The following is a 57671-nucleotide window of genomic DNA, read 5'->3' as shown; positions in this document are numbered from 1 at the left end:
CGGCGGACAGGTACTCGCCGGAGATGGCGGCGGCGTTCCACCGCGGTCCGACGCTGCGGGACGCGACGAGGAAGTCGGAGGTGGTGCGCGCCAACCGCACTCCGTAGATGCCGATGGCCACCGTCGCGACCGCGGCGGCCGCGAGACCTGCCAGGGTCAGCCAGGGAATGGGTTGGTCGGTGGGCACGGGACGCTCAGTCGTCCACCAGGTCGGTGAATTCCTGCTCGTTGCGCTCGGCCTGCCGCACGTAGATCCAGCCGGTGGTGAGCAGCACCGGGTACACGAGCGCGCCGAGCACCACCCACGGCAGCCGGATTCCCAGCACCGCCACGTTCGACAACGCCGGGAACAGGAACATCACGAGCGGCACCGCGCACAGCAGGCACGCCGCGAGCAGCGCCAGCCGGATCGCGAGCACGAGCTGGGTGCGGACGAGTCCGCGGATCATCGCGTCCCCGACCGCCGTCTGTTCCTGCACCTCGACGCGGGTGCGGACGATGCGCGCGCCGCGACGCTGGGCGAGGACGACCCGCACCCGCTCGGGCGAGCTCATCGCGCGGTCCACGTCTGTTTCGGCGCCCGGACCAGCCGGTCCTTGAGCATCCGGGTGTGCCTGCGGCTGACCGGCAGTTCGACGGGCGGGTGGTCGCCGTGCGCACGGAGGCACACGACCAGACCCGTGCCGACGGTCCGGATCCCGGTGACCCGCGGCAGCGCGACGAGGTACGAGCGGTGCACCCGCAGGAACCCGGCGTCCGCCCACCGCGTCTCCAGCGCCGAGATGGGGATGCGGACGAGGTGCGAGCCGTCCGCGGTGTGCAGGCGCGCGTAGTCGCCGTCCGCTTCGACCCACTCGACGGAGGATCGGTGCACGAGGGTGGTGATGCCGCCGAGTTCGACGGGGATCACCTCGTCGGTGGGGGCGGGAGGCCCGGCGTCGACGCGCCGGCGGCGCCCCTCGACGATGCGGCGAACGGACTCCGCCAGCCGCTCCTCGCGCAGCGGTTTGAGGAGGTAGTCCACGGCGCCGAGGTCGAAGGCGGCGACGGCGCGGTCGTCGTGGGCGGTCACGAACACCACCTGCGGCGGGGACGCGAAGTTCGCGAGGATCCCGGCCAGCTCGAGACCGTCGAGTCCGGGCATGTTGATGTCGAGGAAGACGGCGTCGATGTCGCCGTCCCGGAGGATGCGCAACGCCGTGGTGGCGTCGCCCGCGGTCCGGATGTCGCCGACGGCGTCCTGGGCGCGCAGCAGGAACGCCAGCTCGTCGAGGGCGGGTTTCTCGTCGTCGACGGCCAGCACGGTGAGGGGTGCGTCCGGAGACCTGTCGTCAGTGTGGTTCACAACGACAGCAATCGTCGCACGGACGCTTCCCGTTCACGTCGAGATCCCCCGCCGGAACTTCGGGACGCGCATGCTCACCTTCGTGCCCGCGCCGGGCGCGGTCTCCACCACCAGTCCGTAGTCGTTGCCGAACGCGGCGCGCAGGCGGTCGTCGACGTTGGCGAGCCCGACGTGCGCCGCCTCCTTGACCCCGGACGACTCGGCCACCGCATCCAGCGACCCCGACCGCAGCAGTTCCGGGTCCATGCCGACGCCGTCGTCCTCGACGCTGATCACGCAGTCGGTGCCCTCGTCGGCGGCGACGATGCTGACGGTGCCGCCGTCCGGTTTGGCGGCGATGCCGTGCCGCACCGCGTTCTCGACCAGCGGTTGCAGGGCGAGGAACGGCAGCACCACGTTCAGCACCTCGGGCGCCACCTGCAGTTTCACGGCGAGGGCGTCGCCGAACCGGGCGCGCTCGAGGGTGAGGTACCGGTCGATGTTGCGCAGTTCGTCGGCCAGCAGGGTGAACTCCCCCGCCGACCGGAACGAGTACCGGGTGAAGTCGGCGAATTCGAGGATCAGTTCCCGGGCGCGGTCGGGGTCGGTGCGGACGAACGACGCCACCGTGTTCAGCGCGTTGTAGATGAAATGGGGGCTGATCTGCGCGCGCAGCGCCCGCACCTCGGCGCGGTCGAGGCGGGCGCGGGACGCGTCGAGGTCGGCGAGTTCGATCTGGCTGCACGCGTACCGGGCGACCTCGGTGACGGCGCCGAGCATGCCCGGTCCGGGGTCTTCGGTGGTGACGATGCCGAGCACGCCGACCACCCCGGTGGCCTCGATGAGCAGCGGCTGGGCGATCAGCGCCCGCACCGCGTTGTCGCCCGCACCCCGGACGAGGCCGCCGTAGGCGACGAGCACCCGGCGTTCCCCGTCGACCGCGCGGGCCGCCGCGTCGCGTAGTTGTTCGGTCATCGCCTCGTGCGGTCCGCTCCACGCGAGCAGGTCACCGGCGGCGTCGAAGACGCCCAGCGCCTGCGCCCCGGTCAGCTGACGCAGATGCGGCGCGGCCTCGTCCGCCGACGTCCCGTCGAGCCCCCGCCGCAACGGGCGCGCCGCCAGCGACGCGGTGTGGAGGGTCGTGTGGACGGCCCGCTCGGTGGGGGTGGTCAACTCGCGCCGGGCGCGCAACCACACGGCGGTGAACGCGACGAGAGGAACGAGGACGAGCAACGCCACCACGGCGACGACGGATCCCGTCATTCGCCGGTGTCCAGTCGGGCGATCAGGGTTTTCGGAGCGACGGCGCGGTACGCGTCCTCGACGATGTCGGCGACGTCGTCCCAGTCCTGCGGCACGTCGAGGTACACCCCGATCCACCCGCGGCCCCCGACGTACGGCGGGACGAAGAACCGGCCGGGGTCACGGTGCACCCAATCCTGTTGCGCGCCCGGCGGGGCCGCGGCCCAGAACGACACCCGGTCGTCGTGGTGCCGGTCGGCGAGGGTCGCGAACTGCGGCGCCTTGCGGACGAACCACGCCGGTTCGCCGTGACTGACCCGCTCGGTCGCCTCGGGCAGTGCGAGGCACAGCGCCCGTAGCCGTTCGAGGTCCGCTTTCTTCACGGCGATCCTCCCTCGGCGCACGTGTCCGGTGCGGGCAGGCCGGCGAAGCGGTCGGCGATCCACTGCACCGCCCCGGGAACGGATCGCCCGTCCGCGTGGCCCTCCCCGGGCCGGGTGTCGAACTCGACGACGTCGCCGAGTGTGCACGCGTTGTCGACGGCCCGCGAAGTCCATTGCGGCAGAATGAGGTTGTCCCGATCCCCCACCACGACGAGCATCGGTCCGCTCGCACCGGTCTTCGGCAGCGCGATGTCCTGCAGCCACCCCCGCATGCGCTCGGCGTCGGCCGCCGTCCGCGGGCCCGTGTCGGCCGGGGTGAGCTGGGTCGCCACCGTCCACTTCTCCTGGAGTTTCGCGGTGACGCACGACAGCGTGACATCGGGGGCGGCGGCGAGGGCGCCGCGCATGTAGTCGTCCGGGTTCAGCTCCGGGTGGATCACCTTCAGTCCCTCGAGGAGGTACGGCAGGAACATCTTCTGCGGCAACGACAGTGGTTCGACGGTCCCGTCGGCGACGATCCCCGACAGGTCGGCCGCCGGTGACAGGTTCGCCGCGCCGACGAAGTCGAGGCCGTCGCCGTAGTCGCCGGCGTGCTCGGCGGCGGACCACGACGCCTGCCCGCCCTGCGACACTCCGATCGCCGCCCAGCGCGCCGACGCGTCCGGCACCACGTTGTGCGCCGCCCGGACCGCGTCGATCAGGTCGTAGGCGGCGGTGTCCGGTTCGAGGTAGGGGTGCGGGCCGTCGGTGCCGAGGCCTTGATAGTCGGTGACGGTCACGACGTAGCCGCGCTGCAGCAGCGGGCGGACGAGGTTCGTGGTGCCCAGCAGGGTCGGCGAGGACGACGGGGCGCATTCGTCGGTGACGCCCGTGGTGCCGTGCCCGACCGTCACGACGGGCCTGCCGCCGTCCGGCGCGGGACCGCCGGGAGTGAAGACCGTGCCCACCACCTCCGCGCCGCCGCCGTCGACGCCGGACGTCGACCGGTAGACGACGCGGGTGGCCGTGGCACCGAGGGCGGTGATCGCCGGATCGATGTCGGGCACCGGCTGCCGGCTGATCAGGGCGCCCCGCTGGTCGCCCGTCGGCGCCGGGGAACCGGACGGAGAAGCGGGTGCGGCCACCGACGTCGTGGGGGGCGGGGCCGGGGAGGCCACGTCCGTGGCGCAGGCGGTCAGCGTCAGGGGAACGGTCAGCGCCAGGGCACCGGCCAGCGCGACCACGGCGGTTCGCACCGGACGCACACCCACCTCGCACCTCATTCGCGACGTCTCCGCACCCGCTCCTCGGCTGCGGCCTCCTCCACATCGAGACCTTCCAACACGCTACGCATCACTTCGTCGTCGAGTGTGCCCGCATCGCGCGCGGCGATGAGCGCCTCCCGCTGTGCGCGCAGGGCGGCGCGGCGGTAGTGGTCGAACAGTGCGCCTGCCCGTTGCTTCTCGGCGGCGTCCTCCGCCTCCTCGGCCTGCAGGCGGGCCCGCATCGACCGCCGCACCCGGTCGAGGATGTCGGTGACCGCCGTGCGGTCGACTCCGGCGGGCGGGTTCGCGGCGAATTCGACGAGCGCCCGTTCGCCGGCGTCGCGGGAGATCGCGCGGGCCAGCGTCACCTGTTCCTCCTCGCGCCTGCGTTCGTCGGGATCCGCCAGATCGAGGGTCCGGATCAGCAGCGGCATGGTGGCGCCCTGGATCAGCAGGGTGCCGACGGCCACGACGAACGCGATCGCCTGGATCACCTCGCGTCCCGGGAACGGCTGCCCGCTCGCGATCACCACGGGCACACCGGACGCGGCAGCGAGCGTGACCACCCCGCGCATTCCCGCCCAGGACACGACGACGCTCTCCCGCCACCCCAGTTCCACGGAGCCGCCCGGCGCCCTGATCGCCAGCCCGAGGCGGCGGCGAAGCCTGTGCAGAAGTATCCACGCCGGGCGGATCGCCATGACCACCGCAAGGACGGCGAAGCCGTAGAAGAAGATGTGGAGCACCGGCAGACCCTGGTCGCGAACGTCGTCGATGACGAACCTCAGTTGCAGCCCCATGTAGGCGAACACGAACATCTCGAGCAGGAGGTCGACGCTCTCCCACAGCGACCGCTCCTGGATTCGGGTGGCCACGGACGCGTCGGTGGCCTTGTGCCCCATCAGGAATCCCGCGGCGACGACCGACAGCACACCGGACGCGTGGATCTCCTCGGCCGCGAGGTACGCGGCGAACGGGAGCATCAGCCCCAGCACCGTTTCCAACGGCGAGTCGTACATGCGGTGCCGCACCCACTCGACGATCTTCGCGAGCACCAGCCCGATGAGCACCCCGCCGACCACCTCGTAGGCGAAGAACACCACGGGAGGGACGGGTATCTCCGCCCCGACGACGGCGGACACGGCGACGGCGAACAGGGTCAGCGCGGTCGCGTCGTTGACGAGCCCCTCACCGGTGAGGATCGCGATCACCCGGTTCGGCAAACCCAGCCTGCGGCCGACCGCGACGGCGCTGACCGCGTCCGTCGGCGCGACCACGGCGCCGAGGACGAGCGCCGCGCCGAGCGTGAATTCGGGAACCAGCCAGTTGGCGAAGAACGCCACCCCCACCGCGGTCGCCAGGACGGTGAAGATCCCCAGCCGCAGAATCGGTGCGAGGTGGCGCCGGAACGTGGCCACCGAGAACTTGAGGGCCGCGGAGTACAGCAGAGGCGGCAGCACCACCCCGAGGATGGCCTCCGGGTCCAGTTCGAGGCGCGGCATCCCGGGAATGAACGATGCCACCGACCCGATGGTGACGAGGACGAGCGGCGCCTGCAGATCGCGGCGCTTCGCGAAACTCGTCACGGCGATGGCCGCGATGATGACGAGGAGCACGAGGACGCCGTTCACGACACCGATTCTGCCGCGCCCGCCCGCGATGCGCGGGTCATCTCCGAAGACACGTGCGGGCCCCGGTCCGAGAACCGGGGCCCGCACGGTGTGTCCGGGAAGGGTTCACTCCTTCGGGGGAACAGCCTTCTTCGCCGCGTCGGCGGCCTTGTCGATCTTGTCGCTGTACTTGCCCCCGGTCTTGCTGTCCGCGACGTCGGCGGCCTTGTCGATGGCGCCGTGAACCTTGTCCGCGTTCTGCGAAGCGGCTTCCCTCCCCTTGCCCAGCAGGCCCTTCAGTGTGTCGACGAAACTCATCGTTCTTCCTCCTCCGGTGCATGCGCACGCAGTGTCCGCGCGAGTTCGATCACCCGCCGTGCACCCAGTCTCACAGCATTGACTCGGCGACGCCAACCGTTCGGATCGTCGCGAGCGGTACTCCGGTCAGTGCACGCCCGGAAGATCTTCCGGGGCCGCGAAGAGGCGGCGGTGCTCACCGTGCAGCCTGCCCGTGACCCACCATCCGATTTCGACGAGAACCACTCCCACGAGCCCGCACACGAGAGCGGAGGTGGTGGCGGCGACGTTGGTCGGATCGAGTTTGAAGAACTCCCGCGTGAACGGCAACGCGAACAGGATGAGGTATCCCGCTACGGATCCGAAGATCAGCACCAGCTTCCACCACACGTACGGCCGGGCGACGACGGCCAGCACCCACAGGGCGATCATGATGAGGGTGATGAGCGCCGACGTGCCTGCCTGAATCTTCTGCGTCTCCGTCTGATCCGGGCCCGCGTACACGAGAAGGTACGAAATGAACGTCGTGACACCGATGATCACACCGGACGGCACGGCGAGGCGCATCACACGCGGCACGAACCCGGAGCGTGCCCGCTCGTTGTTCGGGGCCAGCGACAGGATGAACGCGGGAATGCCGATGGTGAACCAGGCGGCGATCGTCACGTGCCGCGGCAGGAACGGATACGGCACCGGCTCGAAATGGAAGATCTGCGACAGCACACCGGTGAGTCCGATGAGGAACGCCAGCAACACCGAGTACACGGTCTTGGTGAGGAACAGGTTCGAGACGCGCTCGATGTTGCCGATCACCCGGCGGCCCTCGCCCACCACGTACGGCAGGGTGGCGAACTTGTTGTCCAGCAACACGATCTGCGCGACCGCGCGGGTGGCGGGGCTGCCCGAGCCCATCGACACGCCGATGTCGGCATCTTTGAGGGCCAGCACGTCGTTGACGCCGTCGCCCGTCATCGCAACGGTGTGACCGCGAGACTGCAGCGCCCCCACCATCTCCCGCTTCTGGTCGGGGCGCACCCGGCCGAACGTCGTCGCCGTTTCCAGGGTCTCGGCGAGGGCGTCGCGGTCGTCGGGCAATTCGCGGGCGTCGACGGGACGGTCGCCGCCGGGCAGCCCGAGCGATCCGGCCACCGCGCCGACCGACACGGCGTTGTCACCCGAGATGACTTTCACGGTGACGTTCTGGCTCGCGAAGTATTCGAGGGTGCCGCGGGCGTCGGGACGCACCCGCTGTTCCAGGATCACCAGCGCGCGCGGCGTGATCGCACCCGGTGCCGCGGGGTGGTCGACCGCGACGTCGCAGCTGCCGAGCAGGAGCACCCGCAGTCCCGAGGAGCCGACTTCCTCGGCCTGCCGGGCCATGTCGCTGCCGGGGTCGAGCAGCACGTCGGGGGCGCCCAGGACCCAGTTGCCGTGGGCACCGTACGACTGGCCGCTCCACTTCTTGGCCGAGGAGAACGGGGCCTCCGCGGTGGCGTCGCCCCAGCCGGGGGCGTCGGGAAAGGCTTCCGCGATCGCGAGAACACTGGCGTTCGGCCGCGGGTCGGACGCCGCCATCGCGGCGAGCGCCGCGCGGGACGGTTCGGCGTCGGACGGGTCGGCGCAGCGCAGTTCGGACAGCCGCATGCCGTTCTCGGTGAGGGTGCCGGTCTTGTCGGCGCACACCACGTCGACGCGCGCGAGGCCTTCGATGGCGGGCAACTCCTGCACGAGGCACTGCCGCTGACCGAGCCGGATCACCCCGACCGCGAACGCGATCGACGTCATCAGCACCAGGCCCTCGGGCACCATCGGCACCAGCGCGGCCACCATCCCGCTCAGCGCCGGCCGGATCGACTCGCCGCTCGAGAACAACTGGTTGTAGATGATCAGCAGACCCGCCGGAATCATCAGGTACGTGATGAACTTCAGGATCTTGTCGATGCCGCTGCGCAACTCCGAGTGCACGAGCGTGAACTTGCTGGCCTCGTCCGCGAGTTTCGCGGCGTACGCGTCGCTTCCGACCTTCGTGGCCCGGTAACAGCCGCTGCCCGACGCGACGAAACTCCCCGACAGCACCTCCTGACCGACGTCCTTGTGCACGGGGTCGGCCTCACCGGTGAGGAGGGACTCGTCGATGTCGAGTGCCGCCGCCTCGACCACGACCCCGTCGACGACGATCTGGTCGCCGGCGCCGAGTTCGATGATGTCGTCGAGCACGACCTCCCGCGGTGCCATCGCGACGGCGACGCCGTCGCGGCGCACCACCGGTTTGGTCTGGCTGACGATCGCCAGCTTGTCGAGGGTCCGCTTGGCCCGCACTTCCTGGATGATGCCGATCCCGCTGTTGGCGATGATCAGCAGGCCGAACATGCCGTCGACGATCGAACCGGTGGCCAGCACGATGATCAGCAGCACCCCGAGGATCGCGTTGATCCGGGTGAACACGTTGGCGCGCACGATGTCGCGCACCGACCGGGCGGCCCGATCCGGGACGTCGTTGGTCTTGCCCGCCGCCACCCGCTCCGCCACCTGCGCGGCCGTCAGCCCCTCCACCGCGACGACTGCAACGCTGTCGGTGCCGGTTTCGTCGTATGCCATGGTCAAAGGCTACGCAACGAGGCTCGGCTCCGAGGGGATGCGCGCCGGACTCAGCCGAGTGCGGTCCACCACGGGGTCTGGGCGGCCGGCTTCAGTGCGTCGACGCGCTGCCCAGGCATCGGCACGGCCACCGGGGTGCCCGCCTCCTGCGCGGCCGCGAGCATCCGGACGATCGGCTCGGACCACGTGTGGAACGCGAGGTTGAACGTGGCCCAGTGCACCGGCACCAGCAGTCCACGGGTCGCGTCGCCGGCGTTGAGGTCGGCGTGCGTCTGCACCGCCTCCTCGGGGTTCATGTGGATGTCCGCCCACCTGGTGTCGTAGGCGCCGACGGGCAGCAGCGTGAGATCGAACGGTCCGTACCGGCGGCCCAGGTCGGCGAACCGCGTCGTGTATCCGCTGTCGCCGCCGAAGAACACTTTCCGGCTCGGGCCTGCGAGCACCCACGACGCCCACTGGGTGGTGTTGCGCACCAGGCCCCGGCCGGAGAAGTGCCGGGCCTCGGTGCACGTGAGCGTGAGTTCACCGAGTGTCGTCGACTCGTCCCAGTCGAGTTCCACGATCCGCTCCTCCGGCACCCGCCACTGACGCAGGTGCGCACCGAGCCCGACCGGAACGACGAACGGCGCCTTCTGGGTGGCGGCGAGTTGCTGCACGGTGGCCATGTCGAGGTGGTCGTAGTGGTCGTGCGAGATGACGATGGCGTCGAGGACGGGCAGGTCGGCCAGCGGCACCGGAGTCGGGTGCATGCGGGACGGACCGAGAAGCGCGGACGGCGACACCCGATGGCTCCACACCGGGTCGGCCAGCACCCGGTAGCCGTCGACCTCGACGAGCACACTCGAATGTCCGTACCAGGTGACGGCGACGTCGGCCGCCTCGACGGGCGCGAGGGGCGTCGCGAGCGGGATCGGCCTGCGCGGGCGTCCCGCCTTGCCCCGCGTGATCAGCGCCTTGAGAATCCCGGTCTCCGAACCGGGCAGCATCATGCTGCTCGGATCGGTGTTGTGGAACTGACGGTCGCGGTACCGCGGCGACGTCGCGGCGTATGGGCGCACCTTGGCACGCGACGCGCCCATCTGAGACGGAAGGCCCCACGCGGCGCGCGTCAGCCACCCGAGGGCGGCGGTGGCCAGAACAGTCGTCACGGCGTTCTTCGCTTTCACCCCGACAACTGTAACCACGCGTGCGGGAAAGGTGCGGCCGACGGCTACTGCCCGCGGAACACCGGGGGACGCTTCTCGGCGCGGGCGGCCCGCGCTTCCTGCGCGTCGTAGCTCTTCCACGCCGCATGCAATGCCGCGAGCTGCTCGGGCGGCGGCGGGCTCTGGGTGCCGTCGTCGTTGAGCACCATCTTGAGGTGTTGCAGCGACAGCGGCGCCAGGCGTGCGATCGAGTGCGCCCACTGCTGCGCGACGGCGAGGTCGCCGCGCTTGTTGGCGAGACCGTGCGCCAGCGCCTCGTCGGCCCCGACCTCTTCCGCGCCGAGCAGGATCGTTCGTGCCGGTCCGCCGCCGATCAGGGCGGCCAGCCGGTGCACGGTCCACCGGTCCACGGAGATCCCGAGCTTGGCGGCGGGGATGGCGAAGCGCGCCTCGGGTGCGACCACCCGCAGGTCCGCGGCGAGCGCCAGCTGGCTGCCCGCGCCGATCGCGGGGCCGTTGATCGCGGCGATGACGGGGACGGGGACCGAGTCGATGGTGTGCAGCATCTCGAGCAGGGTGTCGGTGAACCCGTCGGCGTACACGTCGCCCGACAGGTCGGCGCCCGCGCAGAACGCGCTGCCCTGCCCTGTGAGGACGATCACCCGCGCGCCGTCGGTGACGGACTTCTCTGTCTCCTCGCGCAGCAGTTCGCAGATCTCGGTGTTCAACGCATTGCGACGGTCGGGTCGTTGCAGTTCGAGGGTGAAGACGTCGCCGTCACGACTCGTCCCGATCATGTCCACTCGCTTTCTTCGTGATTGCTGTCCACTTCCGAATTCTCCCCTGCCCACCCGACTGGACATCCGTCACCCAACCACAGCCGAATCGGCCGGAACACACGAGCCTCTCCGGTAGTTGTGAGGATGGAGGTGAGGACCGACATGAACAGTGAAGTGGACGTCGCCGTGATCGGCGCGGGACAGGCGGGGCTGTCTGCCGCCTACTATCTGCGCAGGTTCGGGGTGGAGCCGGAGTCCGGTTTCGTCGTGCTCGATCACGCGCCGGGACCCGGTGGCGCGTGGCAGTTCCGGTGGCCGTCCCTGACGCTGAGCACCGTCAACGATGTCCACGACCTGCCCGGGCTCGGCTTCGCCGAGACGGTCGGCGTGGACCCGCACGACCCCGAGGCCGCGCTGGTGCACGCATCCAGCGCCGTTCCCCAGTACTTCGCGACGTACGAGAAGCAGTTCGAGTTGCCGGTGCACCGTCCCGTGCACACCCGGGTGGTGTGCGCCCGTGACGAGCGTCTGCACATCGAGACCGACAGCGGCGTGGTGTCGGCCCGCGGCCTGATCAACGCGACGGGAACGTGGGAACGCCCCTTCATTCCCCGCTATCCCGGCGCGGAGTCGTTCACCGGCCTCCAGGTGCACACCAGGGACTACTCGGCGGCGCAGGACTTCGCGGGACAGCACGTTCTCGTCGTCGGCGGCGGTATCTCGGCGGTGCAGTTGCTGGACGAGATCTCCCGGGTCACCACCACGACGTGGGTGACGCGCCGCCCGCCGGAGTTCCGGGACGAGCCGTTCACACAAGAGATCGGCCGCGCCGCAGTCGCTCTGGTCGAGGACCGGGTTCGCCGCGGGCTGCCGCCGGGCTCGGTGGTGTCGGTGACGGGGCTGCCCGTGACGCCCGCGATCCGTGCCGCCCGCGAACGCGGGGTGCTGGCGCGGCAGCCGATGTTCAGCGAGATCACCGAGGACGGTGTCCGCTGGGCCGACGGCCACGAGGCGAAGGTCGATGTGATCCTGTGGTGCACCGGTTTCCGCAGTTCGCTCGATCACCTCGCACCGCTACGGCTGCGCGGTCCGGGCGGCGGCATCACGATGACGGGACGCCTGGCCACCCAGGTAGCGTCGGATCCGCGGATCCATCTCGTGGGCTACGGACCGTCGTCGTCCACGATCGGCGCGAACCGGGCCGGGCAGGCCGCGGCCCGCGAACTCACCCGGCACCTCGGGTTGCCCGCCCCTACCTGATCAGCGAGGCGACGAACGAGGCCTGGTCGGGTCCCGCCTGGTACATGCTGCCGAAGTGACCACCCGAGTACACCCGGTAGTCGAGATTCGTTCCGGCCCCGCGCATCTCGGACACGAGTTTCTCCGTCAGCGGCAGCGGCACCGACGCGTCGGTGACCCCCTGCACCAGCAGCAGCGGACGGTCGTACCCCGCGACCGGGACCTCGAGGTATTCGCGCAACGCGTCCTGCAGCGCGGGCACGTCGAGCGCCCGCGACAGCATCTGCGCCACCGACACGTTCCCGGTCATGGCGGCGAACTGCCGGAACGGCACTTCGGGGGCCGCGTCCACGAACTGCTTCCCGACCGGGGTCAGATAGCTGTCGACGTCCAGTTCCGGGTACGCGTCGCGGACCCCGGCGATCAGGTACGACATGTACACGGTGAGACCGGCGAGGCCCTGCGGCGGAAACGCGGGACCGCTCCAGTTCGACACCGTCTCGATGTTCGACGGCACCCCGTTCGCGACGGCCCCGCGGTAGTCGAGTTCCGGCGCGTACGACGTGGCGACGTGCGCGGCGAACACCGCGGCCTGACCACCCTGGGACAGTCCGACGGCCATCCACGTGGAGGAGAGGTCGGCGTCGATCTCCCGGGCGGCGCGCACGGCATCGACGACGCTGCGGCCTGCGACCTTCCCGTCGAGGTAGGGCGGCACCCCTGGGGTGCCCAGGCCCACGTAGTCGGTGGCGGCCACGGCGTAGCCGAGTTTCAGCCAGCTGCTCACGTAGTCCGAGGATTGCGGGTCGACGCCCGTCACCGAGGGTGCGTCGGCGTCGGAGTCCCCCACCGTTCCGTGTGCCCACGCGATGACGGGCCATCCCCCGGCGGGCGGCGTCCCGGGCGGCACGAACACCATCCCGGTGCACGGGGTGATGCCGTGACGGTCGGTGGTCAGGTACGTCATCCGGTACGCACTCCCGGTTCCGCGGAGCCAGAGTTCGGCAGGCAACTCGGACGAGGCGACGACGGTGCCGGGGCTCGATCCGGTCCGCAGGGGATCCGCACCGACAGTGGGTGCCCACAGCACGCTGACCAGTGCGAGCAACGCCACGATGCGCCACCATCTCCGCACCTCTCAACGGTAGCTGCGCGGGGGTGGCGCAGTACTCTGAATCGTCCACTCACGGGGAAGTGGGACGCACGAGACCGGGAGAGCAGAAGAGACATGAGCGACGACAGCACGATCCTGACTCCCGGCGACACTTGCTGGCAGGTTGCCCGCGCCGATCGTCTCGCGTGCATCGTCGACGCGGCGGACTACTTCCGCCACGCCAAGTCCGCGATGCTGCAGGCGCGCAGGCGGATCATCCTCATCGGCTGGGACTTCGACACGAGGATCGAGTTCGAACCGGACGAGAAGACGCTCGACGGGCCCAACCAGCTCGGCCGCTTCCTGGCCTGGTTGACGCGCGAACGTCCGGATCTCGACATCTACCTGCTCAAATGGAATATCGGGGCCTTCACCGCGATCGGACGCGGGATGACCCCGATCTTCGTGGTCAACTGGGTGACGGACCGCCGCCTGCACTTCGAACTCGACGCCGCCCACCCGATCGGTTCGGCGCACCACCAGAAGATCGTCGTCATCGACGACGCGCTCGCGTTCTGCGGCGGCATCGACATGACCGTGGACCGGTGGGACACCCCCGAACATCGGGACCGCAACCACTACCGGACGCAGCCGAACGGCAAGCGGTACGGGCCGTGGCACGACGCGACGACCGCCGTCGACGGGGACGCGGCGAAGGCCATCGGCGAACTGGCCCGCACCCGGTGGAAGGCGGCCACGGGGCAGGATCTGGCGGCGGTCGACGAGATCGCGGGACGGACGCCGTGGCCCGAGGGGCTCGAGCCGACGATGCGCGCCGTCGACGTCGGGGTCGCTCGCACACTGCCGGAGCTGGACGACCGGGACGAGGTCCGGGAGATCGAGGCCCTGTACCTGGCCGCGATCGCCGGCGCCGAGCGGTCGCTGTACATCGAGAGTCAGTACCTGGCGTCGCGCACCCTCGCGGAGGCGATCGCCGCGCGACTCCGCGAACCGGACGGGCCGGAGATCGTGCTGGTGCTGCCGCGCAACGCCAACGGCTGGCTCGAGCAGAAGGCGATGGACGGCGCCCGCCGCCGGTTGCTGCACCTGCTCTGGCGGGCCGACACCGGGAACCGGCTGGGCGTCTACTACCCCGTCACGGCGGGCGGTGAACCGATCTACGTCCACGCCAAGGTGCTGGTGATGGACGACCGTCTCCTGCGGGTGGGTTCGTCGAACCTCAACAACCGGTCGATGGGATTCGACTCCGAATGCGATCTCGCGGTCGAGGTCACCGCGGACACGGCGAACGGGGACGAACTGCGGGCGACCATCCTCGGCATTCGCCGTCAGCTCGTCTGCGAGCACCTGGGTGTCCCGGCCGGGCTGTTCGAGGACACACTGACCGAGACGTCGTCGCTCCTGAGCACGGTCGAGGCGCTGCGCGGCGGTGGCCGGACCCTGGAGAAGTTCGAGCCGGACACGGTCGAGGACGAGGACAGTCCGCTGGCCGAGAACGAACTGATGGATCCCGAGCGCACACCGCCGAGCTTCTGGGAGCGGACCAGCCGGGGCCGGTTGCGGCGCAAAGTGATCCGACGTCAGAAGGCGGCCGGTTCGGTGCGGTAGATGCGCCGGTAGTCCTTGCGGAACGCCCGCCGCCCCAGGATCGACCATGCCATCCTGGCGGCGAAAGGCATCTCCGACAGGAACATTCGACGCTCCTCGGGTGTCGCCCCCTGAAGGATGAAACCGAGGAACACCAGCAGCCGGTCCTTGGGGATCGACGCGCGGCCGCGGTCACCCATCTCCTGCCACTCGGCGAGCGTCATGAACTGCTCCGCCATCGGGAGGATGTGCCGCTCCTCCTCGCCGAGGTGCTCGCCCAGCGCCACGGACAGCGCGGTCAGCGTCTTCGCCAGCGGTTCGCCGTCCGCCGCATCCGCCGTGAACGCGGCGCCCTGTGACTGCGCCAGCGACAGCAGTTCGGAGATGCGTTCGTGCTGCTCCTCCATCCGCAGTACCAGCGCCGCGTCGGTGGGCGCGCGGTCGAGCAGCTTCGGCCACAGCAGGTCGTCCTCACTCGAATGATGGTGGTGGAGGGCGGTGGCGAGTTCCTCGAAGAACGCCACCACCTCCGCGGCCCGGGCGGTGTCGCCGGCGGGAACCCGGCGGACGAGCGCGGGCAGCGCGGCGAACTGGCGGCGGAAGCAGTTGTGGACCACCACCATCTCGCGGGTGTCGGGGCGGGTCGTGTGAGCAGTCGAAGTTGTCATGCGATCAAGGGTCGGTTCGGCGTCTTGGAGAGCACTTGGAGGCCACTAGTGCTTACGCTGGGCACGATGGTGCGGATTCGAGTACTCGGGACGCTCGAGGCGGAGGACGAATCGGGGGCGGTGGACCTCGGCGGCCCCCGCCAGCGGGCCGTGCTCGCCCTGCTGCTCGTCGCACGCGGCGAGGTGGTTCCGGTGGATCGGCTGATCGACGACCTCTGGCACGGGGCTCCCCCGGCGCGGGCCGTCGGTGCACTTCAGGCATACATCTCGAATCTGCGGCGGGCGCTGGAGCCGCGCCGCGCGCCGCGCGCGGACTCCACCGTCCTGGTGAGCCGCGCCCCCGGTTACGCGCTCACCCTGCCCTCGTCCGCGGTCGACGCGTGGGAGTTCGAGAGCCTGGTCCGCTCCGCCGCGGGCACCGGGCGGGCCGACCTGGAGCACGCGCTGGGCCTGTGGCGGGGGCCGGCGTTCGCCGAGGTGGCCGGTGAGCACTGGGCGCTCGCCGAGATCGCCCGGCTCGAGGAACTGCGGGTGGTGGCGCGCGAACGGGTGGTGGCCGCCGCCGTCGCGTCCGGCGACGCCGCGGGCGCGGTGCTCGACGCGCAGTCCCTCACCCGGGACCATCCGCTCCGGGAAGAGGGGTGGCGGTTGCTCGCCCTGGCGTTGCACGGCAGCGGGCGGCAGGCCGACGCCCTGGCCGCGTTGCGGGAGGCCCGCAGCAGGCTGGCGAGCGAACTCGGCCTCGACCCCGGTCCCGGTCTGACCGAACTCGAACGCCGGATCCTCACGGGCACCGTCCCGTCCGCACCCGCACCCGCACCCGCACCCGCACCCACCCCCGTGCCCGTCGACACCGCCCCGGACCCCTGGTTCCTCGGCCGCGCCGCGGAACTGGCGACCCTGACCGACCTGATGAGCGATCCCGGCACTCCCGTGGTCCTCCTCGGCGGCGACGCCGGATCGGGAAAGTCGTCCCTGCTGCGCCGGTTCCGTCGCACCCTGCACGCCGCGGGGTGGCAGGTGGCCGTGGGCCGCTGCCCCGAGGTGGACGGCGCCCCGCCCGCCTGGGCGTGGGTGGAAATCCTGCGGGCGCTGCGCGAGACGGTCGACCCCGGTGCCGAGGCGGACGCGCTGGCGCCCCTGCTCGCCGACGATCGTTCGCACGCGGCGCGGCCGGACGACCCGAGCGGACGGTTCCTGCTGCACCGTGCGGTCGCCGACTACCTCGGGACCGTCCGCGATCACGGCCCGCTCGCCGTCGTCCTCGACGACGTCCACCGCGCCGACGAAGACACCCTGTCGATCCTCGTGCGGCTCGCCCAGCAGCGGTCGCCGATCTTGCTGATCCTCGCGTTCCGCCCGGACGAGGTCGACGCGAACCTGGAGAACTGCTTCGCCGACCTCGCGTCGCTGCAACCGACACGCATCCGCCTCGGCGGACTCGGTCCCGAGGAGTCGGCGGAGCTGATCCGGCACGTGTCGGGCCGCGACCCCGACCCCGATATCCTCCGCGCGCTCGCCGAGCGGACCGGCGGAAACCCGTTCTACCTGCAGGAGAGCGCCCGGCTCCTGGACAGTGAAGGCGAGCTGGTGGCCACGTCCGAGGTGCCCGAGGGGGTCCGGGACGTACTCCGCAGGCGGATCGCCCGCCTCCCCGAACTGACCGTGTCCGTCCTGCGACTGGCCGCGGTGGTGGGTCGCGAATCCGACGTCGACGTCCTCACCCGGGCCGCCGAAGTCGGCGAGGACGCCGTGTTCGACGCACTCGAATCGGGCGTGATCGCCGGACTGCTCGGCGAGCCGCGCGCCGGGACCGTCCGCTTCACGCACGCCCTCGTCCGCGACACGCTCTACTCCGACCTCACCCGGCTGCGCAGGAGCCGCTGGCACGCCCGGGTCGGGTCGGCGCTCGAGGAGTTGCGACCGCACGACGTCGCGGCGCTCGCGCACCATTTCACCGAGGCGCTGTCCGCCGCGACCGCACGGCAGGCCCTCGACCACAACGTCGCGGCCGCGGCGCAGGCGGCCGACCGCTACGCCCACGACGCGGAGATCGGCTTCCTGAACGACGCCCTCCGCGCGGCCGACCGGTTGCCGCCGGACGCCGCGGCGTCCGTGGACGAGCGCGTCGACATCCTCACCGAGCTCAGCCGCACCCAACTCGCCGCCGGCATCGGGCTGGACGGGGCCCGTTCGCGGAAGCGGGCCCTGGGGCTCGCCCGGGACGCGGGCCGCACCGATCTGGCGATCCGGGTGCTCGCGTTCGTCGACACCCCGACGCCGTGGATCAACCGGCGCTACGGCGAAGTGGACACGGCCGTCGTGGACCTGATCGAGACGCTGCTGCGGGACGAGGAACCGGAGCCGGCGGTGCGCTGCAGGCTGCTGGTCACGCTGGTCCACGAGATCGGGGCGGAGGATCACGAGCGCACCGGGTCCGCGGTCCGGGAGGCCGAGGTCCTCGCCCGCGACCTGGACGATCCGGTGCTTCTCGGGCTGGTGCTCTGCGCCGTCCACGCCGGCACCGGCTCGCCGACCAGCACACTCGGCGACGAGGTCATCGGCGACGAACTGCTCCGGATCGGCGACCGGACGCAGCTACCGGTGTTCACCATGCTCGGCCATCACCTGCTGGCCGAGATCGCGTCCGGCCACGGTGACATCCCGGCGATCGAACATCACATGGGCCTGCAGTCGGAACTGGCGGACCGGTACCGGTTCCAGCAGGCGCAGGCGACCCGGCAGATGAACCGCGGGATGGTCGCGCACCTCACCGGCGACCTGGCCGCGGCGGAACGCCATTACGAGCGGGGCCACGAGTTGATGGTCCGGGCCGGACTCGACGCGGACAGCGTCTTCGCCCTCGCGGTGTTCACGCTGCGGCTCACCGAGGGCCGGGCCGGCGAATTCGAGGCCGTGATCGCGACGGTCGACAGTGCCGCGACGGACGTGCTCGCCGATCTGCACGCCCTCGCCCTTCTCGGCAACGGCAAACCGGAGCAGGCGCGTCAGGTGCGGCGCCACCTGCGCCCCGTCCGCCGCGACTTCTTCCATTCCCTCATGATGTCGCTGCGCGGCATCGTCGTCGCCGGGCTGGGTGAGCGGGACGAGGCGGCGGCGGTGCACGCGGAACTGAGCCCGTACAGCGGCCAGATCGGGGGCGGCGACACGGCGGCGTTCGCGGTCGGGCCCGTCGACACCGTCCTCGGCGACCTCGAGATGCTGCTCGGCAGGCCCGAGGCGGCGCGCACACACTACGCCGCGGCGCTCGCACTGGCCGAACGCTGCGGCTGCCCGGCCTGGATCGACGCCGCCCGCACCCGGGTGACCACCCACCCAAGCGAGTTCCAAGTGGGTCACTAGCGGCCGGGCGCACAGTCGGAGGCGACAGAAGATCCGGCTTTCCTGGAGGCTCCCCGATGAGTTCCCTGCTCGCCCGCCTCGGCGCGGCCGCCGCGACCCGTCCCTGGCGGGTGATCGCCGCGTGGCTGACGCTGCTCGTCCTGGTGTTCGCCGCCGCGTCCGCGTTCGGCGGCACCAACCACGACGACTACAACGTGCCCGGTCTGCCGTCGCAGCAGGGGACGAATCTGCTGAGCGAACGGTTCCCGGAGATGTCGGGGGCGGACGCGCGGGTGGTCGTGCACTCCGACACGGGCCCGCTCGCCCCCGGCGTCCTCACCGATCTCGGCAGCAGGCTGGCGGACGTGAACGGGGTGAGTGCCGTGTCGCCGCCCCGCCTGTCCCAGGATTCCGACACGGCGGTGATCAGCCTCAACTACCGCATCCCGGTCACGGACTTCCAGGGCAGCGAAGGCGTCGACGCGCTCGAGTCCGCGGTCGCAGGCACCCGGGCGCAGGGACTGGAGGTGGAACTGGGCGGGCAGGTGCCCGAGAACATCTCCAAGCCGTCGGGCACCGCCGAGGCGGTGGGCATGATCCTGGCGCTGATCATCCTGGTGTTCGCGTTCGGTTCCGTGGTGGCCGCGGGACTGCCCCTGGCCGTCGCGCTCGTCGGCGTGGGCATCGGGTCCGGCCTCATCACGATCATGGCCGGGTTCACCGGCATCAGCACCATCGCACCGACCATCGCGACGATGGTCGGCATCGGCGTCGGAATCGACTACGCACTGCTGCTCGTCACCCGGTACACCGAGGGCCTGCGATCCGGGATGCCGGTCCGGGACGCCGTCGCGGCCGCCAACTCCACGGCCGGGACGTCGGTGATCTTCGCCGGGACCACCGTCCTCGTCTCCCTGTTCGGGTTGCGGCTGTCCGGGCTGCCGATGTACGCGTCGTTCGGCTACGCCACGTTCGCGATGGTCGGCATCGTCATGCTCACCTCCGTCACGCTGGTGCCCGCACTGTGCGGGCTGGCGGGTACGCGGGTGCTCGGCAGACGGTCCCGTGCCCGGGCCGACCGTCGCCCGACGTCGCCGCTGACCGAACGGTGGGCGATCCGGGTGAGCCGCCGCCCGTGGCTGTGGGCGCTGACGGCGCTCGGCGTGCTACTGCTCCTGGCGGCGCCGGTGCTGGGCATGCGGACGTGGCCGCAGGACGCGGGCAGCGCACCGGCGGCCAACACGATCCGCCAGGCCTACGACCTGATCGACGCCGAGTTCGGGCCCGGCGCCAACGGGCCCCTGATGGTGGCGGTCGACCTGAACAAGGTTCCGGCAGCCGAGCTTCCGTCGATCGTGCGTGACCTTGCGGCCGAACCCGGGGTGGCGTCCGTGACGCCTGTCCTGACGAACGCCGATTCGACGGCCGCACTCGTCTCGGTGCAGCCGACCACCGGTCCCAGCGATCCCCGCAGCACCGAACTGCTCGATAGGATCCGGTCCGACGCCGCCGACGGCGTCCACGTCACCGGACTCACCGCGGTGTTCGCCGACATCTCGGCCCGCCTCGCCGAACGGCTGTGGCTGGTGATCGCGTTCGTCGTCGCACTGTCGGTGGTGCTGCTCACGTTCGTGTTCCGCGCGCCGGTGGTCGCGGTGAAGGCGGCCGCCATGAACCTGCTGTCGGTGGCCGCGGCCTACGGCGTCATGGTGATGGTGTTCCAATGGGGTTGGGGTGCACAGTTGCTCGGGCTCCCCCATGCGCTTCCGGTGTCGAGTTGGGTGCCGATCCTCATGTTCACCATCCTGTTCGGACTGTCGATGGACTACGAGGTGTTCCTGCTCTCCCGGGTCCGTGAACGCTGGCTCGCCACGGGCGACTCGCACCGCAGCGTCGTCGAGGGACTGGCGTCGACGGGCCGGGTCATCACGAGCGCGGCGGCGATCATGGTCGCGGTGTTCGCCGGGTTCGCGCTCGACGGCGACGTCACCGTGAAGATGATGGGCGTCGGTCTCGCGACCGCGGTCCTCATCGACGCGACGATCGTGCGGATGGTGCTGGTGCCCGCCACGATGTACCTGCTGGGCGACGCCAACTGGTGGCGGCCGGGCGTACGCCGCGCGGCGGCGGCCGGCGGGGGCGGGGCGGCTACGCCCGCAGGCGCTCCACTTCCGCTTCGAGCGCGATGACCCGCCGGTACAGGGCCTGGATGCTCGCCATGCACACCCCGTTCGCGTCCACCATGGCGATGCGACGGTCGTTGGAACCGAGGCCGAATGCGGTGGCGAAATCCTGCGCCATCGGGCCCAGGTGCCGCACCGACTCGTGATCGAAACCGTAGGTCCAGACGCTGACCGGCATCTCGGCGAGGCGGTCGAGCACCTCGCTCGCACTGGCAGGCGGCGCTTGGACGGCAACCCCGCGCTTGCGGGTCAGAACGGAGTGAAACCACGCCAACGGGTGGCGGGTACGGGCCGCTGTTCGCGCCCGCACCCGCCCCCGACTGGTGTCGACCCACACGGAGTCAGTCCGGGAGTTCGCCGACATCGTGCTTGATCGTCGCGTCACTGAGGAGCAGGCCGACCCCGAGGGCCATGACGCCGATTCCGAGTCCGATTGCGGCTCCGCCCAATCCGAGCATGATTCCGAGCATGTTGTCTCCTGTCGTCGATGGTGTACGGGATGTCGTGCCCCCGCTTTGTGAACACCTACGACTCTCCCCGCTCCGGGCCGTCGAGATAAGACACCTCAGGGGTGGTGCAACCCCACCCCCGGACGCGGCACCGGGCGGCACAATGGCGGCCATGACGGAATTACCGGAGTGGGCCCGCACCCTCGACCTCGCCCCGCACCCCGAAGGCGGCTGGTACCGCGAGACGTGGCGCAGTGACGTCACCATCCCCGAGGCGAGCCTGCCGGACGACTATCCGGGGCCGCGGTCGGCGGGCACCGCGATCCTGTTCCTGCTCATGCCCGGACAGCAGTCGGCATGGCACAGCGTGCGCAGCGCCGAGATCTGGCTGTACCACCGGGGCAGCCCCCTGCGGCTCGAACTCGGCGGCGACGGAAGCGAACCCGCGGCCCCCGACGCGCTGATCCTCGGCGCGGACGTGGCGGCGGGTCAGCAACCGCAACTGGTCGTCCCGCCGCGGCACTGGCAGCGTGCGAAACCCGAGGGCGACGAACCGACCCTCGTCAGTTGCGTCGTCACCCCGGGCTTCGACTTCGCGGACTTCCAGCTCTAGGCGCTACGCGCCGAACGCGTCCGGGTCGGGCCCGATGCGCCCGTCGGCCCGGGTCAGCGAACCGACCGTGTTGATCTCGTCGGGGGTCAGTTCGAAGTCGAAGACGTCGAAGTTGGCGGCGATGCGCTCCGGCGTCACCGACTTGGGGATGACGACGTTGCCGATCTGCAGGTGCCAGCGGATGATCACCTGCGCGGTCGTCTTGCCGTGCGCGGCAGCGATCTTCGCGATGTCCTCGTCCTCGAGGACGGTGCCCTGCCCCAGCGGGCTCCACGCCTCGGTCGCGATGCCCTTGCCGGTGTGGAAGGCACGCAGGTCGGCCTGGTTGAGCCGCGGGTGCAGTTCCACCTGGTTGAGCGCGGGTACCTCGCCGGTCTCGGCGATCAGACGGTCGAGGGTCTGCGGGGTGAAGTTGGAGACACCGATCGACCGCGCACGCCCGTCGGCCTTGATCTTCTGGAAGGCCCTGAACGTGTCCACGTAGCGGTCCGCGGACGGCACCGGCCAGTGGATGAGGTACAGGTCGACGTAGTCGAGGCCCAGCCGGCTCAGGCTGTCGTCGAACGCACGGAGCGTGGAGTCGTAACCCTGGTCGTCGTTCCACAGCTTGGTGGTGACGAACAACTCGTCACGGGCGATGCCGGAGTCCGCGAGCGCGCGGCCCACCCCGGTCTCGTTCTCATAGATCTTGGCGGTGTCGATGCTGCGGTACCCGGCCTTCAGCGCCTCGGTGACCGCGGCGTAACTCTCGTCGTCCGGCACCTGCCACACACCGAAGCCGAGGGCAGGAATGCTGTTCCCGTCGTTGAGCGTGACCGTAGGTACAGGACTCTGTGCATTGTTGAAACCCATGGGACTGTCCAACCGGGCACCCGGACCGGATGTTCCCGGCGTCTCAGAATGTGGACTTTCGCGTGTCGTTTCGGTATCACCGGGTAACCCGACGGCATCGGCGTTCAGGTGGTGACGCGCCCGGTGAAAGGGGCGGACATGGGCCTCGGATACACATTGGCCTATCGGTTCAAGATCACGCCCTGGGTGAAGGCGGGCCGGGTCTTCGGGAACCAGATCGAGACGTTGATCGATCCCTTCGACGCACCACCGGGCGAGGTCCTCGACATCGGATGCGGCACCGGTGACCACGCCATCGAAATGGCCCGGCGAGGGTGGCAGGTGACGGGGATCGACACCGTCCAGCTGGCCCTCGACAAGGCGCGGTCCAAGGCACGGAAGGCGGGTGTCGACGTGCGGTTCATGCACGCGGACGCCACCGACCTCGAGCACGCCGTCGGTCGCGGGTACCACCTGATCCTGGACGTGGGGTGCTACCACGGGCTCAGCGACCACGCCCGGGTCGCGTACGCCGAGAACGTCACGACGGTGGCCGAACCGCACGCCACGCTGTTGATGTTCGCGTTCGGGCCGGGACATCGCGGCCCGCTGCCGCGGGGTGTGTCCCGCTCCGACGTGGAGCGCACGTTCGAGAAGTGGAAGCTCGTGTCGGACGTCGACGCCGACACGACCGGCATGCCGGGACCACTCAAGAAGGCCGACCCGCGCTGGTTCCGCCTCGTCAAGCGCTGACGCACCCGTGAGTACTTGTTAACCGCCCGCGGTTAATAAGTACTCACGGGTCCTGGGACAATCATCAGGTGACTGCAACACTGCGCATCAGCGGACTGTCGGCTTCGCGCGGTGAGCGCACCCTGTTCTCCGGCCTCGACCTGACCGTCGCGCCCGGCGACGTGACCGGACTCGTCGGGGCGAACGGTGCGGGCAAGTCGACGCTGCTGACCACGCTCGCGGGGGTCGGGTCCGCGGACGTCGAAGGCAGCATCGTGCTCAGCCCTCCCGACGCCGCCGTCGGCTACCTTGCTCAGGAACCGGACCGGATCGCCGGCGAGACCGTGCTCGACTTCCTGGGCCGCAGAACCGGCGTCACCGAGGCCGAGCACACCATGAACGCGGCCGCCGAAACGCTCGGCGAGTCGGACGAGGATCTCTACTCCCCCGCCCTCGAACGCTGGCTGGCGCTGGGCGGCGCCGACCTCGCCGAGCGCGCGGAGAAGGTCGTGAGCGAACTCGGGCTGGGTGTGCCGCTCGACGCACACATGACGTCGCTGTCCGGTGGGCAGGCGGCGCGCGCCGGGTTGGCGTCGCTGCTGCTGTCCCGGTACGACGTACTGCTGCTCGACGAGCCGACCAACGACCTCGACCTGGTGGGGCTCGAGCAGCTCGAGCGCTTCGTCGCCGAGAGCCGAGCGGCCCTGGTGGTGGTGAGTCACGATCGGGAATTTCTGGCGCGCACCGTGACCGGCATCGTGGAACTCGACCTCGCGCAGCAGCAGATCGCGGTCTACGACGGCAGCTACGACTCGTATCTCGCCGAACGGGAGATCGCACGCAGGCATGCCCGGGAGGCGTACGAGGAGTACGCCGGAACCCGTTCGGATCTCGAGGACCGCGCGCAGATGCAACGGAACTGGATGGAGCACGGAGTCCGGAATGCGCGCCGCAAGGCGAAGGACAACGACAAGATCGGCAAGGGGCTGCGCACCGAGTCCACCGAGAAGCAGGCCGCGAAGGCCCGGCAGACGCAACGCCGGATCGAGCGGCTCGAGGTGGTCGAGGAGCCGCGCAAGGAGTGGGAACTGCGGATGGAGATCGCCGCCGCCCCGCGCAGCGGTTCGGTCGTGGCGACGGCGAACGGCGCCACCGTCGCGTGGGGCGGGGACCGCGAGTTCACGTTCGGCCCGGTCACCACTCAGGTGGACTGGGGTGACCGGATCATCGTCACCGGCGCCAACGGCTCCGGGAAGACGACCCTGCTGAAGGTGCTGCTCGGCAAGATCGCCCTGGACGCGGGCACCGCCTCACTCGGTTCGGGTGTGGCGATCGGCGAGATCGATCAGGCCCGCGGCCTGTTCGAGGGCGCCGAGAAGGTGTCCGACGCGTTCGCGGCGCAGGTCCCGGACTGGCCGGACGCCGACGTGCGGACGCTGCTCGCGAAGTTCGGCCTCAAGGGACACCACGTGCTGCGGCCCGCGGCGTCGCTGTCGCCCGGCGAACGCACCCGCGCCGCCCTCGCCCTGCTGCAGGCGCGGGGCGTGAACCTGCTGGTGCTCGACGAGCCCACCAACCACCTGGACCTTCCGGCGATCGAACAGCTCGAGCAGGCGATGGAGAACTTCGACGGCACGCTGCTGCTCGTCACTCACGACCGGCGGATGCTGGATTCGACGCGCAGCACCCGCCGCTGGCGAATGGACGCCGGCCGGCTGTCCGAGGAGTAGTCAGTCGCCCTCGGCCATGGGCGGCAGCGCCTTGACGAACGGCGGGTCGTAGTCGACCTTCCCGAGCTTCGCGGCGCCGCCGGGGGACCCCAGGTCGTCGAAGAAGTCGGCGTTCGCCTTGGTGTACTCGACCCACTGGTCCGGGACGTCGTCCTCGTAGAAGATCGCCTCGACGGGGCAGACGGGCTCACAGGCACCGCAGTCGACGCATTCGTCGGGGTGGATGTAGAGCATCCGACCGCCTTCGTAGATGCAGTCGACGGGACATTCTTCGATGCATGCCTTGTCCAGAACGTCGACACAGGGCTCCGCGATGGTGTACGTCACGTCTGTAATCCTGTCCTTTCCTGCCGTCCTGCGCGAATCGCCTCTACTCTGCCACTCAATTTCCCAGGGTCAACCTGTCATTTCGGCGCCCGAACTTGTTGTCCACCGTTGACAAATTGTTGGGTTTTCACAACACTTTGTTGCATGAGCCCAGTACGGCGCGGGGACTCCCTGCCCATCTACAACCGCATCGGCGTTCTGCGCGCCGAGCGCGGGATGAGCCGGGCTCAGCTGGCGGGGCTGATCGACGTCAACCCCCAGACCGTTGGCGCACTCGAACGGGGCGACCACTACCCCAGCCTCGACCTGGCGTTCCGTATCTCGTGGGTGTTCGAACTGCCGGTGGAGGCCATCTTCTCCCGCACCGAGTTCGGGCCCCTGTCCACCGAGCTGTACCGCACCGACCGACCGCCGTCCACGACAGGAAGCGGGGAGAGTTCCCATGCCTGAGACCAATCTGATCGAGAGGTACCAGGGGTTCCGGACGCGCAGATTCCTCCAGAACGAAAGCCGTTACCGCACGTGGCTGCCGCGGTGGCGGACGCGCAGCCGCAGGCGAATCCTGGTGGTCGCCCTCGCGGTGACGTTCGTGTTCATGACCGCCGTCGGGATCGTGTGTCATGTCGACATGACGGTCGGCCCGCTGCTCTGGCTGCCCGCGTGCCTGTTGTTCTTCCCGCTGTGGACGATGCTCCAGATCGTGTCCGGACGGCAGGGGGACGCGCCGCGCGACGCTCTCGACGAGTGGGAGATCCAGCAGCGCAACAGTGCCCGCTCGATCGGACTCACGGTCACCCAGCTGCTGACGCTGCTTCCGGCGATGTACCTGATCTTCGTCGGCGCGCTGGACGTCGATCACAGCAACGTGCCGTACGCCGCGGGACTGCTCGTCGTCACCGCGCTGATGGTCGGGGGGTGCACGCCGGCCATGATCCTCGGCTGGACCCGACCCGACCCCGAACCCGACGACCTCACTCCGTAGGAACACCCGCCCTCACTGAACGGGAAGGACCCATGTCTCACACCCTCACGATCGACGGCATCTCCAAACGGTACGGCGACATCGTCGCCCTCGACGACCTGTCCTTCGAGGTCCGCCCCGGTGAGATCTTCGGTTTCGTCGGCAGCAACGGCGCGGGCAAGACCACCACCATGCGCATCGCGCTGGGCGTCCTGTCCGCCGATTCCGGCGAGGTCCGGCTGGGCGGCAAACCGGTCGACCTGGACGTGCGGCGCACCATCGGCTACATGCCGGAGGAACGCGGGCTGTACCCGAAGATGAAGGTGGGCAAGCAACTCGCCTACCTCGCCGAGTTGCACGGTATCTCCCGCTCCGCGGCGCGGGACGCCGTCGCCCGCTGGACCGAGCGCCTCGGCATCGCGGACCGTGTCGGCGACACCGTCGACGCACTCTCGCTCGGCAACCAGCAACGGGTTCAGCTGGCCGCCGCGCTCGTCCACGACCCCGCGGTGCTGGTTCTCGACGAACCCTTCTCCGGGCTCGACCCCGTCGCGGTGGACGTCATGAGCGACGTACTGGTGGAGAAGGCGAACACCGGAGTGCCGGTGATCTTCTCGAGTCATCAGCTCGAACTCGTCCAGCGCCTGTGCCACCGCGTGGGCATCATCAGCCACGGCCGGATGCGTGCCGTCGGCACCGTCGACGAACTGCGCGGCGCCGGCAACGCCCGACTCGAAGTCCACGCCCCGGAGGCGCCGGTCGGGTGGGCCCATCACCTCGACGGGGTCACCACGATCAGTCACCTCGACGGCCGCACGCTGCTGTCCCTCGACGACCACGTGGACGATCAGCTGGTCCTGCACACCGCACTGAAAACCGGACCGGTGCACGAGTTCTCGCTGCACAGGCCCACTCTGACCGATCTGTTCCGAGAGGTGGTCACGGCATGAGTGCCCCACTGAGCCCCGCCCGCGCGATCGGCCTCGTCGCCCGCCGCGAATTCCTCACCCAGGTGGCGAAGAAGAGCTTCGTCATCAGCAACGTGATCATCCTGCTGGCCATCGTGGGCGGCATCGTCGCGTACTCGCTGTTCTCGGGCGGCGACGAAGACCGTGCCACCGTCGGACTCGTCGGCGACCAGTCGCTCGCGCCGGTTCTCGTCGCCACCGGTGACGCGACCGGCACCCCGGTCGACGTCGTCCCGGCCGCGGGCGAACAGGCTGCGCGGGACCAGGTGGGCAGCGGCGACCTCGACGTCGCCCTGATTCCCGGCACCGGTGGATCGGTCACGGCCGTCACCGAATCCGAGCTGAGCGCCGGGCTGCGCACCGTGATCGACGCGGCCGTGATGCAGCAGGCCCAGGCCGGCGCCCTCGCCGCGCAGGGTGTGGACCCCGCGGAACTCGCCGCCGCGACCGGCGGGGCGGTCGTCACCGTCGACGCACTCGACCCGCCCGACCCGGAGAAGGGCCAGCGCGTGGCCCTCTCCGTCGCCGTGGTCGTCCTGCTGTACATGCAGATCATGATGTTCGGCATGTACGTGGCGATGGGTGTGGTCGAGGAGAAGTCGAGCCGCGTCGTGGAACTGCTCCTGTCGACGCTGCGGCCGCTGCAATTGCTGTGGGGCAAGGTGATCGGCATCGGCGCGGTCGGACTCGTCCAGCTGACCGCCTACGGTGTGGCCGGGGTCGCGGCCGGACTCGCGACGGGCGTGCTCACCGTGACCGGGACGGCGCTCGGGGTGCTGGCCGGAACCCTCGGCTGGTTCGTGCTCGGATTCGCGTTCTTCGCCGTCCTCTACGCCGCGGCCGGGTCGATGGTGTCGCGGCAGGAGGACGTCAACGCCACCGCGTCGCCGCTGATGGTCCTGATCGTCATCATGTTCTTCAGCGCCTTCTCGTCGGTGAGCAACCCGGACGGCACCCTGAGCAACGTGCTCAGCTGGATTCCGCCGTTCTCGGCGATCCTGATGCCGCTGCGCATCGCCGCCGGCGTGGCGTCCCCGGTCCAGGTCGTCGTCACGGTCGCCCTGATGCTCGCGGTGACCGCCGCGCTCAGCGTGCTGGCCGCGAAGATCTACCAGCGCTCGATCCTGCGGATCGGCAAGGTCGTGTCCTGGAAGGAGGCGCTTGGGAGGTAGCGAATTCCCGGCGCCCGCCCAAGTTCCCCGGGTAGTCTTCGACTCGTCGATCGATGCTGCTCAGCTGCCGTTTCGGAACGGGGAACACCATGGTCGTCCGCCGCAGGAAGCCGATCGCCGCCGTCGCCGTTGCCGTGGTCGTGTCCATGGCGTCGGCGCTGACGGCGTGCACGTCCGACGAGCCGACCACTGCTGCCGGTGGCAACGCCGGGCCCGACGGCTCCCCCGTCGCCTACGAGGAGCCGGTCAAGCTGTCGAGCGAGAACGGTGTGCTCGAGGTCCGGCTGTCGGCCCACCAGGGCACCGTCGACCTCGACACCGTGTCGGAGCCGGTGTCCCACTTCCTGGTCTTCGGATACGAGGTTCTGCAGGGCACCAGTTCGAACGGCTCGACCACGGGTGACGACGTCTACCCGGCGCCGACGTTGCGCGTCGATCCGGGTGAGCGCCTGATCATCCACTACGACAACGATCTCCGGAACCTCACGATCGAGGACTTCTACGACCCCGCGTTCACACCGGCGGGCGGAGACGTCCCGATCTATCCGCCGGCCCTCGAGTCCGCGCCGCTGAACCTGCACACCCACGGTTTGCACGTGAGCCCGCACGGCAACGCCGACAACGTGCTGCTCGACATCCCCGCCGGGATGGGCAACGTCTACGACTACGCGGTGCCGAAGGACATGCCGAACGGCATGTACTGGTACCACAGCCACCGTCACACCATGACCGCGCAGCAGACGTACGCGGGGCTCGCGGGACTGCTGGAGATCGGCAGGCCCGACGGCAACCTTCCCCTGGTGACGCAGAACGACGTTCCCATCCGCGACATGGCGCTGCAGTACAACTTCGTCTTCGACCGTAAAGGCAACGGCCACCAGCTGAACGACCCGAACTGGCCGCAGTTCGTCAGCACGCTGAAGCCGCCGGAGGGGACCGAGCTCGCCGACGGCACGTACGAGCCCAGCCTGGCGCCCGTGAACTTCTCGAAGACGACGGAGGGGGCCCGATACGTCACCAACTGGTATGCCGGTCCGCTGTCCCCGGCGAATCACCGCGGTCAGAACCAGTTCGTGCCGGGCAATCTGCAGAGTTTCCGCAGCGAGTCCACGAACGTGCCCGCCGATCCCTCGCTACCCGACAACGAGCGCGACGTGCAGTACACGATCAACGGGCAGTTCCAGCCGGAGCTGAAGCTGAAGCCGGGCCAGACGGAGATCTGGGTGCTGGCCAACATCAGCGACTTCGCGTACATGCCGCTCCGGCTCACCGAGACCGCGACGGGCAAGCATCCCCAGTTCTCGATCGTCGGCCAGGACGGCAACCCCTTCACTCAGGTGCAGCGGCCGGTCGGCGGTGACGGAACCCGGCTCGTCATCCCGCCGGGGTCGCGGTACGCGATCGCCGTGACGATGCCGGACACCGGCGATCTGGTGCTCGACATGCCGCCGCTGGACGGCGCGAAACCCGTCACCAATCCCGGCGTGCTCTACACGAACAACGGCACCGGCAACCCGCCGGCCGAACTGGGCACCGTGACCGTCGACCCGTCCGTCATCAGCTACGCGGACGGCTTCTTCACCTTCCCCACCCAGACTCTGGTCCACGTCACTCCCGACAGCGGCGAAGGCCGGACCACGCCGTTCGAGCCCGGCCAGAACCTCGACGCCTACACGTCGTTCGTGGACACGTCGGTGATGACACCCGACGTGAAGCGCACCCTCACGGTGTCCGGCGGGTTCGGCAACGAGAAGGCCAGCAACAGCGACCCGAAGGCGTTCACGTACGAGTTCGACGACAACACGTTCCCGAACATCCCGTTGATCCAGCCGCGCCTCAATTCGGTCGAGGAATGGACGATCACGAACCTCAACAACGACGAGCATCCGATGCACATCCACGTCAACGACTTCCAGGTGATGGAAATCGTCGATCCGATCGCAGGCACCCGGACCGGGGTGCAGCCGTGGGGTGAGGACAACGTCAACGTGCCCGCGCCCGTCACAGACGCGAACGAGAATCCGCTGGTGCCGGCATCGGTGACGCTGCGCACCAAATTCACCGAGTACACCGGCACTTTCGTGATCCACTGTCACCGCCTCAACCACGAGGACAACGGGCTGATGGCCACCGTCAACGTGATTCCCCAGGTGTCGACGTACGCGGTGGCGGTCCCGGGAAGGCCGGGCACCCCCGCCACCGTGCAGGTCCACGACGGCAACGGCGACAAGGTGATCGCCGCCGTCACCCCGTTCCCGGCGTTCGAGGGCGCCCCGACGGTCGCGATGGCCGACGTCAACGGCGACATGATTCTCGACCTCGTCGCCGGGACCGGTGCGGGCGTCGCGCCGGAGGTCGTCGCGTACGACGGCAACGATGTCGGCTCCGGCCCGTTCACCGCCGAGCTGACCCGGTTCGCCCCGTTCGACACCGGCTTCCGCGGGGGCGTGAACGTCGCGGGCGCGGACATCGACGGAAACGCGCTGGCCGACAACATCATCGTCGGCACCGGTCCCGGCACCGAGACGCAGGTGAAGGTGTTCTCGTCCACCCTGACGACAGAGAAGGGCGCGGCACCCGGGACCTTCTCGACGTTCACCCCCTACCCCGGTTCGCAGTCCGGGGTCACCGTCGCCACCGGCCTTGTCGACACCGCCTCGGGCCGGGCAAGCATCGTCACCGCCCCGGGGCCGGGGGAAGCGCCTCGCGTGAAGACGTTCCGGTACGACCTGTTCGAGCCCACCGCCGCGGCGCAGGCCGACGGCACCGCGGACGAGCACGCCGGCCACACCGGCGGACCGAGGACGACGTCGGAGTTCCTGGCGTTCGACGAGAACTACCTCGGCGGTGTCTCCCTCTCGACGGGGTGGGTGGCCGGCGCCGAGGGCGGAGCGAAGAGCATCGTCACCGGCATGCTGGGCGGCGACGGCACCGTCCGGGTGTGGTCGAGCGGGTCACGCCTCGACGGTGAGCCGGGCATGTATCTGGAGAGCCCGAACCACCACTCCGGCGACGTCGTGTTCACCCAGATCGCGTCGTTCGCACCGTTCGCCGGCGGCACCCCCGGCACCGGCGTGCAGGTCGCCACGACCAGCACCACCACGGGCGCCGACCTGCTCGTCAGCGGCGCCGGGCCGGGCGGGGCCGAGGTGCGCAAGTTCGGGCTGGGCCGCCCCGACCCGCAGGCCACGACGCTGGTGCCGCTGCCCCTGGGCACGCTGCCTGCGCTCCCCGCGACGCAAGGGTCCGTGCCGCTCGGCGGCCGGTAGGTGTCGGTGTCAGGCGGTCCGCTTCTCGGCGGCGGCCGCGATGTCGTCGAGGTCCCGACGGATCATCTTGGTGGTGGCCTTCAGCGCGAAGGACCCGAACACCTTCATCAGGAATCGCGAAAAGGCACCCATGCCGGTTGCTTCCGCCGAGAAGTGAAACGTCAGGGTGGTGCCCTCGCCGGCAGGCGTCAGGGTGAACACCGTCGTGTAGTCGGCGCCGCGGGACGACGCCTTCACCACGGTGCGCTTCTCCGGGTCGATCTCCTCGACCCACATCTCCTCGGACGACGACTTGCCGAACAGCACCCGGGTCTCGCGCCACCGCGTGCCGACCTCGTATTTCGTCGAGTCCAGCCGCTCGAGCTTCTCCACACCGCTCAGAACCGACTCCGCGTTGTCCAGGTCGGTGAGAACATTCCAGACCGCGCTCGCGGGCGCGTCGATCGTTCGGCTCACTCGGATTTCCGAGGCTGACATGTGGCACCCGTTTCTCTCGGTGTCAGGGCAGGGTCCAGAACTGGGTGGTCACCAGATAGAAGACGACGACCCAGAACACCATAGCCCCGGCGACGACGGCGAGCCCTCGACGGTTCGTCCTCGCTTCGGGGACGCCCGGGGCCGGCCGCAGCCAGTGCCCCAGTATCCGGTTCACGTAGTACGGCATCGTCACGAAGCTCATGATGAAGCTGGACAGCAGGTTTCCGACGAGCAGGCCGAGCCACAGCGGCATCTTCAGCGGCGACAGCGCGAGGGTGAGGATCACGACCGTGGGATAGAGGCCGACCCACACCGCGATCGACGTCTTGGTCTCCGACGGCGGCGGCGCCTCGTGGCCGTTCTCGTCGAACGCGAACCAGCTGCCGAACGAGTTGTCGATGGTGCGCAATTCGAAGTCGTGGAACTTCTCCCCCTCGGCGAGCAGCTCCCGACGCGTCGCCGAGGTGAGCCACGTGTCGAGGTCGGCCGCGTTGTCGTAGCGGTACAGCGCGGTCCACTCGTCCTGGACACCTTCGACGGGGCGGAACAGTTCGCTCCCGCGGAAGCCGTCGAACCTGCTCTCCTCCAGGCGCAGTCGGTCCTGCCAGGCGAGGAAGTCGTCGACGTGTTCCGGGCGGACACGGTGCGTCACGACGACCGTCACGAGCGGATCCGCCTCCCGCACGCCGCCGCCGGTGATGACCTGCTGGGTGGCGGGGCCGTCGAAGTACGGCTGCCCCGCGTCCAGCCGGTCCTGCCGGGTGGCGCTGTTGATCCACGCCTGCACGTGGGCGACGGAATCGAAGCGGTAGACCACCACCCAGTCGGGTTGCACGGCGGTGGGTGCGGAGATCTCGGCGCCCAGAAATCCGGGGTAGCGGGACGCGGCCGCGTTCATGTCCCGCTGCCAGGCCTCGAAGGCCTCCTCCGAACCGGCACGCACTTTCTGGCCGATGATGACCGTCGCGGCGTTGCCTGCGACTTTCTCGGTGGGCTTCTCGGTGTCCATCGCCCTCTCCTCACGGCTCAGGTCGTCGGAACCGATCGGTTCTCGCCGATGCGGCTGTAGATGCGTTCGGGGGTGAGCGGCAACTCGCGGAAGCGGACGCCCGTCGCGTCTTCCAGCGCGTTGGCCAGTGCAGGCGCCACCGGGTTGATGCAGCACTCCGCCATTCCCTTCGCGCGCATCGGCCCGACGGAGTCCGAAGAATTGACCAGCAGCACTTCGGTCCGGGGAATGTCGGCGAAGGTGGGGATGCGGTAGTTGCGCAGGTTCGGGTTGGTCATCACACCGTTGTCGTCGACGTGGAAGTTCTCGGTCAGCACGAATCCGATGCCCTGGGCGACGCCGCCCTCGATCTGGCCGCGCACCTGCACCGGGTTGATGACGACCCCGGCGTCCGTGGCCTGGACGCTGTCGAGAATGCGGATCCCGCCCGTCACCCGATGGACGGCGATGCGAAAACCGTGGGCGTTGGTGACGACGCTGCGCGGCGACCCGTACGCCTTGCGCGCCTCCGTGAACCGGATGCCGCGCGGGCGGGCGGCGTCGAGGAGTTCGGTCAACGGCACCCGTGTGCCGTCGCAGAGCACCGCGTCGTCGTCCATCGAGCAGGACGCGACGTCGACCCCGGTGTGCGCGGCGGCGAACGCCAGGATGCGGGTGCGCAGCGCCTCCGACGCCTGCGACACGGCGTTACCCGCGACGAAGAGGCCCGCACTGGCGAACGCGCCCGTGTCGAAACCCGTGCGGTCGGTGTCGGACTGCACGAGACGCACCCGCGCCGGCGTGGTGCCGAGCTGGGTGGCCGCGATCTGCACGTGCGCCGTCGACGTCCCCTCACCGAATTCGACGGTGCCGACGGCGAGTTCGTACACGCCGTCTTCGCCGAGCGTCGCCCACGCCTCGGAGATGTGCTCGGTCGGGGGCGCGGTCTCGTGAAGGCCACACGCGGTGCCCACGCCGACGAGCCACTCCTCGCCCGGCACCTGCCCGTTCCCGGTCCGCCTTAGTGCGGCATCCACGAGGTCGAGGCACTTGCCGAGCCCGTCCTCCCCGAACACGACGTCGTCGGGTCCGTCCTCGATCGCCACGAGTGAGTCGCCGGGGCGGACGATGTTGCGGCGCCGCAACTCGACGGGGTCGATGCCGAGCGCGACCGCCAGTTCAGTGATGGCGGACTCGACCGCGAACGCGGGCTGCGTCATGCCGTACCCGCGCAGCGCCCCGCTGGGCACGGTGTTCGTGTAGACGGAGTACGCGTCGAACTTCTTGTTGAGGCACCGGTACGTCGAGATCGCTGCCCCGGCGGCGAACAACGTCTCGCCCCCGTGGTTGCCGTACGCGCCCGTGTTCGACACGTTGCGCACCTGGAACGCCGTGAGCGTGCCGTCGGACCGGGCGCCGAGCTTGACCGTCAGCTTCATCGGGTGCCGCGGCGACGCCGTCGTGAACTCTTCTTCCCGGGTGAACTCGAGGGAGACCGGCCGGCCCGTGTCGAGGGTGGCGAGCGCAACCAGATCCTCCGTGATCACCTCCTGCTTGCCGCCGAACGCGCCACCGACCCGCTCGCAGAACACCCGCAGCTGGTCGGGACGCAGGTCGAACAGGTGAGCCAGCTTGACCTTCGCGATCGACGGCGACTGCGAACTCGTGCGCACGTGCAGGCGGCCGTCCTTCATCCAGGCGATCGACCCGTGCGTCTCGAGATGCGCGTGCTGGACCCGCGGCGTGAAGTACGTGCCCTCGTGGATCACGTCGGCCTCGGCGAACCCGGCCTCGATGTCCCCCACCTCACCGTGCAGCTCGAGCAGGATGTTGCGCACGGGGTCCTGGACGAACGGGTCGTCCGAACCGTGCAATTGCGGTGCACCGTCGGCCATCGCCTCCTCCGGGTCGAACACCGCGGGCAGCACGTCGTACTCGACGACCACTCTGCGGCAGCCCTCCTCCGCGGCGCCGACCGTGTCCGCCACCACCGCGACCACCCGCTGCCCGGCGAAGCGGACCGTGTCGTCGAGGATGTACGTGTCGTCGGGGTCGACGAGGTGATCGGTGTGGATCGCGGTCGTGTACAGCTTCCGGGGCACGTCCTTCCACGTGTACACGCGATGCACTCCGGGGACGGCGAGCGCCGCCGTCGTGTCGATCGAGACGATGCGGGCATGGGCGTGCGGCGAATGCAGCACCTTCATGTGCAGCAGGCCCTCGATCTCGGTGTCCATCGTGAATCGGGCACGGCCCGTGACGACGTCGGTGGCCGCGGGCGCCCCGACGCTGGCGCCGACGGCCCGGCCCGGTTCGGCGACCTCGATCGCGGCGACACCGTTCACCGCGTCCTCGATCGCGCGATAGCCGGTGCAGCGGCACAGATTGCCCTTCAGCGCGCGAGGCAGGTCCGCTTTCTGCGCGTCGGTGAACGTCGCCGAGGTCATGATCATCCCCGCGGTGCAGAATCCGCACTGGAACCCGGGGGCGTCCCGGAACTGCCGCTGCAGCGGATGCAGGTCGTCCGGCGAACCGAGGCCCTCGATCGTGGTCACCTCCCGTCCCTCGGCCCGGAACGCGGGTGTGATGCAACTGTGCACCGGATCGCCGTCGAGCCACACCGTGCACGCCCCGCAATCGCCTGCGTCGCAACCCTTCTTGACGCCGTGATGACCGAGCGAACGCACGAACGTCCGCAGGCACTGTCCGGGGTGCGGCTCCTCGTCGAACGTCCTGCCGTTGACGGTGTACGTCATCGCCGACCTCCTGCCGCGAGTTCGGTCCGGATCTCCTCGGCGTAATGCTTCGCGAGGTGACGACGGTGGTCGGGGGTGCCGTTGGGGTCGTCGAACCACACGTCCTCGGGCAACGCGTCGATGCTCTGCTGCAGCGCCTCGGTGTCGGGCACGGCGTCGAACGCGAACCGGATCGGACGCGTGGTGCCCGCCGTGATCGTGAGCAGCAGGTCGTCGGCATCGGGCGACCGAGTGCCGATCATGAACAGTGTCGACCGGCCCAGGTGCGTCAGCGTGAAGCGGCGGTGCGCGTGACGCCTGCGCAGGGCGGCGACCGGGATGTCGATGCGCCGCAGGATCTCACCCGGCGCGAGGACGTTCTCGTGGTTGCCCGTGACGAAGTCGGCGGCGTCCACGGTGCGCTCGGACCCGTCGGCCGCCCACAGCGTGTACGTCGCCTCGAGTGCGACGGCCATCGTGATCATCGGGCCCGCGGGCAGCGACATGCAGATGTTGCCGCCCACCGTCGCCGAATTCCAGACCTTGAACGACGCCAGGAACGCCTCACAACTCGTTGCGAACAGCGAGCCGGCGAGCCAGTCGCCCGGCGGCGCAAAGGCATACAGTTCACGCACCGTGCACGTCGCCCCGATCTCCAGACCCGCATCACTCGGCACCAGCGAATCCCAGCCGAGCGCCGTCAGATCGACGAGCCTGCTCAGGCCGGGTTGTGGCTCGGAGAACAACCACGTTCCCCCGGCCAGCCACGCGTCGCCGTCCCGCCACTGCGCACCCGGCCGGTCGGGTGGGCGCCGCACGACATCGGTGATGGTGTTGAGGTCCATATGACTGCTCCACTCGGGGAATGTGTCGTCGTTCTCGTACCCGGCCTGCGTCAACTCACCTGACTCTAGACACCGCGACAGCCGTACCGGCGTTTTTTGCCTTGTTCCACCCGCGCTTGCGACCGTCACCCGTCGTAGCAGACATCTACCGCCCGATCCCGACCGTTACGCTCAGGTCCATGGCCGCCAAGATCTCCGCCCACGACGTGCTCGAGTTGGTACTGGACGCAGGCAGCTTCGTCTCCTGGGACACCACGCCCGTCGACGCGCGGCCGAACGAGAAGTACCAGGCAGACCTGCAGAAGGCCGCCGAGAAGTCGGGAGTCGACGAATCGGTGATCACCGGCGTCGGCACCGTCCGCGGTCGCCCGGTCGCCGTCATCGCGTGCGAGTTCGCGTTCCTGGCCGGTTCGATCGGCGTGGCCGCCGCCGAGCGGATCGTCTCCGCCATCGAACGCGCCACCCGCGAGGGCCTCCCCCTGCTCGCCTCCCCGACGTCGGGCGGCACCCGCATGCAGGAGGGCACCGTCGCCTTCGTGCAGATGGTGAAGATCGCGGCGGCCGTCGCCACCCACAAGGCCGCCCACCTCCCCTATCTCGTGTATCTGCGGAACCCGACCACCGGCGGCGTGTTCGCGTCCTGGGGTTCCCTCGGGCACATCACGGTGGCCGAACCCGGTGCGCTCGTCGGGTTCCTCGGGCCCCGCGTCTACGAGGCGCTGTACGGCGAGAAGTTCCCCGAAGGCGTGCAGACGTCCGAGAACCTGTACCGCAAGGGCGTCATCGACGGCGTCGTCCCCGCGACCCGCCTGCGCAGGCTCGTGCACCGGGCGTTGCGGGTGCTGATCGATCCGCCGACGCCACCCGCCGCCACCGAACCGGTACCGGACGTCGACATCCCCGACGTTCCCGCGTGGCAGTCGGTGATGCTGTCGCGGCGCGCCGACCGGCCCGGCATCCGCCACCTGCTACGGCACGCGGCCACCGAGCAGGTGCCCCTCAGCGGCACCGGTCAGGGCGAGACCGAGGGGACGGTGCTGTTGTCGCTGGCCCGTTTCCGCGGCGCGCCGTGCGTGCTGCTGGGCCAGGACCGCGCCGGCCAGTCGGCGCTGAACACGATGGGGCCCGCCGCCCTCCGCGAGGCACGCCGCGGCATGCGGTTGGCGGAGGAGTTGCAGATCCCCCTCGTCCTGGTGATCGACACCCTCGGTGCGGCGTTGTCGCAGGAAGCGGAGGAGCGTGGACTGGCTCCCGAGATCGCACGCTGCATCTCCGACCTCGTGACGTTGAAGACGCCGACCGTGTCCGTTCTGCTCGGTCAGGGCACGGGCGGCGGGGCGCTGGCGTTCCTGCCCGCCGACCGTGTGCTCGCCGCGCAGAACGGGTGGCTGGCCCCGCTGCCTCCGGAAGGTGCCAGCGCCATCGTGCACCGCGACACCACCCACGCACCCGAGATGGCGGCCGCCCAGGGCATCCGTTCCCTCGACCTGCTGCGGAACGGCGTCATCGACGCCATCATTCCCGAGCATCCGGACGCCGCCGACGAGGCCGTCGACTTCTCCAAACGGGTCGGCGAGACCATCTCCCGGGAACTCCGCGCCCTGACCGGGGTTCCGGAGAGCGAGCGCTTCGCGGCCCGGCTCACCCGCTACCGGAACCTCGGCCTCGGCTAAGACAGTTTGATGGTCGGCTTGTACATGTCCATCCACAACGCGAGGTCGAGGGTGCGCTCGAGTCCGCGACGCGACACCTGAGTGATCTGCGGGGTGTCGACGGACACCGCCCGCGACAGCCAGTCCGCACTGACCAGCCCGAACACCGGGTGCGAGGGGTCGCCGAGCAGGTCTTTGCCGTGCTGCTGCAACGCCACCGCGTACTTCGGGTCCTGGGTGGACGGGTACGGCGACTTCACCCGGTCGATCACCGACTGCGGCAGCACATCCCTGGTCGCGGCCCGCAGCAGCGACTTCTCCTTGCCGTCGAACGTCTTCAGCGACCACGGCGTGTTGTACACGTACTCGACCAGGCGGTGATCGCAGAACGGCACCCGCACCTCGAGTCCGACGGCCATGCTCGCGCGGTCCTTGCGGTCGAGGAGGACCCGGACGAACCGCGTCAGATGCAGGTAGCAGATCTTGCGCATCCGCCATTCGAAGTCGGATTCGCCGTCCAGCCGGTCGATCCCGGATATCGCCGCGTCGTACGAATCCTGCACGTAGTCGTCCATGTGCAGCCCCGCCGTCACGTCCGGGGTGAAGATGTTGCTCTCGTCGCCGAAGTGCTCGGCGAACTGCACGAGCCACGGGAAGGTGTTCGCCTGTTGCGCCTTCGGGTCGAAGAACTGCTTGTAGCCGCCGAACACCTCGTCGGCCGACTCACCGGACAGTGCCACGGTGGAGTGCTGACGGATCGCCTTGAACAGCAGATACAGCGACGCGTCCATGTCGCCGAGGCCCATCGGAATGTCGCGTGCCCGGATGACCTTCGCGCGCACCGCGGGATCGGCGAGGTCGTCGGAGTCGAGCACGATGTCCTGGTGGGCGGTCCCGGACCTGCGGGCCACGTCGTGCACGTACGGAGTGTCCGGGGTGCCCCGCAGGTCGTCCGCGACGAAATGTTCGGTCTGCCCGACGAAGTCGACGGCGAACGTGCGGACCTTCTCCCCCACCTCGGCGAGCTGCCCGGCGGCGATGCCCGTCATCGCCGAGGAGTCGAGCCCACCGGACAGCAGAGTGCAGCGCGGCACGTCGGCGACCAGTTGCCTGCGCACGATGTCGTCGAGGAGTTCGCGGACGTGCGCGACGGACGTGTCCCGGTCGTCGGTGTGCGGGCGGGTCTGCAGGGTCCAGTACCGGTGCGTCCGCAGTCCCGCGGGCGAGACGGTGACCACCGTGCCGGGCTCCACCTCACGCATGCCCTCCCACACGGCGTGGCCCGGCGTCTTCACGAACGCGAACAGCTCACGGATCCCGTCCATCGTGACGGTCGGCTCGGCGATCGGATTGGCAAGGATCGCTTTGGGTTCCGAACCGAACAGCACACCGTCGGGGGTCTCGTAGTAGTAGAACGGCTTGATGCCCATGCGGTCGCGGATCATCACCAGGGTGTCGGTCCGCGAATCCCAGACGGCGAACGCGTACATGCCGTTGAGTCGCTCCGCGACGGCCTCTCCCCACTCCAGATATCCGTGGAGCACCACCTCGGTGTCGGAGTTCGTGGCGAACCGGTGACCGCGCCCGTACAGTTCCTCGCGCAGTTCACCGAAGTTGTACACCTCCCCGGAGTAGACCATCGCCACCGTCCCGCCGGGGGTGTCCGCACTCATCGGCTGATGCCCGCCCGGCAGGTCGATGATCGCGAGCCGTCGATGCCCGAGCGCCGCATGTTCGACGACCCACGTACCGCGATCGTCCGGCCCCCGGCAGTTCATCGTCTCGGCCATGGCATCCACGGTGGACTGTTCGACGCGTAGATCGCGGTCGAACGAGATCCATCCGGTGATTCCGCACATGTGTTCCTCCGGCTGTCGCTGGCGCTCTTCCTTCGGCGCATGGTCAGTTGCGAGGCGGCGAACCTAGTCCGAACCGTAGCAATCGCATTGACAGTTCTTTACTCTTGCTAACCACCTATATTCCACGGTAACCCTTTTCGGCGCACAGGCGGTGAGCCCGCAATCACCGCCGGTCAGAACGGTGCGGGTTCGTCGGGCGTTTGGTTCCGGGGTTCCGACACGCTCGGTGTCCCACGCCGGCGCCGCGCCGCGTCCAGGTGTGCCTGTCGTCGGCGGCGCTCGGCCCGGATCCGTGCCGCGGTGTTCTGCGCACGGGTGCGGCGGCGGGTTGCGGGGTCGGCAGCGTGATCACTCCCGGCGGTGTGGTCGCACCCAGCCGCGACGTCTCGCCCGACACCCAAGAGCCCCGACGACCGCGGACGGTATCGGTGACCGGTGGGCGCGACCAACTCGATCCCACCGTCGACGTCCACCTGCCAGTGACCGGAATGTTTGAGCCGGTGATGGTTTCGGCAGTAGGCGGTGATGTTCCCCACCACCGTCGGACCTCCGGCGGCGGGATCGGAATGGTCGAAAGGCCGATGATGATCGAGGTCCGTGTTCCAGGCCGCGACGTCGCAGTGCAACCATTCGCACGCGCCGGCCAGCACCCGCATCCACGTGTCGAGCACGGTGCCGGGACGGTAGGTGGTCGGAGTTTCAGAGTTCGGCGCCCGCACCGGTTCGACGTTCGCGTCGACGGCGATGTCGCGTGCGTGCGCCGCGTCGACGATTCCGTAGCCGTCGAGGTAGGCCGGTTCGTCACTGCCGCCGAGCGTGGAGTCGAGCATGATGAGGTGCACGAGGGGCTTGCGCGCGGTGGTCGCGATGCGCGAGTCCTGGCCGCAATCGACCCGCCCACATTCACACGGCACGAACCCGGACCCGTCGACGAGGGCGGACAGTCCGTCGGCCCGTCGCTGTTCGTAGGTTCGAAGATCTTGCGGGCACACTGTGTTCGCCAGTTCGCGCAACCGTGCGTCGAATGCCCGGCCCTGTGCCGCGGGAACGGATCCGAGAATTCGGCACATACCGTCCTCTGCGGCACTCACTCCGACAAACCTGTCCGCCTGCGCCTTCTCCCGCTTGGCCCGCACCCCCGCTGGATCGAGCTTCGCGATGATGCGGTTGGCAGCGGTGGTCAGCCTGCGGCCGGTCAACCCGGTTCCACCGGACCGTGGTGGGGCCAGAACCTGTTCGAGGAGTTGATGTTCGACCTCACCGATCCGGTCGTCGGTGACGTTTGCAGTCGCGTCCTCGATCAAGCGCACCCGGTACAGGTCGAGATCACCGCGCGCCATGGCCTCCCGCGTGGTGTGCAGCCGGGTGCGCAGCGACATACCCAAACCGATCAGCCGGCCCGCCGCCGCTCGCCCCATGGTGAGTGCGGCACCGATCTCGGCCTCGACCACTTCGTGCGCGGTCGACGTCCACGCCCCGTCGGACTCGATCTCGGCAGTGCGGCGCACGAACAACTCTGCGATCACCGCAAGCTTTCGTTCGGCCACCACCGCTTCACTGCGATGCAGGTCGGTCATCAACTCGACCAGACCCACGTCGGATTCCGCGTCGGCGAGACAACAGACGGTCTCGCGAACCCCCTGATCCAATACCCCCGTATCGAACATACGTGCCCCTCCTTACGTTTGTGTGGGCAGTTTTACCTCGATTCCGCCGAGATTGAGATAGATCATCGCCTTGAGTGATTTTGCTGAATGATGACCGTAACCGCGGGCATTGATCAGCCTGATCTTCGAGTTGATCCCCTCGATAAGGGCATTGGATATCCCCAACTCGATCGCTGCACAGATTTGCTCGGATTTCTTGTCGATCATGCGCGCCAGTTGTACGAACGCATTGATCCCGCAGGACTGCGCTTCTTCGATCCACCGCCGTAGATACCGTGCAGCGTTCTGGGGCGCGATCTTGCGGTAGAGATCGCGGAACTGCTCCTTCAGACGCCACGCTGTCCCGACCTCGGTATCGGCTGCGGTCACCGTCCGCAGCAACGACTTGTGTTTCTTGGTGAGCCGATTCTTACCGAGCCGCAACACTGTTCGAGCTTTACGCCATTCCGGGGCTTGCATCGACAAGGTCCGGCGAACAGACGCCGCGTCGGAGAACACACGATCCAATGCTCGGTTCACCCACTGCATCACATGAAAGGGGTCCATACACTGACGAGCCTGCGGGACGTGATCCTCGGCGGCGGCACGGAAGGCGGGAGAGCCGTCCATCGACACCACCTGCACCTTGTCGCGCTCCTTCGCCGACTGTTGCTCGAAGAACTCCGAAAACGAGTCTCGGCCTCGGCCCTCGGTGATGTAGACGACCTTGCCGGTGTCGTGATCGCCGACGATGGTGAGGTACTTGTGCGGATGCCGGTAGCAGATTTCGTGGACTCCGATTCGATACAAATTCTCGAGCCTGCGCGAGTCGATCAACGCATCGACTGCCCGCGTGACGATGGAGGTGACCGTCCGCCATGCACAGCGCATCAAGGTCGACACCGAGGTCCGATCGGTGCGGGTGACCAACCACAGCACCATGTCCTCGAAGTCGCGTGTATGCCGTGCTGTCGGACGCGCCCACGGAATGTCCTCGGTCCGGACGCCGCAGGTCGGGCACTCGATCCGTCGGATCGGATACTTCAACCACACCTTGTGGCGGCCGAAGTCGAGATGGCGCCAGCGCCGCGGCGCGTGGTCGTAGGCAGCGGCGCTCGTGTAGCCGCATGGGCACTTCACACGGCGTGCTGCGAGCCTGACGGTGACCTCGACGGAGTCGTCTGTGATCGACACATCCGACACCGATGCACCGGGGATTTGAAGCAGACGGTTAAATGCAGTACTGACGCGCACGTGTAGCGGTCCTCCGGGTTGAGGTTGGTGTAGGAACCCCGAAATCTAGAGACCCAACACGTGCGCGTCCCTCATTTCACCGGCAACTCGCCGACCACTGCGTCCAACAACACAACCCACCCTGAACAGCAGAAATGACGCCCACACAAACCTCAGGAGCGCCACATACGTTCTATCGTATCGGAGCGCGACAAACGGCACAAGACTCAATACAAAGCACACGAAACACACTCACATGACAGGGGTCGCCGGCACGGGCCTCATTGCTCGGACGGTCGGTTTCCCCACCCAGCTGAGCCCCAACGCAACACGCATGCTTCCAAGGATGTTGAACAGCTTGATATTCCATGATGACTTGCCTCCACCACGGGCGCCCGACAGCACGGCATCGAGCACTGCGCAGCACACGGCATCCCACCGATACCGTCACCGGCATCCGCGAGAAGTTCGTCGATCACACCGTTCAAGTAAGACTGGTTACACCACAGCTGAATTCGTCTGAATCACCACGCCCGAAGTTGCCCGGTCGGCGGCCCCCTATCCACTCCCTGCCACGATGGCGGGGACGGTGGCGGCGACGATGATGGCGGCGTTGACGGCGTCGACGGATGCGCGCACGGCCTTGCCTGCCCAGTCGCCTTCGGCGATGTCCTTCGCCCGCTTCTTCACAGCGCGACGGTCGGCGTCCGGGAACAGCTTCGGGGCGGCGTCGACGGCGGAGAGGAGCGAGACCAGTGCAGCGGTGCGCGGAGTGGGCGTGACCCCGTCGAGGAGCGCGGCCCCCAGTTCGTTCCGCACCGCGCGTTCGTGGCTGCCGTCGACCTCGGGCCACCGCGTGGTGGGGAAGATGCCGAGCACCTTGCCTTTCTCCTCGCGGACCCATCCCGCGGCGACGATGCGCTCGGCGAGTTCTTTGCGCAGATTCTTGGTGAGCTTCTCGATCGCTGCTTCCGGTTTCAGCGGCTTCGACCTACCGATGAGATCGACTGCCCGCGCGAGCAGCGGATCCTGCGGCCACGCGCCGTCCCGGACGACGAGGCGCCCCTTCCTGACGTCCTCACCGGGTTCGGCGGGCGTGACGACGTCGCCGAGGGCCAGTTCCAGGAGAACGGCGCCTGCGAGGACGCGCGGCAACCTCGTCCCGTCGACGACGGGCTTGCCCGAAGCGTCGTCGAGCAGCAGCAACAGCAGGTCTTCGGCGAGCAGCGTCATGCTTCCACGATAGGAGGACGGCGACGCGAAGTCCGGTGTCCGTTCAGCCGCCCCGGGGAATGTTTGCCGGTTACCGTGGAGGGGGAATGTTTCCGGGTATCAGCGGACGGTTGTCGGGCACCGCAGTCAAGCACGAGGAGCGGCTATGAGCGCGATCGGACACTGTCGGGCACTCCTGGCGGTCGCCGTCATTGCCTCGTCTGCCATGTTCGGTCAGGTGGCGACGGCGTCTGCGGACGTGTGGCGGGCCCTTCCCGCCGACAAGCCGGCCTCGGCGGACGGCTCGGCCCTCGACCACATCGAGGAGATCAACGACCGCCAGCTGAACATGTTCGTCTACTCGGCGGCGATGGAGAAGGTGATCCTCCTCGAGGTCATCCGCCCCGCCGACACGAGCGTTCCCCGGCCGACCCTGTACCTGCTCAACGGTGCCGGTGGCGGCGAGGATTCGGCGACGTGGCAGGCGCGGACGGACGTGGTCAGCTTCTTCGCCGACAAGAACGTCAACGTCGTCACTCCCGTCGGCGGGGCGTACAGCTACTACACCGACTGGGAGAAGCCCGATCCCGTCCTCGGCGTGAACAAGTGGACCACTTTTCTCACCGAGGAACTTCCCCCGATCGTCGACGCCGCACTCGGAGCGAACGGCGAGAATGCCATCGCGGGTCTGTCGATGTCGGGCACATCCGTCCTGAGCCTGGCCGAGGCCGCGCCCTCGCTGTATCGCGCTGTCGGCGCGTTCAGCGGGTGCGCCCAGACGAGCACCAAACCGGGCCGGGACTACGTCACGTTCGTCGTCAGCTTCCGCGGCGGAGATGTCGACAACATGTGGGGACCGCCCGACGACCCCGCCTGGGTGGCCAACGACCCCGTCGTCAACGCCGAGAAGCTACGCGGCATCGACCTGTACATCAGCAACGCCACCGGGCTGCCCGGCATTCACGAGAACCTCAACGGCCCGGACATCAACGGAGATGTGGGCGTCCTCGCCAATCAGGTGATCATCGGCGGCATCATCGAGGCGGGTACCAACGAGTGCACCCATCAGCTGGCCGACAGGCTGAACGCGCTGGGAATCCCGGCCACGTACGACTTCCGGCCCACCGGCACCCACTCGTGGGGATACTGGCAGGACGACCTGCACAACTCCTGGCCGATGATCGCCGGTTCCCTCGGCGTCTGACCGGGGCGCACCCGACGTCGCATAGGGTGTGTCGGGTCACAGGACGACGAGAGGACGTGCATCGATGAGCTCCCCGGGAACTGCGCCTTCGAGCGACGACCATGGCCACAGCTACGCCGAGGTCTACCGCCGGAGCACCGACAGTCCCGAGGAATTCTGGCTCGCCGCCGCCGAGGCCGTCGAGTGGGAGCACCCGCCGACGCGCGCGCTCGACGACTCCGCCGCCCCGATGTACCGGTGGTTCCCGGACGCGTCGCTGAACACGTGTTTCAACGCCCTGGACCGGCACGTGCGCGACGGCAACGGGGACCGGGCTGCGTTGATCTACGACTCGGCGATGGTTCCCGACGCGTCCCGCACCTATACCTACGCAGAACTTCTCGACGAGGTGTCCCGGTTCGCCGGCGTCCTGAAAGACCAGGGTGTGGTGGCCGGGGACCGGGTGATCGTCTACATGCCGATGATCCCCGAAGCGGCGATCGCGATGCTGGCCTGCGCCCGTATCGGCGCCGTGCACTCGGTGGTGTTCGGGGGTTTCGCCGCGAAGGAACTCGCGACCCGCATCGACGACGCCGGACCGGTGGTCCTGGTGACGGCGTCGGGCGGCCTCGAACCGGGGCGCACCGTCGAATACCTCCCGATGGTGGCGAAGGCGCTGGAGTTGTCCGCCACCCCTCCGCACACGGTAATCGTCAAGGACCGCGAGCAGGTTCCCGGTTCGGCCGCCGACTATCAGGGCGGCGACGCGGCGTGGTTCGACTGGGACGCACTGGTGGCGGATGCCGCACCCGCGGAACCGGTTCCGGTGGCCGCGACGGACCCGCTGTACATCCTGTACACGTCCGGAACCACCGGGAAGCCGAAGGGCGTGATCCGCGACAACGGCGGGCACGCGGTCGCGCTCACATGGTCGATGCGCAACATCTACGACATCGGCCCGGGTGACGTGTGGTGGACCGCGTCCGACGTCGGCTGGGTGGTCGGCCACTCGTACATCGTCTACGGGCCGCTCCTCGCCGGTGCCACGTCCGTGCTCTACGAAGGCAAGCCGGTCGGGACACCGGATGCGGGGGCGTTCTGGCGGGTGATCTCCGATCACGGTGTGTCGGCGCTGTTCACCGCACCGACCGCGATCCGCGCCGTCCGCAAGGCCGATCCCGACGCGACGGAGATCGAGAAGTACGACATCTCCTCACTGAAGACGCTGTTCGCGGCCGGCGAGCGCCTCGACCCCGACACGTACGCGTGGGCGACCCGCGTCCTGGACCGTCCCGTCGTCGACCACTGGTGGCAGACCGAGACGGGCTGGGCGATCTGTTCCAACCTGCGCGGACTCGAACCGATGCCGCTGAAGGCCGGATCCCCCACCGTCCCGGTTCCCGGGTACCGGGTGCAGGTCGTCGACGGCGAGGGGAACGTGGTTCCGGCCGGGGCCGAAGGCAACATCGTGATCGGCCTGCCCCTGCCTCCGGGGACCCTGGCCGGGTTGTGGCGCGACCCGGAGCGGTACGTGAAGTCGTATCTCGCCACGTTCGAGGGCTACTACCTCACCGGCGACTCCGGGTACATCGACGAGGACGGGTACGTGTTCGTCCTCGGGCGCAGCGACGACGTCATCAACGTTGCCGGACATCGCCTTTCGACCGGAAGCATGGAGGCCGTGGTCGCGGGACACTCCGCGGTGGCCGAGTGCGCGGTGGTCGGGATCCGCGACGAACTCAAGGGCCAGCGGCCCAGCGGTTACGTGGTGCTCAAGGCCGGCGTCGACATCGATCCGGAGACGCTCCGCACCGAACTGGTCGCGATGGTGCGTGAGCAGATCGGGGCCGTCGCCACGTTCCGCGACGTGACGGTCGTGCAGGCGCTGCCCAAGACCCGCTCCGGCAAGATCCTGCGCAAGACGATGCGGCAGATCGCCGACCACGAGGAGTACACGGTGCCCTCCACCATCGAGGACGTCGCGGTCCTCGACGCGCTGAAGAAACAGTTGGGCGGCTGACCGCCCCGTGAGTACTTGTTAACCGCCCGCGGTTAAGAAGTACTCACGGGGTCTTGATCTCGCCGTACCGGGCCAGGGCCTCCTGCCGTTCGTGGGCGTGGTCGACGATCGGCGGCGGATAGTCCTCGGGGCGGCCGTCTTTCAGGGCGTGGACGGCCTTCCCGGAGATGCCCCGCAGTTCGGGCACCCACCGCCGCACGTATTCGCCGTCGGGGTCGAACTTCTCGCCCTGCGTCGTCGGGTTGAACACCCGGAAGTACGGCGACGCGTCCGTCCCCGACCCCGCCGTCCACTGCCAGCCGTGCTGGTTGTTCGCCAGATCGCCGTCGACGAGTTGGTTCATGAAGAAGCGGGCGCCCCGCCACCACGGCAGGTGCAGATCCTTGACGAAGAACGACGCGACGATCATCCGCACCCGGTTGTGCATCCAGCCTTCGGCTTTCAGCTGACGCATCCCGGCATCGACGATCGGGAACCCCGTCCGGCCGTCGCACCACGCCGTGTACGCCTCCTCGGCGTCGGGCCCGCTGTCGTAGCGGATGTGGTCGAAGCGGCGGTCGTAGTTTCCCCGTGCGCTGTCGGGGCGCTGGAAGAGGATGTCGGCGTAGAAGTCCCGCCACGCGAGCTGCCGCCTGTACTGCTCGGCGCTCTTGCTGCGGCGGCGGGCGAGATCGCGGAGCATCGTCCGCGGATGAATGTTGCCGTACTTCAGGTACACCGACATCCGGCTGGTCGCGTCGAGCCCGGGACGATCCCGCGCGTCCTCGTATCCGGCGAGGTCGTCATCGCAGAACTCCGCCCACCGTTCCAGCGCCGCCGCCTCACCCGCGGCGTACCCGTCGGATTCGGGTTCGGGGATCGTCACCCGCCGCGTCTTCACGTCGTCCGGGTCCATCCACTCCACCGTCCGGGGCCCGGTGTCGATCGGCGCGCGCCACCCGTGCTCGAGCCACTGCCGGAAGTACGGGGTGAACACGCGGTACGGTTCCCCGTCCGCCTTGGTCACCCGGCCGGGCGCCACGGCGTACGGCGACCCGGTGGCCACCAGCTCGACGTGCTCGGCGACGGCGGCGTCCCGCTCGCGACCGTAGGGTCCGTAGTCGGCGCTGACGTGCACTTCTTCGGCCGCGACCTTCTTCGCGATCCGCGGAACCACGTCGACGGGATCGCCCTTCACTACCAGCAACCGGCCGTCGAGTTGGTCGTCCAGCGCCGCGAGGCTGCGGAACAGGAAGTCCCGGCGAGCGTCGCCCGACGTGGTCAGCAACCGGTTGTCGAGAACGAACAGGCCGAGCGCACGCGCCCCCGACTCGGCGACCGTGTGGAGCGTCGGCAGGTCACCGAGCCGGAGGTCGCGGCGGAACCAGACGAGTGCGGTGTCCATGTCTGCCACGGTAACGAAATGCGGGCCGCTCAGTTGGTGGAGCGGGCCGAAGACAGCACCGACAGGTACGGGGCGTCGATGTCGTAGTGCGTGAACGCCGACAGCGCCGCGCGGGCGAACGTCCGCTGCACCGCCCACTGCCTGCCGGGCTTGGTTCGCGCGGTGATCCGGAGCGTGACCGATTCTGCGGTCACCGAGTTCACGCCCAGCAGTTCCGGGGGTTCGAGTACGTCCGCCGCGATCGCGTCGCCCTTGGCCGCCTCGGTGACGGCCTCCAGCGCCACCTCGCACGCCCGTTGCACGTTGGCGGCGTGCGCGATCGGCAGATCGACCACCGCGACCGCGTACCCCTGGCTCATGTTGCCGACGCGGACGATCTCGCCGTTGCGGCAGTACCAGAGGGTGCCGTTGACGTCGCGGATCGTGGTGACCCGCAGACCCACCGTCTCGACGGTTCCGACGGCCTCGCCGAGGTCGACGACGTCCCCGACGCCGTACTGATCCTCGAGCAGCATGAAGATGCCCGACAGGAAGTCCCGGACCAGATTCTGCGCACCGAAACCGAGTGCGACACCGATCACACCGGCGGACGCGATGAACGGCGCGACGTTGACGCCGAGGACGGCGAGCACCTGGAGCACGACCCAGATGAGCACCACGATCGACACCGTCGACTTGAGCACCGACCCGATCGTCCGGGCGCGTTGCGCGCGACGCTCGTTGACCATCGCCTCCTTGACGCCGCGCGGGGCGCGTTCCCGCAGGGGACGGAGCATGGCCGGTTTGTCCGAGGGCTCCCGGGGCCGCGTCATCCGGTCGATCATCCGGTGCAACGCGAAACGCAGCACGAGCGCCAGAACGACGTAGGCCGCGATCTCGGCCGGCCGGTGAATCAGCCAGTCACGGTTGGTTTCGGTCAGTTCGAATGCCTGCAGCGAAGGAAACATCCCCAACGAGTGTACGGACGAGACACGCTCTCACAACTGCCATCCGCACGCTCTGTGGTCGCGCTCACGGCACAATGCAGGGGTGACCGTCACAGACTCAGCCAGTGTCCTCGTGGTCGACGACGACGAGGACGTGCGGACGTCCCTCGAACGCGGCCTGCGCCTGTCCGGATTCACCGTCCTCACCGCCGTCGACGGCGCCGACGCACTGCGGGTGGTCAGCGAGCAGCGCCCGGACGCGATGGTGCTCGACATGAACATGCCGGTCATCGACGGGACCGGTGTGGTGACCGCGCTGCGCGCCATGAGCAACGACATCCCGATCTGTGTGCTCAGCGCCCGCGACACCGTCGACGACCGCATCTCCGGTCTGGAGTCGGGTGCCGACGACTACCTGGTCAAGCCGTTCGTCCTCGCCGAACTGATCGCGCGGATCCGGGCGATGCTGCGTCGGCACGGAACGACCACCGCCGCGCCCGCCGACTCGCCCGCGACCCCGCCGATCCGGATCGGTGCGCTCGAGATCCGCATGTCCGCACGCCGGGTCTTCATGGCGGGCGAGGAGGTGACGCTGACCAAGCGGGAATTCGAACTGCTCGAGGTCCTCGCCCGCAACGTCGGCATCGTGCTGAGCCGGGAGCGGCTCCTCGAACTGGTATGGGGGTACGACTTCGTCGCCGACACCAACGTGGTCGACGTCTTCGTCGGCTACCTGCGGCGCAAGTTCGAGGTCGGTGGTCGGCCGCGCCTCCTGCACACGGTCCGCGGAGTGGGGTTCGTGCTGCGGGAACCGTCGTGAAACGGTCGTTCTCCCTCCGGACCCGTGTGGCCGCCGCGACGGCGCTCGGGGCGACGATCATCGTCGTGGCGCTCGGCATCCTGGTATCGCTGGCGATCAACCGGAACAACCTGGCGCAACTCGACCGGCGGCTGGAGACGGCGTCGGACGTCCTCGTTCCCAACGCGGCCACCGCCGGGCTGTTCCTCGGGGCGCTGGGCGACAAGGGCGCGTTCGCGATCACGATCCGTTCGGCCGACGGCGACACCGTGCTCGTCAGCACCCCCACCCAGCTGCCCGAACTCGACCCCGGCTCGCAGACGGTGCGGATCGACGACACCTGGTACCGGGCCTACACCGCGACCGTGCCTCTCCTCGGCACCCGGATCTCCCTGGCCGTGCCGTACGCCGAGGCGCAGGACGTGACGTCCGAGCAGCAACGGCAGGTAGCCCTGGTGGGGGTCCTCGCCGTCGCCGCCGCCAGCGGCCTCGGATGGCTGTTCGGGGGTCGTGCGGTGCGCCCCCTGGTCGACCTGACCGGCCGCATCGTGCGCCGCGAACCGAAACTGACACCCACGTCCTCGGGAGTGCGGGAGGCCGACGAACTGGCCTCCGCCGCCGAGTCGATGCTGCGCGACGTCGCCGAGGCGCAGGCCGCGACCACGGCCGCCCTCGCCACCGCCCGCGACTTCGCCGCCGTGTCCGCGCACGAACTCCGCACGCCGCTCACCGCGATGCGCACCGACCTCGAGGTCCTCACCACTCTCGACCTGACGCCGGAACAGCAGCACGAGATCCTCCGCGACCTCGCCCGCTCACAAGCCCGGGTGGAGTCGACGCTGTCCGACCTCGAGCGCCTCGCCCGGGGCGAGCTGTCCACCGACAAGGACTTCGTGGATTGCGACCTCGTCGACATCAGCGACCTCGCCGCGGAGGAGGCGATGCGTCACAACCCCGGCCTGCAGGTGACCGTCGACGCGGCCCCGGTGACGGTCCGCGGCATGCCCGGCGGACTGCGCCTCACCCTGGACAACGCCATCAAGAACGCGGTCCGGCACGGCGGCGCCACCGCGGTGACGATCACACTGAGAGCGGCCGACGGCATCACCACCGTCGTCGTCGACGACAACGGTTCCGGGGTGCCCGAGGCCGAACGGGCCGCCGTGTTCGAACGGTTCCACCGCGGTTCCAACGCGACGAAGAGCGGGTCGGGGCTGGGCCTCGCGCTCGTCGCCCAGCAGGCCGCATTGCACAACGGCAGCGCACGTTTCGAGGTCAGCCCGCTCGGCGGCGCACGGCTCGTCGTGGAATTGCACACCGACACGACCCGGAAAGCGGAAAGCCCCGCCTCACCCTGAGGTGATGCGGGGCCTTCGGACCGTGGAGACTATTCCTTCACGTCCAGCAGGTCGATCATGAACACCAGCGTCTTGCCGGACAGCTGGTGTCCGGCGCCGGCGGGACCGTAGGCGAGCTCCGGCGGGATGGTGAGCTGACGACGTCCGCCCACCTTCATCCCGGGGATGCCGTCCTGCCAGCCCTTGATGAGGCCGCGCAGCGGGAACTGGATGGACTCGCCGCGGCTCCAGGAGGAGTCGAACTCCTCGCCGGACTCGAACTCGACGCCGACGTAGTGCACCTCGACGGTGCCACCGGGGACGGCCTCGGCGCCGTCTCCGACGACCACGTCCTTGACGACCAGGTCGGTCGGGGCGGGTCCCTCTTGGAACTCGATCTCGGGCTTGGTCATGTGTCCTCCTCGATGAGGGCTCTATGGTTCGGCACAGGTGTTCGCGATCAGCGACCTGTGACGTCCTTGTAGTCACGCTCGGTGTAGCCGGTGTAGATCTGGCGCGGACGGCCGATCTTCGTAGCGGGATCTTCGTGCATCTCGCGCCAGTGTGCAATCCACCCGGGCAAGCGGCCCATGGCGAACAGAACGGTGAACATGCGCGTGGGGAAGCCCATCGCGCGGTAGATCAGACCCGTGTAGAAGTCGACGTTCGGGTACAGCTTGCGCTCGACGAAGTAGTCGTCGGTCAGCGCCGCCTCTTCGAGGGCCATCGCGATGTCGAGCAGTTCGTCGTCGCCGCCGAGCTTGTCGAGGATGGTGTGCGCCGTCTGCTTGACGATCGCCGCGCGCGGGTCGTAGTTGCGGTAGACGCGGTGCCCGAAGCCCATGAGCTTCACGCCGTCTTCCTTGTTCTTGACCTTGCGGACGAAGTCGCCTGCGTTGCTGCCGCTGGCCTTGATCTCGTCGAGCATCTCCAGCACCGCCTGGTTGGCGCCGCCGTGCAGCGGGCCCCAGAGTGCGTTGATGCCACCGGAAATCGAGGTGAACAGGTTGGCGTCGGAGGAGCCGACCAGGCGGACCGTCGACGTGGAGCAGTTCTGCTCGTGGTCGGCGTGCAGGATCAGCAGCATGTCGAGTGCCTTGGCGATCTCGGGATCGATCTCGTAGGGCTCCGCGGGGAAGCCGAACGTCATCCGGAGGAAGTTCTCGACGAGGTTCAGGGAGTTGTCCGGGTACAGGAACGGCTGTCCGACGGACTTCTTGTACGCGTAGGCCGCGATGGTCGGCAGCTTCGCGAGAAGGCGGATGGTCGACAGTTCGACCTGTTCCGGGTCGGCCGGGTCCAGGGAGTCCTGGTAGTACGCGGACAGCGCGTTGACGGCACTGGACAGCACCGGCATCGGGTGCGCGTTCCGGGGGAACCCGTCGAAGAACCTCTTCAGGTCCTCGTGCAGCAGGGTGTGGCGCCGGATCCGGTCGGTGAACGACTCCAGCTGTGCCGCAGTGGGCAGCTCACCGTAGATCAGCAGGTAGCTGACCTCGATGAAAGTCGACTTCTCGGCCAGCTGTTCGATCGGGTATCCGCGGTAACGGAGGATCCCCTTCTCACCGTCGATATAGGTGATCGCGGAGCTGGTGGAGGCGGTATTGACGAAACCCGGGTCCAGGGTGGTGTACCCGGTGCTGGCGAGCAGCTTGCCCAGTTCGATACCGTCATTGCCCTCGGTTGCCCTGGCAATGGACATCGTGTGCTCACCACCAGGGTAGGTAAGCGTGGGCTTTGTGTCATTGTCAGGCACGAAGCATCCCTCTCAAGCTCAAACCAATGAGTAACAACTTCATTCAGGTAGAAACTAGCCCCACTCTGGCCTGCCTGCCGAAGGCGGGTCCGCTCAGGGGCCGTGACGCGGCCTCCCCGCGGGATGCGTGGCGACCTCGGGGAAGGGTCGGCGAACGGGTTGGTCGAGTGTCCGATTTGCCCGCACGGCGCGGGAGCGGAATCCGTGCGGGCCAGTTGCGCGGGACTGGACTGGCCTCATTACCTGCACCGATGCCGAGGACGGCGGAGAACGCACGCCGCGTCACCCGATTCGGTGAGGGAAGTACAGAGGCTGGCACAAAGACCGTCGGCCGCGACGGAAGAACCCCCGCCGGACGTATCGACCGGACCGCGACCGGTGTTACACCGTCTCACCAAGTGGGCACCCGGCGGGCGAAAATCGAACCGCTACGACCCCAGCGCCGACATGCCCCACACACCGGTCCACTGCTGTCCCGGAGCGAGCACCAACTGATCGATTCCGGAGTTGAACGCATCCGGCGGGCACGTCATCGGTTCCAGGGCCAGCGCCCGGCCGCGGCCCGGGTACGACTTGCCCGCGTCGGGATCCGCGACGAACGCCTGCAGCCAGCCGAACTCCCGGGCCGCCCACAGGACCGTTCCGGTGCCGTCCGGTGCGCGCAATTCGTGCCGCGACCTGCCGTCCACGTCCACATCCAGTGCGCTGAACGGGGTGTCGAGGGCCACACCTGCCAGCGTCCGCGGGCTGGTGAAGTCGTATTCGGTGCCCGCGACGGCCTGCGAACCGCCGCTGGGCAGCATCCGCTCGTCGAGCGGCAGCCGGGTGCCTGCCGACAGGCGCAGCGTGCACTCGTCGAGCGGAAAGTCGCCGGCGCGGACGTAAGAGTGGAAACCCATCCCGAACGGCACCGGGATGGCTCCCGTGTTGGTGGCGGTGTGCGTCACGGTGAGGCCGTCGTCGCCCAGGACGTAGTCGACGGTGAGCCGCAGCGGGTACGGCCACCCCTTGTGGAGGCCGACGTCGATCGACAACTCGATGCGGTCGTCGGCGTGATGTACGACACGCCAGTCCCGGCGACGGACGAATCCGTGGCTCGCGTTGGCGAACCCCGGCTCCGTGATCTCGAGCTGATGGTCGATGCCGTCGAAGACGAACCGGCCGTCGCGGATCCGGTTGGGCCACGGCGCGAGGATCAACCCGGCCGACAGCGGGGGCCGGGTGCCGAGGTCCCACGTCTCGGTGAGCGCCGTCGGCCCGTCCGGACCGTCCCGTTCGAGTAGCCGGAGTCCGGCACCGGTGGCCGCGATACCGGCCCGGTAGCCGCCGCCCCGGATCTCGAATCCAGCCGCGGCAGGCCTGTCCGTCTTCGACGACTGCGATTCACCCATGCATTTCAGTGTGCACGAGATCTGCACGAGATATGTGATGGCGCACGGGAACCTAGCGCGTGACCTTGTACCGCATCAGCGCCGGGAACGCGAGCGCGGCGATCACCACGCCGATGACGACGAGGACGCCGCCACCGGCCGCGGCGACGCTCGTTCCGACCGCCGCGGCCGCGGCGCCGTGCAGGACGTCGCCGATCCGCGGGCCCCCGGCGACGACGACGATGAAGACGCCCTGGAGTCGTCCGCGCATCTCGTCCGTGGCGACCTGCTGGAGCATGGTGCTGCGGAACGCGGCCGAGACCATGTCGACGGCGCCGCCGAACGCGAGGAACGCCAGAGCGATCCACAACAGGGCGGGACTGCCTCCGGGTGAGGCGAGTCCCACGACGACGCCGAAGCCCACCATCGCCAGACCCCACAGCGCGATGCACACGATCACGGCGCGGCCCTGACGCCGGACCCTCGGCAGCCAGCCGGAGAACACGCCGCCGGCCACCGCGCCGACCGACATCGCCGCGAACAGCAGGCCGAGCGCCACACCGCCGGAGGCCGGGTCTCCGAACGTGTCGTGCGCGATCTGCGGGAACAACGCCCGCGGCATACCGAACACCATCGCGATGATGTCGACGACGAACGACGCGAGCAGCACCTTCTGGGTGGCGAGGTAAGCGAACCCGTCGAACACCTCGCGCAGCCCGGCGCGCCGGGACTCCCCCGTCGGCGGGATGGCCGGCAGCCGGAGCACCGCCCACAGGGTGGCCAGGAGGGCGATCGAATCGACGAGATACAGCGTGGACAGCCCGACCACCGGGATCATGACCCCGGCGAGCAACGGTCCGGCGATGGCGCCGAACTGCATGACCGTCATGTTGAGCGAGTTGGCCGCGGGCAGTTGTTCCACCGGGATGAGCCGCGGGATGATCGCGCTGCGGGTGGGCTGGTTGATCGCGAAGAATGCCTGCTGCAGGCCGAGCAGTCCGAGCACCAGCCACACGTTGTTCAGGCCGAGCGCCGCCTGCACCCAGAACAGCACCGCCGTGACACCGAGTCCGACGGTGGTGATCGTCAGCAGCTTCCGCCGGTCCATGACGTCGGCGAGGGCGCCGCCCCACAGTCCGAACACGATCAGCGGTACCAGCGCGAAGACACCGGTCAGTCCCACGTACGCCGAGCTGCGGGTGATCTCGTACACCTGCTGCGGCACGGCCACGACGCTGAGCTGCCCGCCGATCACCGTCACGATCCCGGCCGCCCACAGGCGCCGGTAGTCCCGGTTCTGCAGCGGCGCCGTGTCGGCGAGCAGCCGCCGCTTCTTCTTCTCGGTGACGGTGTCGGTCATTCTTCCCTTAGCTCGTTTCCCATGCTCACTATTCCCCGGTCGTCACGGCTGCAGCCGCTCCACCGTCCACGAGCCGCCGACCAGCGACGTCCGGATGCGGTTGTGCATCCGATTCGCCCGGCCCTGCCAGAACTCCACGACAGCGGGGCGGATCAGGATTCCGCCCCAGTCCGGCCGCACCGGGATGTCGACGTCGACGGGGAAACGCTCCGCCGCGTGCAGCAGCGCGGCGTCCAGTTCGGCCCGCGAACCGATCGGCCGCGACTGCTCGGACGCCCACGCCCCCAGCCGGGATCCGCGGGGCCTGCTGTGCCAGTACTCGTCCGTGACCTCGGCACTCACGCGCTCGACCGGGCCGCGGACGGTGATCTGCCGGGCGACGGGCACCCAGGTGAACGTCACCGACGCGTACGGCACCGACTCCAGCTGGCGGCCCTTGTCCGAGTCGTAGTTGGTGAAGAACAGCACACCGTCGGCACTCAGTCCCTTGCAGAGGACGGTGCGGGTGCACGGGTGTCCGTGCTCGTCGACGGTTCCGAGCGTCATCGCGTTGGGTTCGGGAACCCCGGACTCCACAGCGTCCTCGAGCCACCCGCGCATCAGCGGAAGCCAGCCGTCGCTCAGCTGGTCGGCGTCCAGATCGGAGTCGATATACGCTCCGTCGGCGCCCTGGTGTGCGTAACCGACGCGCATGGCCGCGAGGTCCTTGTTCACCGGTTTCGGGTGTTCTGCATCTGGAGACACAGCCGAGAACGCTACTCCCGGGTATGCACTGATCAACTCTCCGGTGACACCGGCTAAAGTTTTGGGGACCGAACCCGTCCCCATCGGATTGCAGCCGCGATCGTGCGATGCCCGGGGACGGCACGTCGATTGCGCGGACGAGGGTGCCTGCCCATCCCGCATGCACGCCCAGCGCAATTGTCGAACGCCGAGACAGTGCCGCTCTGACCGGGGGCACTCGAACGAGGAGAGTCCACGAGCTATGTCAGCTAGCGCGGCAATACCGGACGATTTCGTCAGCGGACTGGAAGGCGTGGTCGCGTTCACCAGCGACATCGCCGAACCCGACAAGGACGGCG

At 69.0% G+C, this 57671-nt stretch carries 49 protein-coding genes (1 of these 49 running past the window's edge); 17 read left to right on the top strand and 32 right to left on the bottom strand.

The window, feature by feature from the left end:
* The 11 genes from P3H15_RS30725 to P3H15_RS30675 form a co-directional block, all read right to left on the bottom strand.
* Positions 1-187, bottom strand: partial view of a cation acetate symporter gene (locus P3H15_RS30725; protein ID WP_276140669.1) — the 5' end (the start) only. 1571 nt of this gene lie to the left of the window's left edge; only the first 187 of its 1758 coding nucleotides appear in the window; it begins with the start codon at positions 185-187; the stop codon falls past the left edge of the window.
* Positions 188-194: 7 nt separating this feature from the next.
* Positions 195-554 (bottom strand): cofactor assembly of complex C subunit B, encoded by a 360-nt coding sequence (locus P3H15_RS30720; RefSeq protein ID WP_160101643.1) that lies wholly within the window; start codon positions 552-554, stop codon positions 195-197.
* On the bottom strand, positions 551-1345 hold the full coding sequence (locus tag P3H15_RS30715; RefSeq protein WP_124395006.1) for a LytTR family DNA-binding domain-containing protein: 795 nt from the start codon (positions 1343-1345) through the stop codon (positions 551-553). The genes P3H15_RS30720 and P3H15_RS30715 overlap by 4 nt, the downstream gene beginning before the upstream one ends.
* 33 nt (positions 1346-1378) lie before the next feature.
* A complete protein-coding gene (locus P3H15_RS30710) occupies positions 1379-2587 on the bottom strand; it encodes a histidine kinase (protein WP_276140668.1) in 1209 nt (402 codons plus the stop codon).
* Positions 2584-2949 (bottom strand): MmcQ/YjbR family DNA-binding protein, encoded by a 366-nt coding sequence (locus P3H15_RS30705; protein ID WP_276140667.1) that lies wholly within the window; start codon positions 2947-2949, stop codon positions 2584-2586. Before P3H15_RS30705 ends, P3H15_RS30710 begins: the two co-directional genes overlap by 4 nt.
* Positions 2946-4211 (bottom strand): lipase family protein, encoded by a 1266-nt coding sequence (locus P3H15_RS30700; protein WP_276140666.1) that lies wholly within the window; start codon positions 4209-4211, stop codon positions 2946-2948. Before P3H15_RS30700 ends, P3H15_RS30705 begins: the two co-directional genes overlap by 4 nt.
* A complete protein-coding gene (locus tag P3H15_RS30695; RefSeq protein ID WP_276140665.1) occupies positions 4208-5824 on the bottom strand; it encodes a Na+/H+ antiporter in 1617 nt (538 codons plus the stop codon). Before P3H15_RS30695 ends, P3H15_RS30700 begins: the two co-directional genes overlap by 4 nt.
* A 105-nt stretch (positions 5825-5929) precedes the next feature.
* On the bottom strand, positions 5930-6121 hold the full coding sequence (locus P3H15_RS30690) for an antitoxin (protein ID WP_005244012.1): 192 nt from the start codon (positions 6119-6121) through the stop codon (positions 5930-5932).
* A 126-nt stretch (positions 6122-6247) separates the two neighbouring features.
* A complete protein-coding gene (locus P3H15_RS30685; RefSeq protein WP_276140664.1) occupies positions 6248-8698 on the bottom strand; it encodes an HAD-IC family P-type ATPase in 2451 nt (816 codons plus the stop codon).
* Between the two features lie 50 nt (positions 8699-8748).
* A complete protein-coding gene (locus tag P3H15_RS30680; protein ID WP_276140663.1) occupies positions 8749-9864 on the bottom strand; it encodes an MBL fold metallo-hydrolase in 1116 nt (371 codons plus the stop codon).
* 44 nt (positions 9865-9908) lie between these two features.
* The gene (locus P3H15_RS30675; RefSeq protein ID WP_005244016.1) at positions 9909-10640 is read right to left on the bottom strand and encodes an enoyl-CoA hydratase; all 732 of its coding nucleotides are present in this window, start codon (positions 10638-10640) and stop codon (positions 9909-9911) included.
* A gap of 144 nt (positions 10641-10784) precedes the next feature.
* On the opposite strand from P3H15_RS30675, the gene P3H15_RS30670 reads away from it, so the two are divergent.
* Entirely contained in the window at positions 10785-11882 is a 1098-nt protein-coding gene (locus tag P3H15_RS30670) for an NAD(P)-binding domain-containing protein (RefSeq protein WP_276140662.1), read from the top strand.
* Here P3H15_RS30670 and P3H15_RS30665 read toward each other — a convergent pair.
* The gene (locus P3H15_RS30665) at positions 11875-12975 is read right to left on the bottom strand and encodes a lipase family protein (protein WP_276140661.1); all 1101 of its coding nucleotides are present in this window, start codon (positions 12973-12975) and stop codon (positions 11875-11877) included. The two genes, P3H15_RS30670 and P3H15_RS30665, sit on opposite strands and share 8 nt — an antisense overlap.
* A 114-nt stretch (positions 12976-13089) precedes the next feature.
* Here P3H15_RS30665 and P3H15_RS30660 point away from each other — a divergent pair, with 114 nt between their 5' ends.
* A complete protein-coding gene (locus P3H15_RS30660; RefSeq protein WP_276140660.1) occupies positions 13090-14583 on the top strand; it encodes a phospholipase D-like domain-containing protein in 1494 nt (497 codons plus the stop codon).
* Here the strand turns inward: P3H15_RS30660 and P3H15_RS30655 are convergent.
* Positions 14556-15230, bottom strand: coding sequence for a hemerythrin domain-containing protein (locus P3H15_RS30655; RefSeq protein WP_276140659.1), 675 nt, complete (start codon positions 15228-15230; stop codon positions 14556-14558). The genes P3H15_RS30660 and P3H15_RS30655 overlap by 28 nt on opposite strands.
* Positions 15231-15296: 66 nt before the next feature.
* On the opposite strand from P3H15_RS30655, the gene P3H15_RS30650 reads away from it, so the two are divergent.
* Complete coding sequence (locus P3H15_RS30650; protein WP_276140658.1) at positions 15297-18593, top strand: BTAD domain-containing putative transcriptional regulator; 3297 nt, start codon at positions 15297-15299, stop codon at positions 18591-18593.
* Between the two features lie 56 nt (positions 18594-18649).
* Complete coding sequence (locus P3H15_RS30645) at positions 18650-20761, top strand: MMPL family transporter (protein ID WP_276140657.1); 2112 nt, start codon at positions 18650-18652, stop codon at positions 20759-20761.
* Here P3H15_RS30645 and P3H15_RS30640 read toward each other — a convergent pair.
* Together P3H15_RS30640 and P3H15_RS30635 are read right to left on the bottom strand one after the other, a co-directional pair.
* The gene (locus P3H15_RS30640; protein WP_072944749.1) at positions 20721-21092 is read right to left on the bottom strand and encodes a hypothetical protein; all 372 of its coding nucleotides are present in this window, start codon (positions 21090-21092) and stop codon (positions 20721-20723) included. The genes P3H15_RS30645 and P3H15_RS30640 overlap by 41 nt on opposite strands.
* Positions 21093-21096: 4 nt before the next feature.
* Positions 21097-21225, bottom strand: coding sequence for a hypothetical protein (locus P3H15_RS30635; protein ID WP_009478066.1), 129 nt, complete (start codon positions 21223-21225; stop codon positions 21097-21099).
* Between the two features lie 151 nt (positions 21226-21376).
* Between P3H15_RS30635 and P3H15_RS30630 the strand changes: the two genes are divergently transcribed.
* Positions 21377-21817, top strand: coding sequence for a cupin domain-containing protein (locus P3H15_RS30630; RefSeq protein WP_276140656.1), 441 nt, complete (start codon positions 21377-21379; stop codon positions 21815-21817).
* A gap of 3 nt (positions 21818-21820) precedes the next feature.
* On the opposite strand, the gene P3H15_RS30625 is transcribed toward P3H15_RS30630, so the two are convergent.
* Entirely contained in the window at positions 21821-22669 is an 849-nt protein-coding gene (locus P3H15_RS30625; protein WP_276140655.1) for an aldo/keto reductase, read from the bottom strand.
* A gap of 138 nt (positions 22670-22807) precedes the next feature.
* On the opposite strand from P3H15_RS30625, the gene P3H15_RS30620 reads away from it, so the two are divergent.
* Positions 22808-23401 (top strand): bifunctional 2-polyprenyl-6-hydroxyphenol methylase/3-demethylubiquinol 3-O-methyltransferase UbiG, encoded by a 594-nt coding sequence (locus tag P3H15_RS30620; protein ID WP_276140654.1) that lies wholly within the window; start codon positions 22808-22810, stop codon positions 23399-23401.
* A gap of 68 nt (positions 23402-23469) precedes the next feature.
* A complete protein-coding gene (locus tag P3H15_RS30615) occupies positions 23470-25110 on the top strand; it encodes an ABC-F family ATP-binding cassette domain-containing protein (RefSeq protein WP_276140653.1) in 1641 nt (546 codons plus the stop codon).
* Here the strand turns inward: P3H15_RS30615 and fdxA are convergent, their stop codons facing one another.
* Positions 25111-25437 (bottom strand): ferredoxin, encoded by a 327-nt coding sequence (gene fdxA / locus P3H15_RS30610; protein ID WP_005244047.1) that lies wholly within the window; start codon positions 25435-25437, stop codon positions 25111-25113. It abuts the gene before it with no gap.
* 144 nt (positions 25438-25581) lie between these two features.
* Here fdxA and P3H15_RS30605 point away from each other — a divergent pair, with 144 nt between their 5' ends.
* The 5 genes from P3H15_RS30605 to P3H15_RS30585 all read left to right on the top strand — a co-directional run bounded on the left by P3H15_RS30605 (position 25582) and on the right by P3H15_RS30585 (position 31807).
* Positions 25582-25887 carry a helix-turn-helix transcriptional regulator gene (locus P3H15_RS30605; RefSeq protein WP_072944757.1) on the top strand — a complete coding sequence of 102 codons (306 nt, stop codon included), beginning with the start codon at positions 25582-25584 and terminating at the stop codon, positions 25885-25887.
* Positions 25880-26419: a hypothetical protein gene (locus P3H15_RS30600; protein WP_276140652.1), complete on the top strand. Its 540-nt coding sequence runs from the start codon at positions 25880-25882 to the stop codon at positions 26417-26419. The genes P3H15_RS30605 and P3H15_RS30600 overlap by 8 nt, the downstream gene beginning before the upstream one ends.
* A 32-nt stretch (positions 26420-26451) precedes the next feature.
* Positions 26452-27348, top strand: coding sequence for an ABC transporter ATP-binding protein (locus tag P3H15_RS30595; protein ID WP_276140651.1), 897 nt, complete (start codon positions 26452-26454; stop codon positions 27346-27348).
* Complete coding sequence (locus P3H15_RS30590) at positions 27345-28538, top strand: ABC transporter permease (RefSeq protein WP_276140650.1); 1194 nt, start codon at positions 27345-27347, stop codon at positions 28536-28538. Before P3H15_RS30595 ends, P3H15_RS30590 begins: the two co-directional genes overlap by 4 nt.
* An 89-nt stretch (positions 28539-28627) precedes the next feature.
* Positions 28628-31807 (top strand): multicopper oxidase family protein, encoded by a 3180-nt coding sequence (locus tag P3H15_RS30585; protein ID WP_276140688.1) that lies wholly within the window; start codon positions 28628-28630, stop codon positions 31805-31807.
* A gap of 9 nt (positions 31808-31816) precedes the next feature.
* On the opposite strand, the gene P3H15_RS30580 is transcribed toward P3H15_RS30585, so the two are convergent.
* The 4 genes from P3H15_RS30580 to P3H15_RS30565 are packed head-to-tail and all read right to left on the bottom strand — an operon-like array spanning position 31817 to position 36852.
* Positions 31817-32284 (bottom strand): SRPBCC family protein, encoded by a 468-nt coding sequence (locus P3H15_RS30580; protein WP_276140649.1) that lies wholly within the window; start codon positions 32282-32284, stop codon positions 31817-31819.
* Between the two features lie 22 nt (positions 32285-32306).
* Entirely contained in the window at positions 32307-33293 is a 987-nt protein-coding gene (locus P3H15_RS30575) for an antibiotic biosynthesis monooxygenase (protein WP_276140648.1), read from the bottom strand.
* A gap of 17 nt (positions 33294-33310) precedes the next feature.
* Positions 33311-36028 carry a molybdopterin-dependent oxidoreductase gene (locus tag P3H15_RS30570; RefSeq protein WP_276140647.1) on the bottom strand — a complete coding sequence of 906 codons (2718 nt, stop codon included), beginning with the start codon at positions 36026-36028 and terminating at the stop codon, positions 33311-33313.
* Positions 36025-36852: a xanthine dehydrogenase family protein subunit M gene (locus tag P3H15_RS30565; protein WP_276140687.1), complete on the bottom strand. Its 828-nt coding sequence runs from the start codon at positions 36850-36852 to the stop codon at positions 36025-36027. The genes P3H15_RS30570 and P3H15_RS30565 overlap by 4 nt, the downstream gene beginning before the upstream one ends.
* Positions 36853-37031: 179 nt before the next feature.
* On the opposite strand from P3H15_RS30565, the gene P3H15_RS30560 reads away from it, so the two are divergent.
* Positions 37032-38525 carry a carboxyl transferase domain-containing protein gene (locus P3H15_RS30560; protein ID WP_276140646.1) on the top strand — a complete coding sequence of 498 codons (1494 nt, stop codon included), beginning with the start codon at positions 37032-37034 and terminating at the stop codon, positions 38523-38525.
* Here P3H15_RS30560 and asnB read toward each other — a convergent pair.
* The 4 genes from asnB to P3H15_RS30540 form a co-directional block, all read right to left on the bottom strand.
* Positions 38522-40363, bottom strand: a complete 1842-nt coding sequence (gene asnB, locus P3H15_RS30555) for an asparagine synthase (glutamine-hydrolyzing) (protein ID WP_276140645.1) — start codon at positions 40361-40363, stop codon at positions 38522-38524. The two genes, P3H15_RS30560 and asnB, sit on opposite strands and share 4 nt — an antisense overlap.
* 173 nt (positions 40364-40536) lie before the next feature.
* Positions 40537-42030, bottom strand: a complete 1494-nt coding sequence (locus P3H15_RS30550) for a DUF222 domain-containing protein (protein ID WP_276140644.1) — start codon at positions 42028-42030, stop codon at positions 40537-40539.
* 12 nt (positions 42031-42042) lie between these two features.
* The gene (locus P3H15_RS30545; protein WP_276140643.1) at positions 42043-43263 is read right to left on the bottom strand and encodes an ISL3 family transposase; all 1221 of its coding nucleotides are present in this window, start codon (positions 43261-43263) and stop codon (positions 42043-42045) included.
* A gap of 537 nt (positions 43264-43800) precedes the next feature.
* The gene (locus tag P3H15_RS30540; RefSeq protein WP_276140642.1) at positions 43801-44475 is read right to left on the bottom strand and encodes a GPP34 family phosphoprotein; all 675 of its coding nucleotides are present in this window, start codon (positions 44473-44475) and stop codon (positions 43801-43803) included.
* A 145-nt stretch (positions 44476-44620) separates the two neighbouring features.
* On the opposite strand from P3H15_RS30540, the gene P3H15_RS30535 reads away from it, so the two are divergent.
* Both P3H15_RS30535 and P3H15_RS30530 read left to right on the top strand, forming a co-directional pair.
* Positions 44621-45658, top strand: coding sequence for an alpha/beta hydrolase family protein (locus P3H15_RS30535; RefSeq protein ID WP_276140641.1), 1038 nt, complete (start codon positions 44621-44623; stop codon positions 45656-45658).
* 64 nt (positions 45659-45722) lie between these two features.
* Positions 45723-47657, top strand: a complete 1935-nt coding sequence (locus tag P3H15_RS30530) for a propionyl-CoA synthetase (RefSeq protein ID WP_276140640.1) — start codon at positions 45723-45725, stop codon at positions 47655-47657.
* 43 nt (positions 47658-47700) lie between these two features.
* Here the strand turns inward: P3H15_RS30530 and P3H15_RS30525 are convergent, their stop codons facing one another.
* Entirely contained in the window at positions 47701-49041 is a 1341-nt protein-coding gene (locus P3H15_RS30525) for a deoxyribodipyrimidine photo-lyase (RefSeq protein WP_276140639.1), read from the bottom strand.
* Positions 49042-49070: 29 nt separating this feature from the next.
* Entirely contained in the window at positions 49071-49988 is a 918-nt protein-coding gene (locus tag P3H15_RS30520; protein WP_276140638.1) for a mechanosensitive ion channel family protein, read from the bottom strand.
* Positions 49989-50070: 82 nt separating this feature from the next.
* On the opposite strand from P3H15_RS30520, the gene P3H15_RS30515 reads away from it, so the two are divergent.
* Both P3H15_RS30515 and P3H15_RS30510 read left to right on the top strand, forming a co-directional pair.
* A complete protein-coding gene (locus tag P3H15_RS30515; RefSeq protein ID WP_276140637.1) occupies positions 50071-50787 on the top strand; it encodes a response regulator transcription factor in 717 nt (238 codons plus the stop codon).
* Positions 50784-52124 carry a HAMP domain-containing sensor histidine kinase gene (locus P3H15_RS30510; protein WP_276140636.1) on the top strand — a complete coding sequence of 447 codons (1341 nt, stop codon included), beginning with the start codon at positions 50784-50786 and terminating at the stop codon, positions 52122-52124. The genes P3H15_RS30515 and P3H15_RS30510 overlap by 4 nt, the downstream gene beginning before the upstream one ends.
* A 29-nt stretch (positions 52125-52153) precedes the next feature.
* Here the strand turns inward: P3H15_RS30510 and P3H15_RS30505 are convergent, their stop codons facing one another.
* The 5 genes from P3H15_RS30505 to pdxH all read right to left on the bottom strand — a co-directional run bounded on the left by P3H15_RS30505 (position 52154) and on the right by pdxH (position 57303).
* Positions 52154-52516: an FKBP-type peptidyl-prolyl cis-trans isomerase gene (locus tag P3H15_RS30505; protein ID WP_015888813.1), complete on the bottom strand. Its 363-nt coding sequence runs from the start codon at positions 52514-52516 to the stop codon at positions 52154-52156.
* 47 nt (positions 52517-52563) lie between these two features.
* Positions 52564-53859: a citrate synthase gene (locus P3H15_RS30500; protein ID WP_124394967.1), complete on the bottom strand. Its 1296-nt coding sequence runs from the start codon at positions 53857-53859 to the stop codon at positions 52564-52566.
* Between the two features lie 428 nt (positions 53860-54287).
* Entirely contained in the window at positions 54288-55250 is a 963-nt protein-coding gene (locus P3H15_RS30495; RefSeq protein WP_276140635.1) for an aldose 1-epimerase family protein, read from the bottom strand.
* A 52-nt stretch (positions 55251-55302) separates the two neighbouring features.
* Positions 55303-56589 (bottom strand): MFS transporter, encoded by a 1287-nt coding sequence (locus P3H15_RS30490; protein WP_276140634.1) that lies wholly within the window; start codon positions 56587-56589, stop codon positions 55303-55305.
* 42 nt (positions 56590-56631) lie between these two features.
* Positions 56632-57303, bottom strand: coding sequence for a pyridoxamine 5'-phosphate oxidase (gene pdxH, locus P3H15_RS30485; protein WP_276140686.1), 672 nt, complete (start codon positions 57301-57303; stop codon positions 56632-56634).
* Between the last annotated feature and the right edge of the window lie 368 nt (positions 57304-57671).

It is taken from the genome of Rhodococcus sp. T2V, from assembly GCF_029269925.1.
In the GTDB taxonomy this organism is placed as follows: Bacteria; Actinomycetota; Actinomycetes; order Mycobacteriales; family Mycobacteriaceae; genus Rhodococcus_F; species Rhodococcus_F koreensis.
This window is presented reverse-complemented; position numbering and strand designations above follow the sequence as displayed.

What these genes read in the sequence shown, in the direction of transcription:
- P3H15_RS30720 (WP_160101643.1), bottom strand. Translation starts at nt 554, where the DNA reads ATGAGCTCGCCCGAGCGGGTGCGGGTCGTCCTCGCCCAGCGTCGCGGC.
- P3H15_RS30710 (WP_276140668.1), bottom strand. Translation starts at nt 2,587, where the DNA reads ATGACGGGATCCGTCGTCGCCGTGGTGGCGTTGCTCGTCCTCGTTCCT.
- P3H15_RS30700 (WP_276140666.1), bottom strand. Translation starts at nt 4,211, where the DNA reads ATGAGGTGCGAGGTGGGTGTGCGTCCGGTGCGAACCGCCGTGGTCGCG.
- P3H15_RS30690 (WP_005244012.1), bottom strand. Translation starts at nt 6,121, where the DNA reads ATGAGTTTCGTCGACACACTGAAGGGCCTGCTGGGCAAGGGGAGGGAA.
- P3H15_RS30685 (WP_276140664.1), bottom strand. Translation starts at nt 8,698, where the DNA reads ATGGCATACGACGAAACCGGCACCGACAGCGTTGCAGTCGTCGCGGTG.
- P3H15_RS30675 (WP_005244016.1), bottom strand. Translation starts at nt 10,640, where the DNA reads ATGATCGGGACGAGTCGTGACGGCGACGTCTTCACCCTCGAACTGCAA.
- P3H15_RS30670 (WP_276140662.1), top strand. Translation starts at nt 10,785, where the DNA reads ATGAACAGTGAAGTGGACGTCGCCGTGATCGGCGCGGGACAGGCGGGG.
- P3H15_RS30660 (WP_276140660.1), top strand. Translation starts at nt 13,090, where the DNA reads ATGAGCGACGACAGCACGATCCTGACTCCCGGCGACACTTGCTGGCAG.
- P3H15_RS30655 (WP_276140659.1), bottom strand. Translation starts at nt 15,230, where the DNA reads ATGACAACTTCGACTGCTCACACGACCCGCCCCGACACCCGCGAGATG.
- P3H15_RS30650 (WP_276140658.1), top strand. Translation starts at nt 15,297, where the DNA reads ATGGTGCGGATTCGAGTACTCGGGACGCTCGAGGCGGAGGACGAATCG.
- P3H15_RS30645 (WP_276140657.1), top strand. Translation starts at nt 18,650, where the DNA reads ATGAGTTCCCTGCTCGCCCGCCTCGGCGCGGCCGCCGCGACCCGTCCC.
- P3H15_RS30635 (WP_009478066.1), bottom strand. Translation starts at nt 21,225, where the DNA reads ATGCTCGGAATCATGCTCGGATTGGGCGGAGCCGCAATCGGACTCGGA.
- P3H15_RS30630 (WP_276140656.1), top strand. Translation starts at nt 21,377, where the DNA reads ATGACGGAATTACCGGAGTGGGCCCGCACCCTCGACCTCGCCCCGCAC.
- P3H15_RS30625 (WP_276140655.1), bottom strand. Translation starts at nt 22,669, where the DNA reads ATGGGTTTCAACAATGCACAGAGTCCTGTACCTACGGTCACGCTCAAC.
- P3H15_RS30620 (WP_276140654.1), top strand. Translation starts at nt 22,808, where the DNA reads ATGGGCCTCGGATACACATTGGCCTATCGGTTCAAGATCACGCCCTGG.
- P3H15_RS30605 (WP_072944757.1), top strand. Translation starts at nt 25,582, where the DNA reads ATGAGCCCAGTACGGCGCGGGGACTCCCTGCCCATCTACAACCGCATC.
- P3H15_RS30600 (WP_276140652.1), top strand. Translation starts at nt 25,880, where the DNA reads ATGCCTGAGACCAATCTGATCGAGAGGTACCAGGGGTTCCGGACGCGC.
- P3H15_RS30595 (WP_276140651.1), top strand. Translation starts at nt 26,452, where the DNA reads ATGTCTCACACCCTCACGATCGACGGCATCTCCAAACGGTACGGCGAC.
- P3H15_RS30590 (WP_276140650.1), top strand. Translation starts at nt 27,345, where the DNA reads ATGAGTGCCCCACTGAGCCCCGCCCGCGCGATCGGCCTCGTCGCCCGC.
- P3H15_RS30585 (WP_276140688.1), top strand. Translation starts at nt 28,628, where the DNA reads ATGGTCGTCCGCCGCAGGAAGCCGATCGCCGCCGTCGCCGTTGCCGTG.
- P3H15_RS30580 (WP_276140649.1), bottom strand. Translation starts at nt 32,284, where the DNA reads ATGTCAGCCTCGGAAATCCGAGTGAGCCGAACGATCGACGCGCCCGCG.
- P3H15_RS30575 (WP_276140648.1), bottom strand. Translation starts at nt 33,293, where the DNA reads ATGGACACCGAGAAGCCCACCGAGAAAGTCGCAGGCAACGCCGCGACG.
- P3H15_RS30570 (WP_276140647.1), bottom strand. Translation starts at nt 36,028, where the DNA reads ATGACGTACACCGTCAACGGCAGGACGTTCGACGAGGAGCCGCACCCC.
- P3H15_RS30565 (WP_276140687.1), bottom strand. Translation starts at nt 36,852, where the DNA reads ATGGACCTCAACACCATCACCGATGTCGTGCGGCGCCCACCCGACCGG.
- P3H15_RS30560 (WP_276140646.1), top strand. Translation starts at nt 37,032, where the DNA reads ATGGCCGCCAAGATCTCCGCCCACGACGTGCTCGAGTTGGTACTGGAC.
- asnB (WP_276140645.1), bottom strand. Translation starts at nt 40,363, where the DNA reads ATGTGCGGAATCACCGGATGGATCTCGTTCGACCGCGATCTACGCGTC.
- P3H15_RS30550 (WP_276140644.1), bottom strand. Translation starts at nt 42,030, where the DNA reads ATGTTCGATACGGGGGTATTGGATCAGGGGGTTCGCGAGACCGTCTGT.
- P3H15_RS30540 (WP_276140642.1), bottom strand. Translation starts at nt 44,475, where the DNA reads ATGACGCTGCTCGCCGAAGACCTGCTGTTGCTGCTGCTCGACGACGCT.
- P3H15_RS30535 (WP_276140641.1), top strand. Translation starts at nt 44,621, where the DNA reads ATGAGCGCGATCGGACACTGTCGGGCACTCCTGGCGGTCGCCGTCATT.
- P3H15_RS30530 (WP_276140640.1), top strand. Translation starts at nt 45,723, where the DNA reads ATGAGCTCCCCGGGAACTGCGCCTTCGAGCGACGACCATGGCCACAGC.
- P3H15_RS30525 (WP_276140639.1), bottom strand. Translation starts at nt 49,041, where the DNA reads ATGGACACCGCACTCGTCTGGTTCCGCCGCGACCTCCGGCTCGGTGAC.
- P3H15_RS30520 (WP_276140638.1), bottom strand. Translation starts at nt 49,988, where the DNA reads ATGTTTCCTTCGCTGCAGGCATTCGAACTGACCGAAACCAACCGTGAC.
- P3H15_RS30505 (WP_015888813.1), bottom strand. Translation starts at nt 52,516, where the DNA reads ATGACCAAGCCCGAGATCGAGTTCCAAGAGGGACCCGCCCCGACCGAC.
- P3H15_RS30495 (WP_276140635.1), bottom strand. Translation starts at nt 55,250, where the DNA reads ATGGGTGAATCGCAGTCGTCGAAGACGGACAGGCCTGCCGCGGCTGGA.
- P3H15_RS30490 (WP_276140634.1), bottom strand. Translation starts at nt 56,589, where the DNA reads ATGACCGACACCGTCACCGAGAAGAAGAAGCGGCGGCTGCTCGCCGAC.